This window comes from Leeuwenhoekiella nanhaiensis (assembly GCF_002744755.1).
In the GTDB taxonomy this organism is placed as follows: Bacteria; Bacteroidota; Bacteroidia; order Flavobacteriales; family Flavobacteriaceae; genus Leeuwenhoekiella; species Leeuwenhoekiella nanhaiensis.
On the sequence record NZ_KZ319302.1, the window covers coordinates 1 to 52,955 of the forward strand.

Below are 52,955 nucleotides of genomic sequence, written 5' to 3' on the forward strand. Positions count from 1 at the left end.
TAAGTGGTCAACCTATATCAGGGACGTACACTGTGAAATTCTGAATTCTGAATTCTGAATTCTTAATTCATAACTGATTAGTGGGTTATTGGGTTATTGGGTTATTAAAAAAATAAAAAAAGTTATACTCCTAATTCTGCATTCTGAATTCCCAATTGAAGAACATTTGCGCTTTCGGGCTTGATTTCTTATTTTGAAGGTACTACTAATCAAAAAATTAAAGTCCAATGGGAAAAGGAGATCAAAAAACCAAACGCGGAAAAATACACCGGGGCACTTACGGTAAGCTAAGACCAAAAAAGGGAAAGAAGAATCCGGCGACTACTGCTGATGTTCCTACGAAACAAACGGCTACCAAAACAAAAGAGGCCGGCAAAGCGACCTCAGATAAAAGTTTAGCAGATTAAAAGCCCTAAATCTTAACGAACAAAAACAAGTTCGTTTTTATCTAGATCAGAGTACTGCTCGCTAAAGCCGTACCCGTCATAATCAAAGCCCTTCAGGTCTTCTATGGTTTGCACATCCTTATCTATAATGTAGCGAACCATAGAGCCACGGGCTTTTTTCGCGTAAAAGGAAATGATTTTGAGCTTTCCGTTTTTATAGTCTTTAAAAACCGGAGTAATCACCGGCACTTTAAGTTTTTCAGGCTTAACCGATTTAAAATATTCCTGACTCGCGAGATTCAAAAACAGCTCATCGTCTTTAAGTTCTTTGTTTAAAGCATCCGTGATTTTTTCGCCCCAAAACTCGTACAGGTCTTCGGTTCGACCGCTTTTCAATTTCGTGCCCATTTCGAGACGATAAGGCTGTATCAGGTCCAGCGGTTTCAACACACCGTAAAGTCCGCTGAGAATGCGTAGCGTATCCTGAAGTTTATCCAGCTTTTCGGTTGGAATGGTGTAGGCATCAAGACCAGTGTACACATCCCCATCAAAAGCATAAACCGCCGGGCGTGCATTGTCTTTGGTAAACGGGGTATTAAACTCTTTATAACGCTGGTAGTTAAGATCAGCCAGCTTGTCGCTGATGCTCATGAGCTCTGAAATCTCGGCTTTAGTCTTGCGCTCTAATTTTTTATTCAGGGTTTCGGCCTCTTCGAGAAACTGAGGCTGCGTCGCCCGTGTGGTGGGCAATTTGTCTTCGTAATTCAGTGATTTTGCCGGGGAAACAACTGCTTTCATATCTAACTCTTTTGACCAAAAATAAGCATTCACAAAAAGCTATCGAACGGCTTTTGATAAGTTTTGGCAATTGGGGGATAGATGTGTGACGTTAGATTTGAGATTTGAGATATGAGACTTTAGAAGTAAGACTAAAGAATAGAGAGCAGAGAACAAAGAAGTTACTCATTTATCCTGCATCTTTCAGAAATTGAACTTAAGACAGGAAGAGGTAATAAAATAGTACTACTAAAACTATAGAAAGGAGAACAAGATAAAACTCCTTTAGGAGCTGCTTTTGAGCCTTCTTCTTGATTTCAACTTTCAGCTCTGCCAGCTTAGTCGGATCGATAGGCTCTTTTGTAGATGGTTTGGGCTGCCCGGAATTTTTCAGCGAATTTTGTAAAAGCTTTTCTTCCCGGCGCTCCAGTTTTTTGCGACGTAATTCTTTAAACCTTTGGTTATGCGCACTAAACCTTCCAGATGTTCCATCTACAGGCATATTTCATAATCTTTAAATAACCTCGTCGGGAGATTTGAGACTTGAGATGTAAGACTAAAGAACAAAGCGAAGAGCGTAAAGTCCTTAAAAACTAAAATTTAACTCCAACCCGAGTTCCAATAAATAATAATAATAATAATAGCAATAAACCGGCTAACCCACCAAACTCTTACGCACATCACTCTCTATCAAACCATCCCGCAAGCGGATTACCCGGTGCGCATGTTCGGCGATGTCTTCTTCGTGAGTAACGAGAATAACCGTATTTCCTGCTGCGTGAATGGCGTCAAACAAGCTCATGATCTCTACGGAGGTTTTGGAATCCAGGTTACCGGTGGGCTCATCTGCCAGGATAATCGACGGTTTATTGACCAAGGCCCGGCCTACGGCAACCCGTTGACGCTGACCTCCGGAGAGTTGGTTAGGCTTGTGATCCATACGATCTGCCAGGCCTACATCGGCTAAAACCTCTTTTGCCCGCTCGTGACGCTCCGTTTTTGAATAGCCTGCATAGACCATAGGCAGCGCGACATTATCCAAAGCCGTAGTACGCGGCAGCAGATTAAAGGTTTGAAACACAAAGCCAATTTCTTTGTTACGCACCTCAGCGAGTTCATCATCGGTCATCGAACTCACATCCCGATTGTTGAGCACATATCTGCCGGAAGTAGGCGTGTCCAAACAACCCAACAGATTCATCAATGTAGATTTCCCCGATCCTGACGGCCCCATTATCGCAACGTACTCTCCTTTTTCGATTTGAAGATCAATACCTTTAAGTACGTGAACAATTTCGTTTCCTAAAGGAAAGTCCCGCTTAATGTTTGTAATGTCGATAAGGCTGCTCATAAAATAGAACGTATTAAAAATTGCTGGTACGGCATATATGTAGCAAGATAACCGATTGAGTTACAAAATTTACAAGCGAATCTTAAAATGTTCTTTAGCCTGCTCTGCTCTGAAAAACACAAACCCCAGCCAGAAACAATCTACCGTCACCCGAACTTTGGGATGTTGTTTAATATGTTCCCAGGCTTCGGTCATTCCTTCAGACCAATAGATATCATCAAAAATCCAGATGCTATCGTTGTGCGCGGTAGGCAGTAATGCTTCGAAATAGGCCAGCGTCGCTTCTTTACTGTGATTGCCGTCAAAGTAAATCAGATCGAAATTCCTGTTTTTTTGGTGCTTGATTGTCTCAGCAAAATCTCCGGTCAGGATTTCAACAGCATCAATTTTCCCTGTGCTTAAGGCTTTCCGGGCCACATCTGCAGTTTGCAGACAGCCTTCAAGGGAAGTTACCTTTCCGTTTTTGGGTAATGCCAAAGCTGAAGTCGCCAAACCCAGTGAAGTACCCAACTCGAGAATTGTTTTGGGTTTGAAATACGACACCACCCTGTACAGCAACTTCATACGTTTTAAAGTAGCCCCGGCGTGTTTGGCAATATCCTTTACTGCCCGGGTATTGCTTTTAAAGACCCGGGAACCGGCGCCAAAATCGGTTACCTCGATTACTTCTGAAGTGCTCAGCAAATCCCGGCGGTACTGCTTCAGCTTTTGATAGTAATCTTTTGACTTACGGTCGTACAAACATTGAGTCACAAAAGCATAAACAAAAGGCGAATGCACCCCATGCTGGTTGGTCGCCTTCCGCAGAAATTTTAAATATGCTTTAGGGATGTACCACATGCGCTGTTCTCTGTTCTCTGTTCTCTGTTCTCTGTTCTCTGTTCTCTGTTCTCTGTTCTCTGTTCTCTGTTCTCTAAAGAAATATTTCGTATTTCGTATTTCGTATTTCGTATTTCTAAGCTCTAAATAAGGTTGAAGCGTTGAAACGTTGAATCGTAAAGAATACTTTTTACTTACTACTTTCCTTTCACCCTTCCATCTTAGCACCCAGTTCAAACCAGCGCTCGGTAAACTCGTCAATTTTATCCTGAATTCCCTGCAACTCGATGGATCGCTTGTTGATTTCGTCGCCAGACAAATCGGGATTTAGAAATTCGGCTTCTTTAGCCACTTTTTCCTTTTCCAGTTTGGCGATGTCGCGCTCCAGACGGTTGTACTCCTTTTGCTCGTTATAGGAAAGGGTATTGTTCTGGGTTTTCCAATTGTCTTTGTTGGTTTCTTTAGCTGCTTCCGGTTTCTTTTCTTCTTCCTGAACCACCGCCGGTCCCGAATCGTAAGCCCTGAAATCAGAATAGTTACCCGGGAAGTCTTCTACTTCGCCCTGCCCTCTAAAAACAAAAAGGTGATCTACAATTTTATCCATAAAGTAGCGGTCGTGAGACACTACAAGCAAACAGCCGGGAAAGTCGAGCAAAAAGCTCTCCAACACATTAAGCGTTACGATATCCAAATCGTTCGTGGGCTCATCGAGAATCAAAAAGTTGGGATTCTGAATCAAAACGGTACAGAGGTACAACCGCTTACGCTCTCCTCCGCTCAGTTTTTCAACAAAATCGTATTGCTTTTTACGATCGAATAAAAAGCGCTCCAACAACTGCCCGGCAGAAATCTGTCTGCCTTTTTTAAGCGGAATGTACTCCCCAAATTCTTTAATAACTTCAATTACTTTTTGCCCCGGTTTGATCTCGATCCCCTTCTGGGTGTAATAGCCAAACTGAATGGTTTCGCCAATCACAATCTTACCCCCATCGGGTTGCATTTGCCCGGTAAGAATATTTAAGAAGGTAGATTTTCCGGTTCCGTTTTTACCAATGATCCCAATGCGTTCGCCACGCTGAAAGTTGTAGTCAAACTTGTCGAGGATTACCCGGTCTTTAAAGGATTTTGAGACTTTGTGCAGCTCTACAATCTTGCTACCCAAACGCTCCATATTGAGTTCGAGTTGTACCTCGTGATCGTTACGGCGTTTGGAAGCACGATCTTTGATTTCGGCAAAATCGTCTATTCGTGATTTTGATTTGGTCGTACGCGCCTTGGGCTGACGGCGCATCCACTCGAGTTCCTTTTTAAAAAGCTGCTTGGCTTTTCCGGTTTCGGTTTCCTCATTGGCGATACGCGCATCCCGTTTTTCGAGGTAATAGGCGTAATTGCCTTTGTAGCTGTACAGCTGCCCTTCATCAAGCTCGATGATTTCATTACACACGCGTTCCAGAAAATAGCGGTCGTGCGTAACCATAAAAAGGGTAAAGTTTTCTTTGGCGAAAAAAGCTTCGAGCCACTCAATCATTTCCAAATCGAGGTGGTTGGTAGGCTCATCTAGAATCAGCAAATCGGGTTTGCTGAGCAGCATATTGGCCAGAGCCAGACGTTTCTTTTGACCACCGCTTAGTTTTTCAACTTTCCGGCTCAGATCGTCTAGCTTCAACTGAAATAAAATCTGCGTGTATTGGGTCTCAAAATCCCAGGCCTGATGCGCTTCCATCTGATCAAAAGCTTTTTGATAGGCTTCCGAATCTTCCATATTTTGAAGCGCGTGCTCGTAGGCCGAAATCACTTTCAGGATTTCATTATCGCTATCTAAAATGGTTTCTTCCACCGTAAGATTGGGATCCAGATTAGGCTCCTGTGGTAAAAAGGCCACCTTGATGCCCTTACGGAAAATCACCTGACCACTATCGGGGTTTTCGGCACCTGCCAAAATATCAAGCATAGAGGTTTTTCCGGTCCCGTTTTTGGCGACCAGGCCTATTTTTTGGCCTTCATTAATACCAAAAGACAAATCTTTAAACAGAACCCTTTCGCCGAAGGCTTTAGAAATAGATTCTACCGAAACATAATTGATTGCGCTCATAGGCTGCGAATTTAGCTTATAAAAACGGGAATAACGTACCTCGCGTCAAGCCCACGAGGCATTTGTTGTGATGCGTTGAATGTTCTTAGACAAACCGCGATAGTTTCTTGCATTTAGCAACGCCAAAAAATTCACTTATTTAGCCAGGATGTCGGCAATATTCGGTTTAAAATAGGAAGGGCCTTTAAGTACTTTGCCGTCTTCGCGGTAAATGGGTTTACCATCGGCACCCAGCTTACTCATATTGCTGCGCTGAATTTCATCAAAAACTTCCTCGATCTTATGCTGCATTCCGTGCTCGAGAATAGTTCCGCAAAGAATGTAAAGCATATCGCCCAGAGCATCTGCGACTTCAGTCAGATCGTTATTATTAGCGGCCTCCAGGTATTCTTCGTTTTCTTCGCGCATCAACTCAAACCGGAGTTGATTTTTGGCTTTGCCTAAATCTGCCGTGGGCTTTTCTTGGATACCTAATCCAAATGCGGTGTGAAATTCGTGTACTGCTGCCAATCTTTTTTTCATTGTTTTGTTTTAAAGGTTGAAACTTTACCGTGTAAATAACCAAAAAACAGGTCTTTGTCAGATAAAGTACTATCGTTTTCTGTTTGTTATGGCTTAATTTTGCCCAAAAATACTCATAATGTTTAGCACCGGTCAGATCATTTTTGCCATTCTGTTTTTTATAGCCTTCGTCATTTTTGTGAGTTTCAGTTATAAGAAAGACCGAAAGCTGCACCGCAAAGAATACAAAGGCAGTTTTTGGGTGTTAGTAGGTTTTATCGCATTTGTTTTGATTCTCTTCGGAATAAAACTCTACCTGAAAGAATAATTCTTACTTTGATATCGCCAATACTGTGTTATTCTAGACCAAAGTGTTAAATTAGCAGTATAACCTTCCCCCTTTATTATGAAAATTCTAAAATACCTCTTCTTTTTACTGCTGATACTTTTTATCGCAGGCGCCATCTACTTTGCAACCAAAGACGGCACTTATGATATTTCAGAAAGTAAAGTGATTGAAGCTCCCTTGAGTCTCGTCTTTGATGAGGTAAATGACTACAAAACCTGGGAAGAATGGGGGCCCTGGAAGCAGGAAGATCCCACAATGGTATTCAATTACCCTGAGAAAACGAGTGGCGAAGGTGCCAGTTATTCGTGGAATGGCAAAGAAGTTGACGGATCTATGCGCACCACACAGGTAATCCCAAACCAGCGCATTGAGCAGCAAATCACTTTTATCACTCCCGCAGGTGAACGCGAGGCAGAAGTGTTTTGGCAATTTCAGGAGGTAGAAAAAGGAACCGAGGTCACCTGGGGAATACGCGGCGAGCACACCCTTACCGATAAAGCTTATTTTACGTTAACCGGTTATGACTTTGATGGTGAAATGCGCAAAATGTATCAATTGGGTCTTGATAATCTGAATCAGGAAGTAGTTGAAGCTATGAAAGCGTATACCATTAAAGTAGATGGTCTTACGCAGTATAGCGGTGGCTTTTATATGTACACGACTACTTCAACAACTTTAGAAAACGTAACTGATAAAGTAAACGAATTGCTTCCTCAGGTACGAAGTTTTATGGAAGGTAATAACATCACCATCAGCGGCAAACCTCTTACGCTTTATAATGCGAGAGACACTTCAACAAACAGCGCAATCATCTCTGGCGGAATACCTACAACCTCACGAATTGTTGTCCCTGAAGACAGTGCCATTTTATGTGGTTTTATGCCTTCGTACACCGTCATAAAAACCACGCTCACGGGCGACCTGACTTATCTTAAAGAGGCCTGGAAGAAAACGGAAGACTACCTTTCGCAAACTGGCTACAATCAGGTAGAAGGATCAGCTATTTTTGAAGTTTATGTAAAAGGTGCTGAAGAAGATCCTAACCCGGCCACCTGGATTACCGAATTGTATATTCCGGTTCAAATAGCTGAGCCCGAGAATGAACTGTTATGAAGCAATTGCTCCTCGTTTTTTTAGGTGGAGGTGCCGGCAGTACCCTACGTTATGTACTGAGTCGCTGGCTTAACACCTCGCAAAACGGAATTCCTTACGGTACTTTTGCCGCTAATATCCTGGGGAGTCTTTTAATAGGTTTGATTCTGGGGTGGGCATTTAAAAACAACAGCCTCAGCGCTAACAGTACCTTACTCCTGGCTACCGGATTCTGTGGCGGCTTTACTACATTCTCAACTTTTGCTTACGAAAATCACCTGATGCTTAAAAGCGGGGACTTCATCACCTTTGCCATTTATACGCTGACCAGTTTGATTCTTGGTTTTGCTGCCGTCTTTGCAGGAATGTGGCTCACCAAAGCTTTCTGAGAAAAAAATGAACCACTCAAGGCTTAAAATTCAATCTTTTGATTAGCTTTGAATGTATAACGTAGCAGGTACTGCTGCCAAACTAAACTAAAATGACCATTTTCTTCACATCCTATCGTCAACTGAAGGTCTCTAAGACCCCGCCGGCTTTGTTGTGTTGATACTTAAACGTTTCTATATATCACTTCTAAAGTCTGGCCCATCGCCAGACTTTTTTTTATTTCCAACAACCAAAACGAACCCATGAAAACCCTTTTCAACGCATACCTGAATACCTTTAGAGGCCTCTCTAAAGAGGTTTGGTGGCTGGCGCTCATCACTTTTGTAAACAGAGCCGGTGCCATGGTGATTCCTTTTCTATCGCTTTATTTACGAGATGATCTTAAATTTAGCCTCAGCGATGTAGGCTGGGTGATGACCTGTTTCGGTTTCGGTTCGCTTTTTGGCTCCTGGCTGGGCGGTAAGCTTTCAGACAGTTTGGGTTACTATAAGACCATTTTATTCAGTTTGCTGGGCACCGGGCTGGGATTTTTTTTCCTTCAATTTATTACAGGCTTTTGGCCAATATGCCTTGGGTTTTTTCTGCTTATTGCCATCGCCGACATGTCAAGACCGGCCTTTTTTGTCGCGCTTAGCGCTTACAGCAAACCTGAGAATAAAACCCGTTCCCTAACGCTAATCAGACTGGCCATCAACCTGGGATTTTCAGCCGGGCCGGCCATTGGCGGACTCATTATTGCAAGTATTGGCTATTTTGGCTTATTCTGGGTAGATGGTATCACCTGTATTTTGGCAGGCTTGCTTTTATTCCAGACCCTGAATCCTAAAAAAGCTAAAGAGACAGATCAGGAGGTTTTAATAGCATCTCCGCTTTCACCTTATAAAGATCATCTTTATGTGCTGTTCCTGATCGCTTTGGCCTTATTTGGAGTGGTCTTCGTTCAGTATTTTTCAACTGTACCCCTCTATTATAAAGAGGTCAGAGACTTGACAGAATCTCAAATAGGACTGCTTTTAGGAATGAATGGATTGCTGATTTTCATTTTTGAAATGCCCCTTATCGCATTTATGGAAGGTAAAAAGTGGTCACAGGTAACTAATGTGATTCTGGGCTTGTTGCTTACCGGCTTAAGCTTCGGCGCGTTTTTTATCAATTCTTGGGCAGGAATTCTCATTGTAGGAATGGCTGTGGCAACTTTGGGCGAAATGATTGCATTCCCATTTGGAAATGCATTTGCGCTGCGCCGGGCAAAATTGGGCCGTCAGGGTGCCTATATGGGATTGTACAGCATGTCATTTTCGCTTTCGCACATATTTGGGCACAATTCAGGAATGCAACTTGTAAACGGTTTTGGGTACGAAATAACCTGGCTGGTTATGGCCGGCCTATGTCTTGTAGCAATCGCTCTGTTGTATTACATTAAAAACAAACTGGAAGTAGAAGCAGGCAGTGCGCTCTCTAAAATTTAGCCTTACCCAGATAGCTTTTTATGAGCTCATTGTAGGTCGGCTTAATTTTAAGCAACTCGGTATTGGGGATTTCGTAAAGACTTTCGTAATCCTCATAACCCTGCTTTAATAATTCTTCCAGATAAAAGAAAGCTGTATTGTAATCCTGATCCTGAGCAGAAAGGCTGATAATGTCTAGATAGGATTTGGGTTCCTCAGGATGTAGTATTGTATTCAATACATTCACAAATATGCGCTGCGGAATCAATCTTTGAGTATTCAGAAATAGAAAATCTTCAATTTTATAATCGATGAATCCCAGAATACGTTTTGCCACCTGTTGTTCTTTGGGCTTGCTGCTATTTTTTGATGCCGCTTCAAACTGCCGTATGCGCTCATCCCAATAACCCAGGTTTTCAAAATTGGCCATTGCAAAATCTTCATCCAGAAAATAATCAATGTCCTCCAGTAAAAGTTGCTCTTCAATATTCCCGGAACGATCATTTCTTCGTGCCTGTTTGTAAGCGTCTGAACGTCTTACACTGCGTTGCAAATCACGAATGGGATCAAGGTCAACATACCCGCGGTAGTCGCTCTTCGCATCCTGAATAAGGTCATAACCAGTAAGGTACTCCCTGGAATCAATTATAGACTTCAGGGCTTCCAGATCTTTTGAATAATCAACCGCATAAGCGCTATCGGATTGTTCTCTATTAAGACGCTCATCATTGATGTGTTTCAGCCTGTTGACCATAACGCGTAAAAGAACAGCATCAGGCCATTCTCCTGTATTTTCGTAAGCATACAATTCATTATCCCTGCTAAAGGTATTCAGCAGATAGAAATAGTCGCTCATTTGATAGTAATTCGGAGAAGAGCGACCTACCAGCCCCATTACCAAATTTCGCCCTGCTCTGCGACTGAAGCGATTGGCAAAATACATATCATCAACCAGCAGTAGACGTGAGGCATTGGTAACCACATAGGAAAGAGCGCTTGCTACCCGGGCTCCGCTTCGTAATCCGGTGAGGTAAATATCATTTTGCTTGATGGGTATTTTTAAAAACACATCACGCATCATCAGGATGGCCTTATTGGCATTGGCATCCAGACTGTCTAATGCCTGTGGCAACGGAAAATTATTGGAAACAATTACAAAATCATCAGGCTCTGTTGCCGCCGTAAATAAGCGAGCTGCTCTTACGCCTTCCCCATCAGGATCAAAAACAAAAAGCACTTTTGAGGGCTCCTGACCCGTATAATTAACCGGCAAATAAATGGAATACGGCAAGCTGAGCGTATCATTACTTACCTCGGTTTGGGTAACCATACCCTTTGTAAAGGTTTGGTCCTGAGCATTACCGGCACTAATTGTAAAAACGAATAAAAATAGAAGTAAAGAGACGCGCATAAAAGGTGTTTCAAAAATGAACAACAAGAATTGTGCTACAATTTAGACAATAAAAAAACTGCTTTGTATTAAAGCAGTTTTAATTTAGAGGTGAAAGTTATATGTAATTTTAAGATTCTACGCGTTGGGCGACACGGGCTCTTTTTCGGAAAAGGAATTTTGCGAATAAAGAAACCACGAAAAGGTCTGCAGAGATTAGGAACAAAACTCTTGAAGCTTCTGTACCCCACAAATTGAATCCTCCGAAACCATATACCCCTGTCAAAATTGCTGTAATTAAAAATGGTACTGTTAGACGTTTCATGATTCTTTGTTTTTAGGTTTAATACTGATGTAAAAGTACTAGCATCTGGCGGTTACTTCTCCCAACGAATTCCTAATTGCTATATCTTTAACGCTTACAGGCTATTGATGTTAAGATAGTTAACACATCTCCCAGATTAATATTCCAGAATCTATAGGCCAGGCTCAAGCTTCAACGACAAAGACTTATAATTGGTCCGCAGTTTGTATCTTTGCAAAGCAAAAAAATTGAGCATGAATAGTGAAACGATAACTGCACCGGTACGCCAACCCAAACCCAAGTGGTTACGGGTTAAATTACCTACCGGAAAAAAATACACCGAACTCCGAAGCCTCGTTGACAAATACGATTTGCATACCATTTGCACCTCAGGGAGTTGTCCTAATATGGGGGAATGCTGGAGTGAGGGTACAGCCACCTTTATGATCCTGGGGAATGTATGTACACGTTCCTGTGGATTTTGCGGCGTTAAAACCGGAAGACCTGATACCCTGGACTGGGAAGAGCCTGAAAAAGTTGCTCGTTCTATTAAGTTGATGGGTATAAAGCATGCGGTTATCACATCTGTAGATCGCGATGATTTGAAGGATATGGGATCAATTATGTGGGCCGAAACGGTTAACGCCATTCGCAGGATGAATCCTCAGACCACCTTAGAAACCCTAATTCCCGACTTTCAGGGTAACGAGCGTAATATAGATCGAATCGTTGAAGTTGCTCCAGAAGTGGTTTCCCACAATATGGAAACCGTAAAAAGACTTACTCGCGAAGTGCGTATTCAGGCGCAGTACGACCGAAGTCTGGGAGTCCTTAAATATTTAAAACAGCAAGGTATTAACCGCACCAAGTCTGGCATTATGCTGGGCCTTGGGGAGACGGAAGAAGAAGTTTTGCAAACCATGCGTGACTTGCGCGAAGCTGATGTAGATGTGGTCACCATAGGTCAATACCTTCAGCCTTCCAAAAAACACCTTCCGGTAAAACAGTTTATCACACCAGATCAGTTTAAAAAATACGAGACCTTTGGCCTTGAAATGGGTTTCAGACACGTAGAAAGCAGCGCCCTGGTGCGTTCTTCCTATAAGGCTCAAAAACACATCAACTAGATTTTACAGCTATGGGCAAAATCAAAATCGGTATTAACGGTTTTGGGCGCATTGGCAGAAGACTTTTCAGGCTAGTGCACAAGCATCCGGATATTGAAGTAGTTGCTGTTAATGATCTTGCAGATGGGTTTACCTTAGCGCATCTCTTAAAATACGACAGCATACACGGTATTTTTGACGCCGAGATCCATTTTGAGAATGAGCAACTTTTTGTTGATAATAAGCCGATTCTGCTATTTCAAAATCAGAGTCCCCGGGAAAATGCCTGGAAAAAAGCAGGTGTTGATATTGTCGTAGAAGCCACCGGAAAATTTAAAACCCTCAAAGATTTACAGGGGCATCTGGATGCCGGAGCTCAAAAAGTCATTCTGAGCGTACCCCCTGTTGACGATCACATCAAAACGGTGGTTTTGGGCGTTAATGACAGCATCTTAAATGCTCAGGACCGTATAATTTCAAACGCGAGTTGCACCACTAACAATGCTGCTCCTATGATCAAGGTTGTTAAAGACCTATGCGGTATTAAACAGGCCTATATCTCAACAGTACATTCGTATACTACAGATCAAAGCCTGCACGATCAACCTCATAACGATCTCCGTAGAGCCCGGGCTGCGGGACAGTCTATTGTACCCACGACAACAGGGGCAGCAAAAGCGCTTACAAAAATTTTTCCCGATTTAAATGATGTCATAGGTGGTTGCGGCATTCGGGTTCCCGTTCCTAACGGCTCTTTAACCGATGTTACCCTTAATGTCGCCAGAGAAACCACAAGCGAGGCGATCAATGAAGCTTTTATAAAAGCTTCACGCGGTCATTTAAAAGGTATTCTAGACTATACCACCGTGCCTCTTGTTTCCATTGACATTGTGGGCAATACACACTCGTGCATTGTTGATGGTCAAATGACTTCGGTGATTGGAAATCTGGTTAAGCTAATTGGCTGGTATGATAACGAAACAGGTTATTCCTCAAGACTTATCGATCTCATTCTAAAGATATCTTAAAAATATAAGGCAAAACTCTCCATATTTTCGCCAAAGTGTCTATATTAGTGGCTTAATGAACACAATAATGCTGTCCCTCAGAAATTTTGTTGTTGTACTTTTTACGTTATCCTGCCTCTATTCTTTTGGTCAAAAACCAAAAAATCTGGAGACTACACAAGAGATTCTGGTAGACTCCCTGCTCATAAAGGGCATCAATGCCATCAACACGGCAGAGTTTGACAAGTCTATTCTGAAATTTCAGGAGGCAAAGCAATTGGCACGTAAGATAAACAATCAAAGCCGTGTTGGCCTTAGCCAGCAGTTGCTCGCAAATGTATATTTGAAGCAGGGCGAATACGACAAGGCTTTTCCGGAAATTCACGAGGCCATCAAGATCCATCAGGAGTTACAGGAGTCCGGTAAATTGGCAGAAGATTATTTGACTTATGCCCAACTTCTCGATAAAACCAATAATAAGACTGAAGCTTTAAAATTCCTGGACCAATCAATTGCTATTTTTGAGAGTTCGGGAGAAAAGAATGCCAAGCAAAGCTTAGCTACGGCACACCTGTACAAAGGCGCTATACTTCAGGAGCAGAAAAAAGACGATGCAGCTATTAAAGAGTTTGAACGGGCCTTACAATTTTTCTCTAAGCTCAGTGACTCCCGCAATAACTACAGTATTGCCAGACTGAAACTCCTCATTGCCCGAAGCCACAATAATCTTAATAAACTTGATAAAAGTTTAGCTGAGGCCACCGAAGCTTACAATTTGAGTAAAGAAGGCAGTTTCCCGCTAATCGAAACTGACGCGCTGAGATTGCTGAGCACCATCTCCCGAAAAATGGGCAACCCAGAAAATGCCTTAAAATATTTGGAGCAGTACATTCAAAAAGCACAATTGTATTTTCAGGAAGATCTTGCAAGCACGCGCAATCTTGCTGCCCGCAATGCCTTAATGGCCGATATAAACCCTCATAATTATGACGTTTCAAAACGCGTACAGGCAAATAAAATAACCACTGTTTTAATTATAGCACTTTTTACAATTCTATGTCTTTTAGCTTTATCGCTTTATAAAAACAACAACCTTAGAGCTAAAGCCAATGAATTACTACAGGCTAAAAATGCCGAACTGGTAATCGCCAAGGAAAATGCCGAAAAAGCATCGGTAGTAAAAGCTCAGTTCTTATCTACTATCACCCACGAACTGCGTACTCCTATGTATGCCGTGACCGGGCTTACCCATTTACTGTTAAGCGAAAACCCCACAGAAGAACAGAAAAAACACCTCGATTCTTTAAAATTTTCGGGAGAATACCTGCTTTCACTTATAAATAACATTCTTGACCTTAACAAACTTGAGGCTGATAAGGTAGAAGTTGAGCAGGCAACCTTCAATCTGCGGAAACGCGTAGATGACGTGCTATTTGCCCTGGAACGTTCGGCTCAGGAGAAAGGCAATAAATTGCATCTGGAATACGATTCAGAAATTCCTGATCAAATAATCGGAGATCCTTTAATGATCTCGCAAATCCTCATCAACCTTATCGGTAACGGAAACAAATTTACGCGTGACGGTGATATTTTTGTGCGTATTAAGCAACTGAGCCGCAACGAGACCCAAACCTATTTACATTTTGAGGTTGAAGATACCGGCGAGGGAATTAGCAAGAAAAAACAAAAAGACATATTCCAGAATTTCACTCAGGGGTCTGTACAAATCAACCGCAAATTTGGCGGTACCGGCCTGGGGCTTTCTATTGTTAAGCGCTTACTTACGCTTCAGAAAAGTAAGATTGAGCTGGAGAGTACTTTAGGTAAAGGATCTAAGTTCTTCTTCGACATTAAATACGGCCTGACTCAAAACAAAAAAGAGCCGGAAGAGCGTGTTTACGAAATTGACTACGATGCCCTTAAAGGCCGAAACATTCTTGTTGTAGAAGACAATAAGATCAACCAGATGATCACCCGCAAGATCCTCGAGAAAAACGAAATGAAATGCGATGTAGCCGATAATGGTGAGATTGCGATTGAAAAGGTGCGTTTTGAAAATTACGATCTGGTGCTGATGGATATTCACATGCCGGGAATCAGCGGTATTGAAGCCACACAAAAGATTAGAGAATTCAACAAAGATCTGCCTATTCTTGCGCTGACAGCCGTAACTATTGATGAAAACATTGACGACTTTTATCTGGCCGGGTTTAACGACATCATACCAAAACCCTACAAGGTCGAAGAATTCTTCTTCAAAATTCACAATGCACTAAAACGCAAGAATGTGATTCTCTAAGTACGGGAATGGCCTTCCGTAAAACGCAAAACCGAATTATCAAAAGCTTCCGCATTTTCCAGGAATTGCACTGCAATAGGTAGGTAATACAACTGTGCGTTATTCAATTTATCATGTAATCGCACATAATCCTTTTCGGTAGTCAGGATTCTGTTTTTACCATCCAAAGCCTTTAATTCTGCCGGGCTAAAAGTGTGATGATCTCCAAATTCCAGATGCTCGTAATCTAAACCTAGCCGATCCAGATAATCTATAAAGGGCTTCGGTTTTGCAATCCCGGTTACTACGGTAATTGGTTCAGTTTTAAGAACGTCCCAACTGAGCTGCCCGTCTACACCTGCAGGCATACCGTAGGCGATACCCGCATAATAAACAGGAGCTTCTGTGTACTGCGCTATTCGACCCTTAATTTTGTCCTGCTCAGATTTCGACAACTCCAAAGGACACTTGGTTATCACAACAACATCAGCCCGCGCCGCACCAGATCTGGACTCACGCAGGTTTCCGGCAGGCAATACAAAATCGCTATAAAACAAATCAGAATAGGCAGTAAGCATCACCAGAAAGCCCGGTTTGACATGACGATGCTGGTAAACATCATCCAGTAAAATAACTTCGGGAACCGGATTTTTTTCGCGTAAGCGTTCAATACCCAGACTGCGTTTTTCACAAACCGCTACCTGAATCTGATTGAATTTCCGGGCAAACTGAAGCGGCTCATCTCCTACTTCTGTAGCCGAATTTTCAGGCAAGACATCCAGATACCCCTTTGTTTTACGACCATAACCCCTACTCAGCGTTGCAATTTGATTGCGATCCTGAAGCAAGCGGATTAGGTATTCGACAACAGGTGTTTTCCCGGTACCTCCTACCGAAAGATTACCCACGCCAATCACCGGAAAGTCATATTCCCGCTCCTGAAAAACTCCATTCGCAAAAAAGAAATTGCGTACACGAGTAATACCGTCGTATACCACAGCAAAAGGCCAAAGAATTAAACGTAACTTTTTCACAAGCCCGAAGGTATTACTTTTAGCTTAAATGCAGTATTTCAATACCAATAACAGGATTTGAATACTGCTCTTGTTCTCCAGCAAGCATTGCATAACTTTACCAAATACAGCAGACTTATTATTTATGCAACTACAAACAATTATTGAAGCGCTTGAAAACTTCGCTCCGCTCGCTAACGCCGAAGATTTTGACAATGTGGGACTTCTGGTTGGTGACCGCAATTCTGAAATCACGGGAATCCTAGTCACCCTCGATACGCTCGAAAAAACCGTAGACGAAGCGATTGACAAAAAATGCAACCTTATTGTAAGTTTTCACCCTATCATTTTTATCGGACTCAAAAAAATCACCGGTAAAAACTACGTGGAACGGGTAGTACTTAAAGCCATACAGCACGATATCGCCATTTACGCCATTCATACCGCGCTTGATAACGTTCCGCACGGGGTGAGCAAAGGCATGTGTGACGCTCTTGATCTTACGGATCGTAACATTCTAATCCCGAAAAAAGGAGCGATCAAAAAACTGGTCACCTACATTCCGCATAAGTCTTTTGATCAGGTTCGAAATGCGCTTTTTGAAGCAGGAGCGGGCAGTATAGGCAATTACGATGAGTGCAGCTTCAGCCTTGAAGGTGAAGGCACATTTAAGGGTAATGCTGACAGCAACCCAACACTTGGTGAAAAAGGACAGCTGCATACCGAAGCTGAAAAGCAACTCAATCTGACCTTTGAAGCCCGGCTGGAGTCAAAAGTACTTTCGGCATTGTTTAAAGCACACCCCTATGAAGAAGTGGCCTTTGAGGTTACAAGCTTAGACAACAGCAATCAAAATCTGGGGATGGGAATGATAGGCAGCTTGCCAAATGCTTTGGATGAAAAGACTTTTCTAAACCTGGTAAAAAAGGCTTTTAAGGCGGAAGGAATTCGCCATTCTGCTTTGCTTCACAAAGAAGTGAAACGCGTAGCGGTTTTGGGTGGAAGCGGAAGCTTTGCCATTGATGCCGCAAAAGCCGCAGGAGCAGACGCATACATCACGGCAGATTTAAAGTATCATCAATTTTATCAGGCTGAAAATCAGATCCTGTTGGTGGATATAGGACACTACGAAAGCGAACAATACACAAAAAATATCCTGGCCGACTTTCTTACGAAAAAATTTACTAATTTTGCAGTCGTTTTATCAGAAGAAAACACCAATCCTATTAAGTATTTATAATATGGCAAAAAAGAACGAAGCGACCGTAGAAGAAAAACTCAGAGCATTATACGATTTGCAGCTGATACATTCACGCGTCGACACCATACGCAACGTGCGTGGAGAGCTTCCTTTGGAAGTTGAAGATCTTGAAGATGAAGTTGCGGGATTAAATACCCGACTTGAAAAATTAGGAGGTGAATTAGGCCTTATAGATGATCAAATCAAGGCTAAGAAGATTTTGATTGAAGACGCTAAAGCAGCGATCAAAAAATATTCTGAGCAACAAAAGAATGTACGTAACAACCGTGAGTACAACTCATTGAGCAAGGAAATCGAATTCCAGGAACTGGAAATTCAGCTTGCAGAGAAAAACATTCGTGAGTACCGCGCACAGATTGAGCAGAAAAACGAAGTAATCGAAACTACCAAAGAACGTCTTGAAGAGCGTAAGGCTCACCTGAAACACAAGAAAGACGAACTTGAAGAAATACTGGCAGAAACTCAGAAAGAAGAAGAAGCTTTGCTTGCTAAAAGCGAGAGCTACGAAGAAACTATTGACGAGCGTCTGGTAAAAGCCTATAAGCGCATTCGTTCTAACGTACGTAACGGTCTTGCAGTAGTTGCTATTGAGCGTGGTGCCTCAGGTGGTTCATTTTTTACCATCCCTCCACAGGTACAGGTAGAAATTGCAGGTCGCAAAAAAATCATCACAGACGAGCACAGTGGTCGTATTCTGGTAGATGAGGAGCTTGCACGAGAAGAGCAGGAAAAAATGAATGAGATTTTCGCAAAAATCTAATTCATCATAAATCAAAGTACTGAAAGCCCCGACATTCGGGGCTTTTTTTATGTCCATACGGCTAGTTTAACAGGCTGTTAGCAGCTTGCGTACGAGAATTCCTTTAATTTTATTGAAATTCCCAACTCATGAGATTATTTAGTTTTATAGCTGCTACGATTTTGCTTGTTTCCTGCAAGAATGCAAACACCGGAAATGAAGCAGATAGACAAATGGCTCAGCTTGAGCCGGTACAAACCCAACCCGTGAATGGTTATCAGCGCGCCTATTTTGCAAGTGGCTGTTTTTGGTGTGTAGAAGCCATATTTGAAAGTCTTAAAGGCGTAAATGAAGTCATTAGCGGTTACAGCGGGGGCACCGAGCAAAACCCTACATACAGACAGGTAAGTTATGGTAAAACCAATCACGCCGAAGCAGTAGAGGTGTTTTACGATCCTTCAGTTATAAGTCATCAAACACTGGTCAAGGTATTTTTTGGCTCACACGACCCCACCACGCTTAATCGCCAGGGACCCGATCGCGGAAGGCAATACCGCTCTATCGCTTTTTATCAAAATGAGCAGGAACGAGAAATTATCGAAAACACCATAAAACAATTAAACAAACAGGATTTTGATGGTGAAATCGTAACTCAGGTTTTACCTTTCAGAGAATTTTGGAAAGCCGAAGCTTACCATCAGGATTATGAAGAAAAAAATCCCGGAGATCCGTATATTCAGGGTGTATCTATACCACGCTATAATCGATTTAAAAAACAATTTCCAGAACTTCTAAAAGACAACGCTCACTAATGAAAACCATTACCAACCTTGCCTTAGTCCTGTTCTCCATGAGTGCTGCCGCTCAGGAAGATTTTTCAAAACTCAAATGGCGCAATCGCATTCTGGTGTTTTCAACCCAAAATCTGAAAGATGAGACTTTCGTAGCTCAGTGGGAAAATTTTAAAAGCTCCTCTAAAAAAATTGACGACCGAAATATTCTGCTTTTCGCATTATCAAAAGGAAGGATACTTGATAAAGATCTCAAAGTGATTCCCAGTTATCACATTGCTCCTTTACGTAAAAAATACAACATCCCTCAAACTTATGAAGGCATTACGCTGATTGGTAAAGATGGAGGGGTTAAACTTCAAAAACCGCTGCATACAGAGCCCCGGGTATTTTTTGAAGCCATAGATCAAATGCCAATGCGCCAGCAGGAGATGCGTCAGAATATTGACGATTAAAACAAACTAAATTAGAAAAACGTCAGGGATAGACCTGTTTTATGTAAACGTCTATCCCTTTTTTTTATTAGTAAGTGGTAAGGTAGGCACTTACAGCACAGTATATATCTGATCTTCTTTTTCATTTTACCAAACGTTTAACAGCCTGTATTGTCAGGCTGTATTAATTTTTAGACTTACTAAATATAATACCCTGACAGGGCCATAAAGCTCTGTCTTATATAAAAATTATACTATGAAAACGAATCAACCCTTACTAGAATCGTACAACCTGGGCGCTATAACCCTAAAAAACAGAGTCGTTATGGCCCCTATGACCCGAAGCCGGGCAGACAATCCGGACACGGCTCCTACTGACTTACACGTTGAATACTATACCCAGCGCGCCGGCGCCGGTCTCATCATTACTGAAGGATCTCAGGTTTCTAAACGCGCTGTTGGATATATTCATACTGCCGGAATTTATAATAAAGCTCAGGTTGCAGGCTGGAAAAAAGTAGTAGACGCCGTGCACGAAGAAGGCGGAAAAATATTTATTCAACTTTGGCACGTAGGCCGTATGTCGCATCCCGACTTTCACAATGGTGAAAAGCCACTTGCTCCCAGTGCCGTAAATCCCAATGCAAAATCCTATACGCCTCAAGGTTTTAAAGACACGGTTGAGCCTAAAGCAATGACACTTGAAGAGATTGCGGAAACGCAACAGGAATTTGTACACGCCGCTAAAAACGCAAAGGAAGCCGGTTTTGACGGAATCGAAATACACAGTTCAAACGGCTATTTATTCCATCAGTTTTTTAATAAAAAATCCAATCTAAGAGAAGATCAATATGGTGGTTCCATTGAAAACAGAGCGCGGTTTTTCTTTGAAACACTAGACAAAGTAAAAGAAATCTGGCCTGAAAACCGAATTGGCGTGCGCCTTAATCCTTCCTTAAACGGAACGTTCGGGATAGAAGCTACCGAAGAAACCATCCCTACTTTTGATCATATTATTGAGCGCCTCAACCATTATGATTTGGCCTATCTGCATCTTTCAGAACCTTTTACTGATGTAAGTGACATTGACTTTTTGGTAACCGAAATCGCTAAACGCTATCGTCCCCGTTATAAAGGAAACTTAATGATCAACGCAGGTTTTACTCAGGAGACCGGTAATACCGTGATCGAAGAAGGAAATGCTGATCTGGTCGCTTTTGGTAAACTGTTTATTTCAAACCCTGATTTACCACAGCGCTTTGCGTTAAATGCTCCGATGGCTGAGTGGGATCAGGACACATTCTATACACAGGGTTCTAAAGGCTATACAGATTACCCGGCTTATGAACCTAAGGAGCAGGAAGCCTAATATCTAAATGTTATGTTATTTCGTTTAATGTTAACAGCTTAATGCTTAAACATAAACTAATTTAAGGGTCAGTTCCTAAATTGACCCTTTTTTTATGAAACATTATGATGCACAAGACCTTGAAAATCTACCCTCAAGGTATCGAGCCCATTTTATAAACAGTTGTACCGGCTTCAAATCTGCTAACCTTTTGGGCACCATTTCTGAAGACGGTATTACTAATGTTGCCATTTTCAGTTCGGTAACGCATTTGGGAAGCAACCCTCCCCTGCTCAGTTTTATTTTAAGACCCAACACGGTTAAGCGCAACACCTACGACAACATTTTAAAAATGGGTGTTTTTACCGTTAACCATGTCAATCAAAACTTTATCAGAGAAGCCCATCGCACATCTGCAAAGTATGATGGCGGCGTTTCTGAATTTGACAAAACACTCCTTAATGAAGAATATTTGGATGGTTTTAAAGCCCCTTATGTAAAACAAAGCAGGGTGAAATTAGGCTGCGAATTTGTAAATGAATATTTCATTAAAGAAAACGATTGCCACTTTATCATAGGCGCGATCAAGCACATCTATGTAGATAAAGAAATACAGGCTGAAGACGGCTGGCTCAACCTGGAAACAGCTCAAACCGTTTGCATTGACGGACTTGACGGGTATGCCCTTCCGCAGATTTTAAATCGTTTTTCCTACGCAAAGCCCGATGAAAACGTAAGATCCCTTTCTGACCTTGGCTCATAAAAAACCAAACCTTCCTCAAAAAATTTGTGCAACCTGCGGCAAACCTTTTACGTGGCGAAAAAAATGGGAGAAAAACTGGGACGACGTTAAATACTGCAGCGAACGCTGCCGCAGATCAAAATCAAAAACATGAATATTGCCTGGTTTAAAAACGACTTAAGAACACAGGATAACAACAGCCTATTTCAAGCTGCACAAAGCGAAAAACCGCTGATAGCTGTTTACTTTTTCGACCCTAAACAATTTAAAACAGACCGTTTTGGGTTTAAGAAAACTGAAAAATACAGGGCACAGTTTTTAATTGAAACCGTTCAGGAGCTTCGTAGCGAGCTTGAAAAATTAAATATCTCCTTACTGGTCTTTGCTGAAGAACCCGAAACCAAACTTCCTGAGATCATCAAAAACTATAAGATTGAAAACGTGTTCCTCCAAAAGGAATGGACTTTTGAAGAGCGTATGGTTGTTGAGGGAGTAAAAGCCAATTGTTCAAATTCGGTGACATTTGTAGAAACCTATGATCAGTTTCTCATTCATCCCGATGACCTGACCTATTCTTCCTTTGATAAAATCCCAGAGGTATTTACCCAATGGCGGAAGAAATGTGAGAAGCAGGCTGACATTAGAAAGACCGTAGCGATTAAACCTCTGAATCCAGAAAATCTACTCGGTGAAGCAACAGCCATTCCATCACTTGAAGATTTGGGTTTAGAATCCTTTGAAGTAGATGAGCGTACTGCTTTTCCATTCAAGGGTGGAGCGCTTCAGGGGTTGAAGCGGATGAAGAATTATTTTTGGGAGACCAAAAACTTAGCCCGTTATAAAAAAACGCGTAATGGGCTGGTGGGCAAAGATTACAGTTCTAAACTTTCGGCATGGCTGGCAAACGGAAGCATTTCGCCCCGAACCATTTATTACGAAGTAAAAAAGTTTGAACAGGAAGAAACTAAAAACGACAGCACCTACTGGCTGATTTTTGAACTCTACTGGCGGGATTTCTTTAAATATGTTTCGCTTAAACACGGTGATAAAATTTTCCATCTGAGCGGTATTTTAGACAAAGACTACCACTGGAGCACCACTAAAGCTGCCCGCGAAGAATGGATTGAGGGGCGAACCAAATATGATTTTGTCAATGCCAATATGAAAGAAATCGCTCTAACCGGCTTTATGAGCAACCGCGGCAGGCAAAATGTGGCGAGTTTTTGGGCGAAAGAACTGCAGCAGGACTGGCGCATTGGCGCTGCCTATTTTGAGAGTATGCTTATAGATTATGACGTGCACAGCAATTATGGCAACTGGCTTTATAACAGCGGGGTGGGCAATGATCCGCGCGATCGTAAATTCAATATAGAAAGCCAGGCGGACCGCTACGATGGCGATCGCAAATACCGTGATCTCTGGTTAGCTAAAACCTTATTTGATTAATTTTTTGGAAGAGCCAAATGAGATTCATTTAAATACTTAAGATTTTGAAAACTTTACGCCTCATTCTGGGAGACCAACTTAATCATAAACATTCCTGGTACGATCAGGACGACAACGACATCATCTACTTTATGGCCGAAATGCGCCAGGAAACTGATTATGTAAGGCATCACATTCAAAAGGTGGTGGCGTTTTTTGAGTCGATGCGCAATTTCTCGGAATGGCTGGAAGAACGCGGCAAAAGCGTCATTTATTTTAAAATTGATCATCCGGATAACGAACAGGATTTGGTCAAAAATCTCAAAAAACTCATCAAGGCGCACGATATCGAAAAGTTTGAATACCAACTCCCGGATGAATACCGGCTTGATGAGCAACTGAAGAACTTCTGCAAGGATCTCGATCTGGAAACCGAAGCTTTTGATACCGAACACTTTCTAACTTCACGTACCGATCTGGAAAAATTCTACGAAGGAAAAAAAGCCTACACTATGGAATATTTCTACCGCGATATGCGTAAGAAATATGATATTATGATGGTGAACGACAAAGATCCTGAGGGTGGCAAATGGAATTTTGACCAAAGCAATCGCAAAAAATGGAAAGGTACACCTGAAATCCCCCATGAACGCGGTTTCCGTAAAGACGTCTCCAAGACCCTGGAGCAAATAGAAGAGGCAAGAATTAAAACTATAGGCAATATTGACGCATCGGCATTTAACTGGCCTACCTCCCGCCCCGATTGCCTGAGTGTTCTCAATTATTTCTGCGAAAATTTATTGGTACACTTTGGCGACTATCAAGATGCGATGGATCCCGATCAGATTTACCTCTTTCACAGCCGGTTGAGTTTTGCGATGAACAGCAAGATGCTGCATCCCAAAGAAGTAATTGAAAAAGTAATCGCGCATTGGCGCGAACATAAAGACAAAATCGACATCAGTCAGGTTGAAGGTTTTGTACGCCAGATTTTAGGCTGGCGTGAGTATATGCGCGGGATGTACTGGATGAAAATGCCGGGTTACAGACGTAGCAACAAACTTGACAACCAAAATAAGCTTCCTGATTTTTACTGGACAGCAGACACGAAAATGAACTGCATGCGCCACGCCATCAAGCAAAGTCTCGACCATGCTTATGCGCATCACATACAGCGACTTATGATTACGGGCAATTATGCGCTGCTTACACAAACCCATCCTGATGAAGTAGATGAATGGTATCTGGGCATCTATATTGATGCTATTGAATGGGTTGAAATCACCAATACCCGGGGCATGAGTCAGTTTGCAGACGGTGGCCTGGTGGCCACAAAACCTTACGTCTCCAGCGGAAGCTACATCAATAAAATGAGTAATTATTGCGGCGACTGTGCCTACAGCGTTTCCAAGAAAACCGGAGATAATGCCTGTCCCTTCAACAGTTTATACTGGAATTTTCTCTACGAAAAGCAGGAATTTTTTAAAGATAATCAGCGTATGAATATGATGATGAGTATGCTGGAGAAGAAAGATCAGAAGGATTTGGAGGCCCTGGTCGATAGAGCGCAAGAAATCATAAAGAATCCTCAAAACTTCTGATTTTCAAGTTAATTCGATGTTAAGCGCATTTGCCACATCACTTTCATAGAGTACTTTTAGTTAACTAACCAATATATTTATAACTATGAGAGATATTATTTGGCTTATTGTGGTGATCTTAATTATCGGATGGCTTGTTGGCTTTTTTGGCTTCGGCGAATCTGTAGGAAGTTTAATCCACATCTTGTTAGTACTTGCGGTAATTGCAATACTTTACAAGTTGGCCACAGGCAGACGTCTTTAACTAAACAACCAAAAATTATGAAACGTTTTATTTTAATTTTCGCCCTGATGGGTACGCTGGCAACAACGCTCTACAGTTGCCGTGAATCAACCGAAGACAAAGTGGAAGACGCTGCAGATGATGTAGGAGACGCCATGGAAGATGCTGTTGATTAAAGAATAAGACCCTAATCATAAAAGCCGCTTTTATAGCGGCTTTTTTTATGCCTCAAATTTTTAAAAAGCCTTAACAAACGGGAGTTAATATGGGTTAAATGACTTTGGATTCCCTCAGGTACTGGTTAACTTTAAATAAAAACAAAGAATTATGAATACTGAAATCACAACAAAACCGATTACCAATTTACAGGGAACCTGGGAACTCAATAATGGCTACAAAATGCCCTATTTAGGTCTTGGTGTCTGGAAAGCCGAAGACGGCGAAGAAGTCATAAATGCCGTAAAATGGGCAATTGAGGCCGGTTACCGCCACATTGATACCGCAAAAGCCTATGATAATGAAGAGGGTGTAGGCAAGGCCATAAAAGAAAGTAGTGTTGCACGTAAAGACCTGTTCATTACCAGTAAATTATGGAACAGCGATCAGGGTTATGAAAGTACCTTAAAAGCCTTTGAGAAAACACTACAGCGTTTAGATATAGATTATTTGGATCTCTACCTTATTCACTGGCCTGTTGAGGGCAAATACAAGGACACCTGGAGAGCGATGGAAAAACTGTATAAAGAAGGAAAAATTAAAGCTATCGGCGTAAGTAACTTTTTAGAACATCAGCTTATAGACTTAATGAAAGACTGCGAGGTAAGACCAATGGTTGACCAATTGGAATTTCACCCCTGGTTGGTTCAGGAAGACTTGCAAAAATTCTGTGCTGAAAACGACATCCAATATGAAGCCTGGTCTCCGCTGATGCAGGGTAAAGCCTTCAAAAACGAAACCTTGAAAAAAATTGGTGAGAAGTATGACAAAACCCCGGCACAGGTGGTTATACGTTGGGACTTGCAAAACGGAGTCATTACCATTCCTAAGTCGACCTCGAAAGATCATATAGAAAGTAATGCTGATGTCTTTGATTTCGAACTTAGTGAAGAAGATATTCAAACCATAAACGCCCTAGATAAAGGTGAGCGCATAGGGCCCGATCCCAACAATTTTGATTTTTAATTATAAGAACTATATTTTGGCAAACTACCTGAGTTAAGGCCTAAGGGTGTTAGTTAAAAATAAATTTTACTTTTTAGGCAAGCCCGATGGGATTAATCCCCCTGGCGGCGCCAATGAAAACCTGCCTGTCCGGCAGGTTTTTTTAATGCCGTATCGGAAAGATTTTTCAGCATTTTGGCGGGCAAAGCCTAGGAGACTTTGTAGTTTTGCCGGAAAGCATTTTTTTGATTTATGTGGAATTTAGAAGGAAAAACCGCTCTGATTACAGGCGGAACTAAAGGGATAGGCCGGGCAACGGTGATGGAATTTGCAAGACTGGGTGCCAAAGTCATTTTTACCGCCCGTAATGGTGCTGAAGTTGCAGCTTTAGAACAGGAACTTAGCGAGGCAGGCTATATCGCATCAGGTATGGCCGGTGATGTTACTAACGAAGACGATCAGGATAAACTCACCGATTTTGTATTTCAGCGCAGCGGTACGCTTGATATTCTGGTGAACAATGCCGGTACCAATATTCGAAAAGAGGCTCACATTTATGAGCCTGAAGAATACCGCAAGATCCTGGAAGTAAACCTCATCGCTCCTTTTGAACTTACCCGTAAATTTTTCGCTTTGCTCAAACGCAGTACTCAGGCATCTGTGATCAATGTGGCATCTGTTGCCGGGTCGCAGGATGTAAAAAGCGGCACGCCCTACGCGATGTCAAAAGCAGGTCTAATTCAGGAAACGCGAAGTCTGGCAAGCGAGTGGGCAGCCCACAACATTCGTGTTAATGCGGTTTCTCCCTGGTATACCGCTACGCCTTTAGTTCAGGAAGTTATGGATCAAAAGGAACGCTATGAAAAAATCGTGGAACGCACTCCCATGAAACGCTTTGCAGAACCCGAAGAAATGGCAAATACCATCGCGTTTCTTGCCATGGATAAAGCTTCGTTTATCACCGGACAAAATCTTCAGGTAGATGGTGGTCTCAGCGCGAATGCGCTTTAAGAGTGCAGAGTGCTGAATGCTGAGTTATAAAGTTTTAACTCAGAACTCATCACTCTTAACTCAGGTCTTCTATTTATAAACCGTAAATACAGAATGTAATGCATTGCGCTAAATCCTTGAAACAAAAAAACTCAGAACTCATCACTCTTAACTAAGAACTCCTATTTATACCCCTGCGCCTGAAGGTTGAACAATTCGGCGTAAAGCCTAGGTTTCTGCATCAGTTCTTCGTGCGTGCCCAGTTCGAGTATTTTTCCGTGTTGTAAAACCAAAATACGGTCTGCCATTCGCACGGTACTGAAACGGTGCGAAATGATGATGCTGGTTTTTCCTTTGGTCAAATCTATAAAGCGCTCAAAAACTTCATACTCGGCTTTAGCGTCTAGAGCCGATGTAGGCTCGTCAAGGACCATTACTTTGGCATCTTTCATATACGCCCGCGCCAGAGCCACTTTCTGCCACTGTCCGCCCGAAAGCTCCTGGCCCTGTTTAAAGCGCTTACCCAGTTGCGTATCGTAGCCGTGCTGCAAGGTTTCAATCACTTCATTGGCCAGACTCAATTGTGCCGCATTTACAATACGCGCATCATCCTGTACGGCCAAAATATCGCCTACAGCAATGTTTTCGCGAAGCGTAAATTCATAGCGAAAGAAATCCTGAAAAATCACCCCAAAAAACTGCTGATAGGCCGCCTTATCGTAGTTATTGATATTTATTCCATCCAGTAAAATTTCGCCCTGAGTAGGCTCATAGAAGCGTAGCATCAGCTTAATGAGCGTGGTTTTACCGGCACCGTTTTGACCTACAAAGGCCATCTTCTCACCGGCATTCAATTTAAAACTCACACCTTTCAACACCTCGTGATCGCTTCCGGGATAGGCAAAATGCAAATCCCTGATTTCAAAACCGGTATGTATCTCTTTTGGCAGGGCCAAAAACTCCCGGTCCTCATCGGCTATTTTTAAATCGATAAAATCGAAATAGTCCTTAAGATACAAGGCGCTTTCGGTAATACGCGTAAAGTTGGTGAAAAAGGTTTGCAGACCGGTGCGCAGGCGGTTAAATGAAGCGGAAAGGAAGGTGAGCTCACCAATGGTAATTTCACCCACTAAAACACTGCGAATAATAACCAAATAAGCCCCATAATAGCAAACTACTCCCAAAACATTAAAACCGGCACTATAAGCGCTACGTTTTATGGTCAGCCTTTTATTGATTTCGAAATATTGCTCGCTCAGGTTTCTAAAGCGTTTGGCAATAAAATCAGTAAGACCGAAGAGTTTGATCTCTTTTGCCGTTTTATCATTTGCCCCGATGTACCGCAGGTAGTCGAGTTCACGCCTTTCGGCTGTCCAGCTTCTGGAAATTGAATATTGCTGCCCGCTGAAGCGAATTTCATTTATAAATAAGGGGATAATACTTAGCGCAAGCAAGACGATTAAGATAGGCTGAAAGTAAATAAGCCCCGCGATGAGTGTGCCTATAGAAATGGTGCTTTGTGCCTGAGCCAGCGCGGTGCTCATAAGCCCTACCCTGCCCTGAGTTTGCTGGCGGGCGCGCTCCAGCTTATCGTAAAATTCAGAATCTTCAAGCTGACCAATATCAATTTTACTGGTCTTGCGTATCATCTTTTCGGAAGACGCGATGTTATAGCGGTCGCCCAGCAATCCATCGGTAATCCCGGTAAGGCGATTTAAAATATCAGACAGGATTACGATACCAAACTCCAACAGCACATAATTCCATAAGCTTGTGTAATCGGGATTTGTAGCGGCTACCTGAGCGATGATCTCGTCAATGATGAGCTTTCCTACCCAAAGAATCACTACCGGAGAAAAGGCATTGATCAATCTGCAAAACAGATTGGTCAAAAACAGAGGCGGACTAACACTCCATATTTCTTTAAAAAAGCGGGGGATGAACCGCAGCGCCTGAAAGGAAGTCCTGACGCTGGTTTTCTTTTGATCCTGAATACTACTTAAGCCTTTTGCCATACTGCAAAGATACTCTTACCGCAAACAGAAAATCAAACGCTGTTGCTTAAAGTTTACAGCGTACAATCGCAATACGCATCACTTCCTTTACCAAAACGGTAGGTTAGCGTAAGACCTATAAACGTGTACCAGTCGTTATTCTCAAAATTGGGAAGACGATTAGCTTCTACGCGCTCATCATCGGGAAAAGAACCATCCAGATTGTCATTCAGACTGTACCTTGGCGCCAGTTCAATCCCCAGCATAAAATTGCGTCCCACAAAAGTTTTGAATCCGGCACCCATAGGTAAGGTGAGCCGGGTACGGGTGCCGTAGACTACAGACTCCACATCCTCAAAACCGTTGGATAATGGGTAATACCCCTCATCACCATAAATAGCTCCCACACCTCCGTAAATGTAAAAATCAATGGGATTGGGTTTGTTTTTAAAAAACGAAAAAGGCACAAACTCAAGGGCTACTGCAGCTTCAATATTGGTATGCTCAAAAGAATAATACAGGTTCTGATTTCTCCCGTTTCCACGAAAACCATCATTGGCGTCCCGGTCGTTATCAGCAAGCGTGAGATAGGTAACGCTGGCCCGTGCGCTGAGACTTTCAGTAAAATTCATCTTGCCAATCACGCCAAAAAATGCCCGATTAGGAGCGACAAACGCCTTTTTTCCAATTTCACCGTAATAATTAACTCCACCCAGATATAAACCCAGATCGTAAGTAGTCTGTGCCGCAACTGTATGCAGACCCAAAATAAAAAAGCTGCTTAATATTGTAAAAATTCGAAAAATCATAAAATGCCGGTTTAAACTAGGAACCCAGGGGTGTTTACTCCCAGAGTTCTGATTGAACTAAAATCTTATTTTGAGTGTAACCCGAATAGGGCTATCCCCTCAAAACCCTTTAGGTTGAAGCACTTGTATGATCGCAGATTAGGGGGCGTAGAAATAGGCTTAAATTGACAAGTGAATTCAGCTTATTTCTTAACTTTCAAAATAATACTATTTCAGTTTATAACGCTAATAAATCAAAAAATTGTCTAATACAGGATTAATAATCGAAGAGCGCGCCCGGGATATCGGCGACTTTTTAGTGGGAAGATTGCTGCCTTTTCGCAAGAAAAGAATGGTAGGCCCCTTTATTTTTATAGATCATATGGGGCCTAACCAACTGGGACCCGATTCGTATATGGATGTAGATCAGCATCCACACATTGGGCTTTCTACCCTTACGTATCTTATTGAAGGCGAACTCATGCACGAAGACAGCATAGGCACTTATCAGCGCATCAAACCCGGTTCTGTTAACTGGATGGTCGCCGGTAAGGGTGTGGTGCATACCGAACGTACCCCTAAAGATATGCGTGATGGCCATGTATTTACCATGCACGGCTATCAGATTTGGGTAGCCTTACCCAAAAAACTCGAACATACCGAGCCGGCCTTTCATCACATAGAGGCTGAAGTTTTACCACGCTGGCGCGAAAACACTGCAGAATACAAGCTTATCGCCGGTAAGGGTTATGGTAAAACGAGTCCGGTGCCGGTACATTCAGATCTGTTTATGATCGAAATAAAAGCCGAAGAGGATCACAAACTCGACATTGCCGGTAAGCTGGAAGGTGAAATTGCGGTTACTCTGGTTTCTGGCGAGGTTGAAGCCTGCGGCGAAATCTTTACTGCCGGTCATATGCTGGTAAGTAAAACGGATGAAGTGTGTAAAATCAAACTCCTTAAAGGAGCTCACGTATTTCTTTTTGGCGGAAAACCTTTTGAAGAAGAACGCCACATTTACTGGAATTTTGTCGCCACCTCAAAAGAGCGCATTGAAGAAGCTAAGCAGCAGTGGAAAGACCGGGAATTTCCCGAAGTTTCAGGAGACGATACGTATGTACCGCTACCCGGGTAAACATCAGGAAGTCTGCAATTGCACAGTTTTATTTTTATTTCGATAATAGATTATCAAAGTCAGGCTGCATAAAGCGCTTCCAAATAAGATATAAAGTAATGGGATGATACTTTCAGTCACCAGTTGAGATACCAGAATACTGGCCACTGAGCCAAAAATCATTCCTATACTTCCCACTAATGCCGAGGCACTACCCGCCTGCTTGTTGAAAGGGTCTAGCGACAAAGCCGTGACATTTGGATTTTGAAATCCTACTAAAAACAGCATCGAAAATAGAAACGGATATACAATCCAGAATTGAATAGCGACGAAACTTATGGCTAAACCTAAACCGGTCAATACGCTTAGCGCGACACAAGTGGCTGTGGTAATTTGCAACAGCGAATAGCGTTTTAATGCCAGACGATTCAGTTGACTACCCAGAATTAATCCCAGGGCATTACTTCCAAAAACCCACCCAAAGTGCTGCTCAGTAAGCCCGAAATATTCAATAAACACAAAAGGAGCGCTACTTACGTAAGCCAGCAGACAACCCATTGTAAAACCACGGGTCATCGCAAAAATGAAGAATTCCCGGTTTTTCAGTATCGAAATATATTCGCGTACAATTTTTTTGGGCTTCAAGCTGGTCGCCTTGTTGGGCTTCGCACTTTCGGGCAAAACATAGGTAATCAGCAACAGCATGATCACAGCAAAAGTCGCCAGAATAAAAAATACGGCTTCCCAGTCAAAAGCTGCAATGACGAGACCGCCCACTGTAGGTGCGATTATAGGAGCAACTCCCATAATGAGCATCAGCGTTGAAAGGACATCAGCCACCTGTTTCTTCTCAAATAGATCGCGTACAATAGCCTTAGACGCTACCATACCCGCACAACCGCCCAGCGCCATAAAAAAGCGGGCGATGATGAGCATATTGAGGTTGAAGCTAAAGGCACAAATTAGCGAAGTCGCGATAAATAAGAGCAATCCGCCTATGAGCGGACGGCGTCTTCCAAAACGGTCCATAAGCGGGCCATACGCGAGCTGCCCAATGGCAATCCCAATTAAATAACTGGTCAGGGTAAGACCTACTTTACTGATATCAACTCCAAAATCGTCTGCAACATTTGCAAAGCCCGGCAGGTACATATCTATAGAAAAAGGCCCTATAGCAATGAGTGTCCCCAGGATGAGGATAATGAGATTTCTCGAGGATGTGGTGAAACGTTTTGTCATAACTTATTTGCAAGTGCAAAATTACAGCTTGTAGCAGCAATAACGGGCGTCAGGTTGTTATTAAAATGGTAAAACTACAGCCTGTTTTCTTAAGGTAACGATATCGTAAAAGGCCACTAAATGACCTTAAGTCAAGTAACAGGAAATGCAGAAAGAAAAATGAATTTTTGAATAAAATCGGGCTCCTAATAAGACCTGGCTCTATCAACAAAAAAGAGATGCAGTCAGCATCTCTTTTAATCTATTTCAGGCGCGTAAACCGGATGCCTGCCTGGGCTCTACCCAGGATTCCTCGGGATGAGAATTGAAGTCTTCAGATTCCCGAACACAATAATCGGTACTCTTCCTGAACTTTTCGAGCAGTTCAAAATTTACGTGAATCGGAATCTGTAAACCCGGATATTTCAGGGCATACATATCTCCCTTTTTTCCTACTAACTCTAACTCAATGGGTGTTTCCATAATCATAAGGTTTAATTAATAGTTTTGGCATAAGCCAAACAAAAAAAATACCATTTGAATCCGGAAGTCTTTCGCCCAAATAAAACTGTCAAAATTTCACCCCAAATGCGTCTTAACCCAGTTGAAGCGGAACTTCCATAAATAAAACCGAGGCATTCTCTGAAGCTTTCAGTTCAACAGGATTACTCTCGTAAATCCCAAGGCCATCGCGGCGTTCCAGTTTCTGTTCGCCGGCTGTGATACTGCCTTCCAAAACAAAAATATAGAGTCCGTTTGAAGCTTTTTTAAAGTCGTAGGTTAAGCTTTTTCCCGACTCAAGATCGGTCAGATGAAACCAGGCATCCTGATAAATCCATACGCCTTCGTCTTCTTTATTGGGCGAAAGTACCTGCTGCAGTTTATTTTTTCGGTCTGCTTTATCAAGCGTAATCTGATCGTAACGCGGCTCGACGTTCTGTTTATTTGGAATAACCCAGATTTGTAAGAAACGAACCTCCTCGTCTTTATTTTTGTTGTATTCAGAATGTTGAACCCCGGTACCGGCGCTCATCACCTGGATGTCGCCTTCTTTTATCACCGTGGTGTTGCCCATACTGTCTTTATGCTCCAGATCACCGGATAGCGGAATGGAAATGATTTCCATATTTTGATGCGGATGGGTTCCAAAACCCATACCTCCACTTACCTTATCATCGTTAAGCACACGCAAAACACCAAAATTCATCCGCTGCGGATCGTAATAATTAGCGAAACTAAAGGTATGCTTACTGTGTAACCAGCCGTGATTGGCATCGCCACGGGTATCGGCTTTATGAAGAACTGCTTTCATGAGAATTGAGATTTAAAATTAAGAATCCTGATAACCAATCAGAATCCAATTGATTTGGTAATACTAGTCGGTTATAGATGTAAAACTTACATTCATTTTACAACACCATCGCCTGGAATACTATCTTAAAATATAAAGCTAACTTATACAATACAAAGCCTAAGCTTCGTATTTTTGAATTTACTAATTTACACACTATGAAAAAATTACTACTCAGTCTTGCAGGTCTTGCGGCTTGTATCGCTTGCAAAAATGAACCTAAAGCCGAAACGGAAGAATCTGTTGAAGTTGTAGAAGTGGTTGAAGAACCCCGCACTGCAGAGCAGGAAGTGGCCTATAAAATCGCAGAGGCTAACGGTCTTGCCAATTGGGATAAGGTTAAAGAGCTACAGTTTACCTTTAACGTAGATCGCGGCGATGAACACTTTGAAAAATCGTGGATCTGGGAACCCAAAAGTCAGGACATCACCATGATGACCGCTCAGGATACCGTGAGCTTTAACCGTGCAACGGTTGACAGCACGAGTATGAATGCAGATAAAGCGTTTATCAACGATTCCTACTGGTTGCTGGCGCCTATGCATTTGGTTTGGGATAAAGAAAACACCCAGCTAAGCGTTCAGGATACTGCCACGTCTCCGCTTAGTAAAACCTTGATGCACAAGATCACACTTACCTACGGTGGCGAGGGTGGCTACACTCCGGGAGATGCTTACGATTTCTTTTATGACGACGAGTATATGGTACGTGAATGGATCTTCAGAAGAGGAAATGTTTCCGAATTTTCTATGGTAACTACCTGGGAAGATTATGAGGATTATAACGGCGTTAAAATCGCTTCAGACCATAAAACTGCTGACGAAAAGTTTCGCCTCTATTTTACAGACATAGCGGTCAAGACCGAAGAGTAATTTCTAGATCACAACCTTGTAAAAGCCATTTGAGAAATCAGGTGGCTTTTTTTGTGAATGGTGATTTGGGCGTGCCCCTGCGGGTCATGCCTGCATTTGGTAGCAGATAGTCTTCAAGCTCCTCCCCTTTGAAGGGGAGGCCGCGAGGGGATGTTCGTTTCTCCTTCACGCAAAAGATCACTTACAGGCAGTTAATCTCTTTAGCGTTATCCATAAAAATTATTTCGTATTCCGTTTAAGGCTCATTGCCAAAATTCCGGCGGCAGCGGTAAAACTCATCAGTGCGATAAAACTGCCTTTCAGATTAAAGGTTTCCGCCAGAAAGCCTAAAAATACCGGTCCTATCAGCAAGCCTACAAACCCGGTTCCGGCGATAAAGCTAATTCCCTCGGCCGCCTGTATGCCTTTCAGCTTTCCGCTATACCTGAACAATTCGGGCACTACCAGCGACAAACCAATACCCACAAAGCCGAACCCCAGCAAAGCCCAGCCTGTGATTGCCGTAAGTGTAAGTCCAAATCCCAGAGTCGCGGCAAGACAACCGGCAATTAGAATAAGGCGCGATCCAAAACGCGCGCTGATGCTGTCTCCAAAAAACCGTCCTAAAGCCATCATCCCGTTAAAAATGGTGTAGCCCAAGCCCGCTAAAGCCAGACTGGCAAGGGTAACTTTTTCCAGATACAGCGCGCTCCAGTCTACAATCGCACCTTCTGAAGCCATCACCAAAAATCCAATAACCGCTAGACCTAGTAGTGGTCTCAGATTTTTTAATTTAAAACTACCCTCCCGTTCTTCCTTAACCGCATCAATATGCACATAATGACGGGATAGCAACACATTAATAAGCAGCATCGCCAGCACTACCACCCCGGCATGGTAAGCCGGTATTTGCACAAGGTCTAAAACCAATGAACCTATACCTGCGCCCAACATTCCACCCAGACTAAAAAAACCGTGAGAAACTGACATAAAGTGCACGCCATCGCGTTTTTCAATCTCGGTGACCAGCGTGTTAATTGTTACGTCTAGCAGGCCCGAAAAGACCCCCACACCAAACAAAGCCGCGCAAAGCTGTACATACGTGTTGGCCAGAAATGGACCCATAAAAATCACGCAAAATCCCAGCACAGCAAGTAAGGTAGCCTTACCCAATTTTTGGGCATTGATGATTTTTGGCACAAAAGGAATGGTACACAGCGTCCCGAGTGCCATAAAAAACACGGCAAAACCGAGTTCGCCTTCAGAAATACCCAGTTTCTGAATGATTTTTGGAATATAGATCGCCCAGGTTCCAAAAACGATGTTCAGCGTTGCAAATAGAAAAGCCGGGGCAAAATACCTCCAACTGCTAAAAATGATACGCAATGCCTTCATAAATTCCGGTTTTAGAATCAGGTCCCTGCGCAAAAGTCAGGAGCTAAAGCCTGCCTGAACATTCACGCAACATTTCGAGTTGAGTCTTTAAAATTTGCCTCTCAATGAAGGATTCAAATTACCAAAATTCTCAGGACTGCTTAAAACTATTTAATTCCTATTTTTACAGTCTATGTTAAAAGAAGAAAAAGTGCAGTATCAAAACACGCTAAGCTTTGCTAAACAGGCTGATGCCGAAGATCCTTTGGCACACTTTCGTGAAAAGTTCAATCTTCCTAAGGATGAAAACGGTAAAAACCTTATTTACCTCTGCGGAAACTCGCTGGGTCTGCAGCCCAAAAAAGCCCGTGAATATGTTGCCGAAGAGCTTGACAATTGGGCAGAAATAGCAGTAGAAGGGCATTTTAAAGCTAAAGTTCCTTGGACAGAATACCACGAAATCCTGGCGCAGCCTATGGCGGAGATTGTGGGTGCTAAACCCGGTGAGGTTGTAATTATGAATACGCTTTCGACCAACCTGCACCTGATGATGGTTTCATTTTACCGGCCCACACCTAAGCGGCATAAGATTTTAATAGAAAGTGATGCCTTTCCGTCAGACAGCTATGCGGTAAAGTCGCAGATACACGAACGTGGCTATAACCCCAATGAGTCTCTGATCCTTTGGAAACCCAGACCGGGCGAAGACCTCTGCCGTTTTGAAGATCTGGAAACCCTGATGGAACAGCACGGGGAGGAAATTGCTTTGGTCATGATTGGCAACAGCAATTACTACACGGGGCAAAAATATCCCATTAAAGAAATCACCCAACTGGGGCATAAATACGGCTGCAAGGTAGGTTTTGATCTTGCGCACGGCGTGGGGAATATTGATGCAGACCTGCACGACAACGGTCCTGATTTTGCGGTATGGTGCACCTACAAATATCTCAACAGCGGGCCGGGCGCGCTGGGCGGTTGCTTCGTACACGAACGTCATGCCAATGACGCGAGCCTGCCCCGATTCACCGGCTGGTGGGGACATAAGATGGAAAGCCGCTTCAATATGCGGGTTGATTTTGACCCCATTCCGGGAGCAGAGGGCTGGCAGTTGAGCAATCCGCCTATACTTTCTATGGCTCCCATTCGCGCGTCTTTAGAAATTTTCGCGGAAGCGGGCTTTCAAAACATACGCGCTAAATCCCGAAAACTGACGGGCTACCTCGAGTACCTCATTAACGAAATCGACGACGAACGAATCTGGATTTTGACACCTTTAAACCCCGATGAGCGGGGTTGCCAGCTTTCCATTCAGGTTAAAAATGCAGACCGAAGTATGCACGATGGCTTTATGCAGGCAGGCATAATCTGCGACTGGCGCGAGCCCGATGTAATCAGGGTGGCTCCTGCTCCACTATACAACAGTTTTGAAGATGTATACGAGATGGCGCAAAGACTAAAACAATTGCTGGCAAAGATCTAGGCCTATTATACGTATTACCCACTAACAACCACTTTTTGAAAAACCAAGAACACATACTCATCATAGGCGCCGGTCTTTGCGGTTCGCTGCTTGCGCTACGTATGGCACAACGCGGCTACAAAGTAACCCTGATGGAAAAACGCCCTGATCTGCGCAAAGAAGTGATAGACCGCGGCCGCTCCATCAATCTGGCGTTTTCAGACCGCGGCATGAAAGGCCTGCGTCTTGCCGGTCTTGAAGAAAAGGTCTTGCCTTTGTGCATTCCTATGCGAGGCAGAATGATACACAATACCGAAGGGGAGCAGTTTATGAGCCCTTACAGCGGCAGAGATCACGAGTATATCAACTCAATATCCCGCGAAGATCTCAACGTGATGCTGCTTGATGAGTGCGAAAAAATGACAGACATCACAATGCTTTTCAATCAAAAGTGCACCGGTGTTACGCTGGAAACTGCAGAAGCTACTTTTGAAGATCACAATACCAAAAAGACCACAACCTATAGAGCTGATGTGGTGATGGGTGCAGACGGTGTAGGCTCTGCCCTGCGTAAAAGCATGCTCGATCATCGTAAATTTCTATTCAGCTACGGGCAGGATTTTTTAACGCATGGGTATAAAGAATTATCCTTTCCACCTGCGGCAGACGGTGGTTATCTGGTAGAAAAAAACGCGTTGCACATCTGGCCCCGCGGGAAAGATATGATGATCGCACTTCCCAATCTCGATGGCAGTTTTACCGTAACCCTTTTCCTTTCGTGGGAAGAAGGCACAGACAGTTTTGAAAGTCTGGATACAGATGAGGCTGTAATCGATTATTTTCAACGGGAATTTCCCGATGCCCTAGCTCTTATGCCGCATTTGCTGGAAGAGTTTAAAGCCAACCCCACTTCACCTTTGGGAACTATTAAATGTTCGCCCTGGCACGCCTATGGCAAAGTCCTGTTACTGGGCGATGCGGCTCACGGCATCGTGCCGTTTTACGGGCAGGGTATGAACTCGGCTTTTGAAGACATTCACGTTCTGGATAAGTACATAGATCAGCACGAAGGCGACTGGAAGGCTATTTTTAAAGCCTATCAGGACGAGCGCAAAGAAGACACAGACGCTATTGCAGATCTGGCGGTAGACAACTTTCACGAGATGAAAGCGCACACGGCACGACCTATTTTTCAGGAGAAGCGCAAACTCGAAATCGCCTTTGAAGAGCAATTTCCCAAAGAATATTTCTCAAAATACAGTCTGGTTACCTTTCGGGAAGATTTACGCTATTCGGAAGCGATGCGACGGGGACGTGTACAGGATAAAGCGATTTTAAACCTGATTCACGACGGTAAGTTTACAGAGGCGATGTCGTTGCACGACAAACTTGATCTGGTTAAACAGGAAACCCGAAAAATGCTTCACGATGATGAAGTGGTTGAAGGACTTGAAGAAGATTAATTATGCATTTCATTTCTGAAGATCTTGACGATTATGCGGTAGCGCATTCTTCGCCTGAGCCCGAACTCCTGGCCCGGCTAACCCGCGAAACCTATCAAAAAATGGTACAGCCGCGTATGCTAAGCGGGCATTATCAGGGGCGTATTTTAAGCCTGATCTCAAAACTGAAAACTCCCAAAAACATCCTCGAGATAGGAACCTACACCGGCTACTCAGCATTATGCCTGGCCGAAGGATTGCAGCAGGATGGCATACTGCACACCATTGATGTAAATGAAGAGCTGGTAGACTTTCAGCGGAAGTATTTTGACGCCTCGGGTTATGGAAGCCAAATCAAACAACATCTGGGTTCTGCGCTTGACATCATCCCACAACTTGAGGGCAACTTTGACCTCGTGTTTATTGATGCCGACAAACCGAATTATCCGGCTTATTTTGACCTCATCATAAACCGACTCAATCCCGGGGCGCTCTTACTTTCAGACAATGTATTGTGGAGCGGAAAAGTTGTAGAACCCCTTAACCCGAAAGACACCTCTACCAAAGCATTGCTGGAGTACAACAAAATGCTGGCCGAAGAAGCTTCTTTAGAGACGGTATTGCTTACCATTCGGGACGGACTCACCCTGAGCCGAAAGAAATCCTGAATCTAAACTATCCTAGAGCACTCCCGGGAAGTATACAACGCCAACAAAGCTCCAAATTCAATGCAAGCATCAGGATATGCTACCCCTTTGGCGAAGCAAAAAAAATCCCGCCTGGGCTTACGCGCAAACGGGAATTATAATTAACACTTAGTACGGATTAAAAAAAAGATAACAGTTTAACTACCTCAGGTTAAGTCATGCCTTTCAAACGTAACACCCAAAATAGATACTGCTATCTGTTTTTAAGCTGAAATCCATCAGATTGAATTTCCGCATTAAATTACATTAAAAAATGGATAATCGGTAATTTTTAACCCAAATAGTGAAGAGTTTTCAATTTGGGATGTTTCAGCTGGATTGCGCTTAAAATTTACGTTTAATGGGACCGGTTATTTCTTCGATATTACGCTTGGCGTCTTCGATCTCTTTTTTCATATCTTTTGTGATATCAGGATCAAGGCCCTGCTTCTCCGCGCTTTTGGTAATTTCATTTTTGATGTCATCGGTAGCATTACGCAGGGTGCGCATGCCTTTACCCAATCCCCGGGCAATATCAGGAACTTTATCTGCACCAAATACCATAATCACTATAAAAATGATAAAGGCAATTTCTCCACCGCTAATAAATAAAGGTAACATCATCATAGTGCAAATATAACGGGAAAAATGAAAAGCCGATGAGCGATCATCGGCTTTTCTTAATGTAAAAAGTTAATTCTTAAAGAAGCGTGTGCTTAGTCTTCTACACCTTCTTTGAAATTATCAAACTCACTTTCCTGAGCTTCACGCGGCCAGTTGTTATTGCTCACGTCCACGTCTGCAGTTTCCTGATCCGGATCAACCACAACGCCTACCAGTTCCTTATCGGTAGCAAGTACCTTGGTTACCTCAGCGTCATTTTTACGCCACACCTGTACAGGATAGGTTACTTTTTCTTTAGTACCATCAGCATAACTGTACTCTACGATAAGCGGCATTGGGATTCCTCCCGGCTTATTAAACTTAACCGCATAAAAATGCTTCGGAGTTTTCAATTTAGCACGCTCTTCAGGAGTGAAGTTATCCATCATAAACTCCTTCACGTTAGGAGCATTGTCAAGCATTCCTTTCCCTTTCATCGCAGCATCATAATCTTCCCCATCTTCTTCAACAACATAAACCGCGTCAATTGCAGATGGATCATCGTAACCGTAACGCTTTAAAAGCTCTTTACCGGCTGCCGTAGGCTCAATGGTTAAGTAATACGACTTCACGTCTTCAACACCCATATCAACATACTCGGTGCTGTAGAACCAGCCTCTCCAATACCAGTCTAAGTCTACTGCTGAAGCATCTTCCATAGTACGGAAGAAATCTTCAGGCGTTGGGTGTTTAAACATCCAGCGCTGTGCGTAAGTCTTAAACGAATAATCAAACAAGTCACGACCCATTACCGTCTCACGAAGAATGTTTAAAGCCGTTGCGGGCTTTCCGTAGGCATTGTTACCCAATTGGTACACATTCTCAGGGTTTGACATAATAGGAGCTATATAATCCTGATCACCGCCCATATAACCGGTAATCTGAGTAGGAGCTCCTCTTCGTGAAGGGTATTTGGCGTTAGGTGCAATCGCTTCCGGATAGTTTTCCCCGAAATCCTGCTCAGCTACATACTGTACAAAGGTGTTGATACCTTCATCCATCCAACCCCATTGACGCTCGTCACTGTTTACGATCATCGGGAAGAAGTTGTGACCTACCTCGTGAATAATCACAGAGATCATACCGTATTTGGTACGGTCGCTGTATGTACCGTCTTCGTTAGGACGACCGTAGTTCCAGCAAATCATGGGGTACTCCATACCCTGATTCTGACCGTGAACGGAGATCGCTTTTGGATACGGATAGTCAAAAGTCATACGCGAGTATGATTTTAAGGTTTGCACCACAGCTTTAGTAGAATACTCTTCCCAAAGCGGGTTACCTTCTTTCGGATAAATAGAAATAGCCATCACATCTCCTTTAGGAAATTTAACCGCCTGTGCATCCATAATGTATTTACGAGAGGATGTAAAAGCAAAATCCCTTACGTTTTCTGCTTCCAATCTCCATGTTTTCTTTTTAGTGCTGCGGCCTTTTTCAATTTGCTCGGCTTCAGCCTGAGTACGAATGAGTACCGGCTTGTCATAGTTTTTCATAGCCTGCTCCCAGCGGTTCATTTCTTCCTTGCTGTATACGTCTTTGCGGTTTACCAGATTACCGGTACCGTCTAACAAGTGATCTGCAGGCACGGTAATCTCCACCTCGTAATCACCAAACGGCAATGCGAACTCACCATTACCCCAGAACTGGTAGTTTTGCCAGCCTTCTACGTCGTTATACACGCACATTCTTGGGAAGAACTGTGCGATGATGTAGTTTTTGTTTCCGTCAGGGAAACTCTCATATCCTGAACGGGCACGGTCTACCGTGTGCTCAACGATGTTGAAATTCCACCCGATGCTGAATTCAAATTCCTCGCCCGGCTCAAGCGGCTGAGGCATTTCAACACGCATCATAGTAAAATTAATGGTGTATTTAAGCGGCTTACCGTCTTTTGAAACTTCGGTAATATTAAATCCTCCATCAAAAGGCTCTTTCATATAGGTAGAAACCACAGAACCCGGTTGCATGACCGGAGCCATCCCACTACCGTCTTTTTCTAAAGCCGGAGAATCTTTCTTACGGATATTCTGATCAAGCTGAACCCATAAGTACTCCAGACGATCTGGCGAGTTGTTTATATACGTGATCGTTTCGTAACCTGTGATGGTCTGATTGTCGTCATTAAGTTCAATCTTCATCTCATAATCGGCCTCATTTTGATAATAGGCAGGACCGGGAGCCCCAGATGCCGTACGATACTGGTTAGGGGTAGCAAACTCATCGTAAAGTTGTCTAAACTTATTGACGTTAGTATGCCCCATTTGTTTTTCCTTCGGCTGTTCCTGTTCTTGTTCCTGAGCAAAAGCGCCGGCTCCTACCAGAAAGAAAACAGCCAAAAAGCTGTACTTAAGTTTTTTCATAAAGTATAAATCTGTTTTGTGCTTGTGAATCTGATAAAAATAAAGATTAGGCCTATGTTAATAAATTATTTAGAAAGTTTTAACACGGCTTTATCATTTTCACGGGTTAATAAGAAACTTTTCTTGGTGCTCCCGGTATTGAGGTGCACCACATTTTTTTGTTCGGGAAACAGGTCCATCAGCAAAGTATTTTCAATACTTACTGACTTGAGGTTTTCAATATGTTCTACTTCAATAAAGCAGACCACATAGTCAATCTCATCCTTATGCCCCAGATAGTTTAGATCACGCTGCTCGCCGTTTACGGTTACAATAAATTTTTGGTCAAAATACCGCGAGATATACCCATCCAGTTTTTCCTGATCATAGGAAGCATCTACCCGTATTGATTTATCGTAACGCTCCTGAAAGACCTTTTGCAGATCGTCATAAAAGACGCGGGTGACAATTTTTAGAGATTGAGATTTCGCGTCGTAATCTGCCTGTGTAACGCTGAAGTAATATTTATGAGCCGTAAATGCGCAAAGCGGAAGGATTACAGCAAGAAGTAAAAGGAATTTTCTAAATTTCATCGAAGCAAGTTATCGGTTTTTGACGTTTTAGATCAAGAGTCATTCCAAAAAAATAAAGCCTACTGACCTTCTTTTTCCCTGAAGCTGACCTCAACACCTTCCTCCTCCTTATGCTGAAGGTATGCAGGTGCCTGTTTCATAAGCATTTCAAGTAAGGAAAGCGGATTTTTACTTGCCGCTACAGCCAAAGCTTCCGGCTTGTCAAAATACACATAATGCACAAAGTCATCTATATACCTTGGCGGAATTTTTAATTGTTTGATGTAGGTCGTATCAGACACCAGGTTGCGGGCTTTTTGCACACGTCTTTCCATATTAGAGATGCGCACCTGTTCTTTGAGCATTTTAGTACGACCCGTAATCGCATTGATGACGGCATCAACCGGGATGATACCCGCGCCGCTGTGGGTTGCGGTATACAGGCGCCGTTCTTCCTGAGTCAAAACAGGACCTTTATACACGGGTAACCCCGCCTCGCCGGGATCAAAAGGTTTTTCAAGCTTGATGCGGTTCATATCATCGCCCAGTCTTCCGTTGAGTTCAATATTGCTGATCTGCACATCTTCCAGTTCGGTTACTTCAGGCTCCAGCTCAATTTCCAGGTATTTTTGATTAAAAATTTCCGCAGAAACCACAATCTCGCGGTGCTTAAACTGAATTGCAGAAATGTATAAGGTATCACCACGTCGTGCCGGTATCGTAAAACTCCCACTCTCCCGGGTTACGGTACCCTTTTGTAAACTGAGGTTGAGTATATGCAAATACTCGTGCTCAATAGAGTCATTGACCACCATACCCTCAAGCATCACGGCCTCCTGAGCGTACAACCCGCTAAAGGCGCTGCAGAGGCCCAGCGAAAACAAGAAAACTAAGAGACCGGTTTTTGACACGAATGATGCGTATTAGAATTTCACTTAAATACGCCTCAAAAGTAAACATGTTACACCGCATTCCGGTAAACGGTCTGTTTGAAATAAAAAAAGCTGCATTGTAGCAGCTTTTCTATAGTGTTATTTCGGGTATTTTAATTTTCGGTTAGTGAAGCTTTAAAGGCATCCCGCTTTTGCAGTAGAAACTGAATTAACGCCAACTCATTACCCTGCTCTAGCATCGGTTTTGTGAGTCCGTTTTCAGACACATAATCCATAAAATCATTGATATTTTCGCGTTTGATATCTAAATTCTGCTGAAAGAATTCGTTAGAATACATCTCGGCCAGTTCCTGCTCTGCACTGCGTGCTGTGGGTTCATCTTTTTTATCAAAAATCGCTTTAAAAATATTGATGAAGTTTAAACCATATCGCCAGCGCATGTCATCTAACGCAATATTTTCGGGAGTGGTATACCGGTCTGGCGCATTGTCTTCGGCTTTGATTTGCCCACCGGTAAACGGTACAGGGTCTATGGTGCGTACCCGGTTTACATCGGCCACGATATCTCCGGTAAGATCATAAGGCCGTACGATGATTTCATCGAGCACATTAACGGTTTCGCGAAGCGTAATACTGATGCGTCTTGAACTCACAATGCCCGCGTCAACTAGTACGGTAATGGGTGCAAACTGCAGGGACTGTATCACTAACTCATCATTACGGGCCACCGCAATGTCAAAGGTACCCGCTTCTGAAGTCACGGTACCGCGCTGCGAGGTGTTGTTATACACAACGATCCCACCGGGATCATCCCCCACGGGAACAATTATCTGCCCGCCTACCATTACCCGTGCAAGCTGCTGGCTATGCACCAAAGCGATTGTAAAAAGTATCATTACAAGCGATATTCCCGTTTTCATCCCAATTTATTTTAAAGTGTTTATTTCCCTGTTGAAGTAACAACAAGTTACTCAAAATTCAGGGCTTTCACAGGGTAATTTTTTGTTAAATGCCTGTGACATACTAAGCCAATGTGTACTTTTGACACAAATCAGTCCATTTTGAAGAATTTAATCCTTGCAAGCACCTCAACAGTTCACGGTGGCGAGTATCTTGATTACCTGAAACCGACACTCGAAAAGCATTTTGAGGGAGTAAAGCGCTTAATTTTCATTCCGTTTGCCAGGCCCGGCGGTATTTCTCATGACTTATATACCAGCAGAGCCCGGGCGTTCTTCAAGGATTTGGGCATCGAAGTTTTAGGCTTGCATGAGTTTAGAGATCCCCTAAAAGCCATCGCTCATGCTGAAGGCGTTTTTACCGGAGGCGGCAATACCTTTTTACTGGTAGAGCAACTTTACCAAAACAAAGTAATGGCCATTTTAAGAGACCGGCTTTACGAAAACATGCCCTATCTGGGTACCAGCGCCGGTTCTAATATTGCCGGCATCAGTATGCAGACGACTAACGATATGCCTATCGTTTACCCGCCCAGTTTCAAAACGCTGGGAGCCGTGCCCTTTAACATCAATGCTCATTATCAGGATCCTGATCCCAACAGTACCCATATGGGTGAAACCCGTGAAACCCGTTTAAAAGAATTCCATCAGTTTAATAATGTGCCGGTTGTAGGCCTGCGCGAAGGCAGCTGGATTGAAGCCTATAAACGCGTGTATACCCTGCGCGGCCCGCACAGCGCCCGCATTTTTGAAGCCGGTAAAATTCCTTATGAGATCGAATCGGGTTCTGTGATTACCGTAAGCTAGAGTTTTTTGAGAAAGTGATACCCCTTAATGACGTAGTTTTCATTAAGGTAAAATTTGTGCCCGGCAAAATTGTGCACGTAGGCATTGAGTTCGCTGGTTTCACATCCCCGCTCGCGGGCGTACTCATAAATCCATTGAAAAACCTGTTTCCCCAGGCCTTTGCTTCTATACTCCGGTTTGATAAATACGTGATCGGCTTCGCAGGTTTTTCCACAGTAATGCCGGGTAGCAAACCACAATCCAAAAACCCCGGCTAGTTTTTCTTCCACATAAATGCCATGACACTCATAACGGTGTTCAAACATTTCGCTAAAACGAGCCTTCAGCAGATTTTCTTCCACACTATGCTCCATCAATTCCTGCACCAGTGGTAAAAACGTGTTAATCTCATCTTTATCAAATCGTCTAATCTTAATTTTGAGCATAATTGGCTATTTTTAGATAGAACAGCAAACAGCTGTTTCATAAAGGCGACAAAAATAATGGATAAAGCAATACACCACCGGGAAAACCGAAGCAGAGGTCTTTTTTACATAGAAGGAAACGGCGATAAAATTTCGGAACTCACATACACTATTAAGAGTGATAATCTGATCGTCATAGATCATACCGAAACCAAAATGGGCTATGAACATCAGGGTTATGCCAGTGAGTTACTGGATTATGTAGTAAACTGGGCTCGCGAAAACGACATCAAGATCGAGCCGCTTTGCCCATTTGCAGAAATCAAGTTTGACGAAAAACCCGAATACGCTGATGTCCGCGCCTGATACCACCCAAAAACTGCAAATCCGTCAGATCACCGCTGCAGAAACCTATGCAGTACGCCATCCGGTTTTACGTGAAGGGAAACCTGCGGAAAGTTGCGCGATGCCCGGCGACGAGGCTGAAGACACCTTACATATGGGCCTTTTTGATGTTGAAAAACTTATTGGGGTTGTAAGCCTGATGAACAACTCAAAACCCCAATTTACAGGAAAGCAATACCAGTTAAGAGGGATGGGCGTTTTGAGCGCTTATCAGGGGCAAAAACTGGGCAACCTGCTGGTTGATGAGGCCGAAAAGCAACTGCAACAACGGGGAGTCGAACTCCTGTGGTGCAACGCCCGCATCAAAGCGCTAAATTTTTACCTGCGGAAAGGTTTCAGCATAGAAGGAGAGCCTTTTGAGATTGAAAATGTAGGTACGCATTATTTACTTTTTAAAAAGCTCTGATGAAAAGACGCCGGTTTATACAAAACACGCTATTAACCACCGCTGCCGTAACGACTTTTCCGCAGCTGTTAAAGGCAAATACCGGTCTTCCGGAAACCGAACTTCTGGGTCGTGGCAATCCCGTTTTGACTGAAAAAAGCGGCTATCGCCTGCGTCCTGAAGCTGCGGAGGCCTTTGACCGGATGGCTGCTGCCGCAAAAAAAGAAGGCATCGGCATACAGGTCGTTTCGAGCTATCGCGATTATGCGCACCAAAACCGTATCTGGGAACGCAAATACAAAGACTATAAAGCCGGAGGAATGGCACCATTGGTTGCTATTGAAAAGATTATTGAATACAGCACCATCCCGGGAACCTCGCGTCATCACTGGGCTACAGATCTTGACATCATTCAGGCGGGAACGGGAGTCACAAATAATGTACTCGACCCCGATAAATTTCACGGTACCGGACCCTTCTGCGCATTAAAAGCCTGGCTAGAGGAAAATGCAGAATCCTTCGGCTTTTATGAAGTCTATACCAATGCTTACGGGCGAAAAGGCTTCAAGTATGAGCCCTGGCATTTCAGCTACGCCCCACTTTCTAGAAATTATCTTAAAGACTATAAAAAACTGGATATCGCACAAATCCTTCAGCAAAAAAACCTGATGGGCAGCGACGCCTTTACTTCGGCCTTTATTGAAAAATACCGAACTGAAAATATTCTGGACATCAACCCGAAACTTTTAAAGTGAATTTGTTTAAAAAAATATCTGAAACATCCCTCCAAACCTCCCTTCAAAGGGAGGCTTTAGTTAACTGAAACTAACCAATTATTCTTATCAATATGAAACTAGGCGGAAGAGCACTTAAAATAGTTCTTGGCGTAGGTATCGTCGTTTTTGGACTGATTCGATACTACGGCAGTCAGGAAGAAAACCCGTATACCGGGCGCACACAGTCGGTTAGCCTGACAACCGAAGAGGAAATCGCCATCGGCCTGCAAAACGCCCCCATTATGGCCGAGCAACATGGCGGTATGCATCCCGACCAGCAATTGCAAAACATGGTAGATCGTGTGGGCAAAAAACTGGTTGACAACACCATTGCCCGTGAGACGCCGTATCAGTATGAATTTCATCTGCTGCGCGATCCCAAAACGGTAAATGCTTTCGCCCTGCCCGGCGGTCAGATCTTTATCACCTATGCCCTACTCGAGCGTCTTTCAACCGAAGACCAACTCGCCGGCATTTTAGGTCACGAGATTGGTCACGTGGTGGGCAGGCATTCGGCTGAGCGCATCGCGCAGAGCGAACTCGCCAATACCGTTGCCGCCGGTGCACAGGTAGGCGCCGATGCCGGAATGCTCGCGAGTCAGCTGGGCCAAACGCTGCTACTTAAGAACGGGCGTGGTGACGAACTCGAGAGCGATGATCTAGGGGTGAAGTTTATGCTGGAAGCCGGTTACGATCCCGAAGCGCTTATTGAGGTGATGCAAATCTTAAAGGAAGCCAGCGGTGGTCAGCGCGTACCTGAGTTTCAAAGCTCCCACCCCGACCCCGAAAACCGCATCGCTAAAATCAAGGAAGCGATTGAGAAGTATAGGGGGTGATTATTGGTATTGGTATTATTATTTTTATTGTTATTGTTATTGTTATTGTTATTGTCGCCTCACCCCCTAGACCTTCTCTCCCGGCCATTCGGGAGAGAAGTGAGTTTGATTTTTGACTGAAAAAGAAACTTGAATTGAAGAAGAAAACTTCAGAAACATCCATCCCTGGCCCTTCCTTCAAAGGAAGGGGACTTGCTATTCATTGAAATTTAAAAGCCTCCCTTTGAAGGGAGGTTGGAGGGATGTCCCCTTCAGATTGAAATAATAATAATACCAATAGTAATAGCAATAAGTTCCTCAAACGCTATCGCGATTGGCCTGCAAAGTTTTAGCCTTTAGTTGGTTTAGTCCGTATCTTTGTGAAACAACTCAAAATAACCATGAATAAAAAAGTCATTTTAATGATCCTCGACGGTTGGGGATTTGCACCTAATAAAGAAGTTTCAGCAGTAGATCAGGCAGAAACTCCGTTTATCGATTCACTATATACCAAATATCCACACGCGCAATTGCTTACCCACGGAGAAAACGTGGGCTTGCCAGACGGGCAAATGGGCAACAGCGAAGTAGGCCATATGAACCTGGGTGCCGGGCGCATTGTCTATCAGGATTTCGCTAAAATCAACAAGGCCTTGCGCGAAAATAAACTGCGCGATCAACCGGAGCTGAAAGACGCTTTTAAATACGCTAAAGAAAACAACAAACCCATTCACCTTTTGGGTCTGGTATCAGACGGAGGCGTGCACGCGCACATTGATCATGCCAAAGGTTTGATCAAGGCTGCCAATGAGGTGGGTGTGGAAGAAGTTTACGTTCACGCGTTTACCGATGGTCGTGATGTAGACCCACAAAGCGGCGCCGGTTTTATTGAAGATTTGAATGACTACGCTCAACATAACGGTGCCAAACTGGCCAGCATCACCGGGCGCTATTTTGCGATGGACCGCGATACCCGCTGGGAACGCGTGAAAAAAGCTTACGATGCAACGGTAAAAGGCATCGGTACCAAAACAACTGATCCTGTTGCTTCGATTAAAAAATCTTACGAAGACGGCACTACCGACGAATTCCTTGAGCCTCTAGTCATTACCGAAAACGATCAGCCTGTTGCCACCATTAAAGACGGTGATGTGGTATTGTTTTTCAACTACCGTACCGACCGTGGACGCGAATTGACCCGTATGCTCTCGCAGGAAGATTTCCCTGAGCAGGATACCAAAAAACTGGATTTGTACTACGTCACGATGACCAACTACGACCAGACTTTTAAGAACATCCACATCATTTTTGATAAAGATAACCTGACCAATACGATTGGCGAGGTAATTTCCAAAGCCGGTAAAAAGCAGATTCGCATTGCGGAAACTGAAAAATATCCGCACGTAACCTTTTTCTTTTCGGGCGGAAGGGAAAAGGAATTTGAGGGCGAAACCCGCCTGATCGCCAAATCTCCCGATGTGGCGACATACGACCTGAAACCGGAAATGAGCGCTTATGAAGTGCGCGACAAAATTGTTGCCGAACTCAAAAAAGAAGAAGTAGATTTTGTCTGCCTCAACTTTGCCAACCCGGATATGGTGGGCCATACCGGCGTATTGGAAGCTGCTATTAAAGCCTGTGAGGCCGTTGACGCCTGTGCCAAAGACGTGATCACCACGGGTCAGGAACACGGCTACAGCGCCATCGTGATTGCAGACCATGGTAACTGCGAAACCATGAAAAACGAAGACGGCTCTCCAAATACCGCCCACACGACCAATCCCGTGCCCGTCATTGTGGTAGATAACGACATCAAGACCGTAAAAGATGGCGTTTTGGGCAATGTCGCTCCCACCATTCTTGATATGATGGGCATTGAAAAAGCAAAAGAAATGGATCAGGAAAGCCTGGTCAGTTAAACCGAAAAAGATGAAAAATTTAAAATACCTCAGCCTAATGCTGGCGATTGTACTGATGAGCGCGTGCAAATCACAAAACGCTGTAGCCAGTCGCTCTGAAGTGCCTCAAACTCCCGGTCCGCCGGAAGCCGCACAGATTCCTACCTCGCAAAAAAACCCGCAACCGGATATGCTTACTGGCCCTGCAGAACGCAGTGACCTGCAGGAAGGTAAATTTGGGGAATGGTTTAACCCGTTTTACGCGTCGTACCGGGTAGATGAAAGCCTGGTTGACGAACTTAAACCGCTGCTTAAAGATGTTGACATCACCCTGTTTATGGGCACCTGGTGTGGCGACAGTAAGCGCGAAACGCCTCGCATTTACAAAATACTGGATGCTGCCGGAAAGACTCAGGATATTGAGCTGATCACTGTAGACCGCTCCAAAACCACACCACAGGGACTTGAAGAAGGTAAAGACATCAAACGCGTACCTACGCTTATTCTAAGCAAAGACGGTAAAGAATTGGGCCGTATTGTAGAGTACCCTATCGAAAGTCTGGAAGCAGATATGCTAAAGATTTTAAAAGGCGAACCCTATAAACACGCATACGCGGATTGAGTAGTTACAAGTTAAGGGTTAAATGTTATTAGGAAATCGACCGCTTGTCAAAGAGCGGTCGATTTTTTTTATGCGTTTTGAGGAATGCCGTAAAGGAACGGGGATTAGTTTGGTTATATTCGTGAATGTAAAATAGATATAACACAACTGGTCGTGTTATATGTACGTTGGCATTCATTTTGACTGAAAACTAACATTAAACCACTGAACTAAAATATGGCAATATCAATTGATTCAATAGAAACATTACAACGATACTTAAATGGAGTTTTGGACAGAGCTGACCATCACGCTGGAAATGTAGAGGGAGTTTCCCTTGCTTTATTGGGTGCTATCGTATGGAAATCTGACCGTGAAATTGAAGTTAGAGAATATAATGGAAGTCCTGCTAATATGATTTGGTTTTGGGTAGATGGAAAAAGATACGCGATGTCCTATAATCATTCTACTGAACAGATTGAACTTAAAGAAAGAACGCATAAAGGTGGAGTTTTACATTCATTTGACAACTCTACAACTTATGAAGAGATAATTGCAATTTTCAACGGCTTATAATTATGAGTACTTGGAATTTACAAAACGTTGAAAAGGATTTAAAAAAAGCTTTTAGCGCTAATTCAGAAACTCAACTTTCAGAAATATTGAAAAACAACTCATTTTTATTCTATGAGTTATATTCAAGAAAATATGGAATTTCACCAAACTTTGCTGAAATTTCTTTTGGAGGAAAGTTCCGATGTGACTTTGCTTGGTTAAATGATAATTCAGGTGGTCCTGAATGGGTATTAGTTGAAGTTGAGAAACCTGAAATGAAATTGTTTACGAAAAATAATGAACCAACTTCTGAATTAAATCACTCAATCGAACAAGTCAAATCTTGGGATAGATATTTTAAGGAAAACCCACTTGAAAAGAAAAGAATTTTTGGTGCTGTATCGAAATTTAGATTTATACTGGTTGCAGGAAAAAAAGAAGATTGGCAAACTGAAAGTGCAATAAAGTGGAGAGCCTATCACAATGATACAAGCTCAGTCGAAATTAGAAGTTCTGATGTTTTTTTAAGACCGTTGAAAGTTGCAAAAGAAAAGTTTGGAGAATTATGGAGTTTTGAGGAAAATCCAAAATCATTAAAGCACTCGGATTTAGAGAAGTATTGGACTGAATATGGATATATGGATTTGTGGAGAAAAGTACTCTGATAAAATAACGAAATGCCAACATTGGCTATAAACAATTGGGGCGAAAGTGATTAAACAAAAGTAAAAAACAAAGGGCGGTGCCAAACCGAACAGTTAGGGCTAAAAACCCCCAACTGTTCATAGCCAAAACCGTTGTGTTTAATTTAAGCCAACAGAGATAGAAATAAATGATTCCAGAAACGATATATCACTATACAACTATCGAAACACTTGCTCTGATTCTAAAGAGCGGGAAAATTAGATTTAATAGTATAAATAGGTTAGATGATTTAACAGAGCCACTTTCAAAAGATTTTGGAAATATTGGAAGTCTGATACTTGTTAGCTGTTGGACGGATATAGGTGAAGAAAGTATTGCACAATGGAATCTGTATTCAAAAAATGGTACAGGCTGTAGAATTGAATTACCGAGTGACTTGTTTACAAGAAATATGGGACAGAAAACGGATAAGTATTTTGCAACAGATAAAGAATTAAGTTTATTGTACCCTGTAAATAATCTTTTTCGGATTGAGTACAAATCAAGTATTGAATTAAAAAACATTAGAAAAGAAGATAAATTTGACTTTTCCGAGATTGGTAAAACAAAAAACAATCAATGGGCATTTCAAAGTGAATGGCGATTTATCCTTTATCAATTATCAAAAGAAATGTTTGACAGTATTAAAAATTCTCAAATTTCGGAATTAAAGGATTTTTCATATAAATATGATTACTATGATATGGAAATCAGATCAGAAATATTCCAAAAAATGAAAATCACTTTAGGACCTGAAACAACAAATGCTGAAGAAATTATAGTAAATGCTCTAATTTCAAAATATAACAACAACGCAACGGTTAAAATTAGTAAACTTAAAGACATAATTAAATTAAAAAACTAAACAAATAACTAGCGTTCGTGCGGTCGGTACGAC

The 52,955-nt window shown here is 42.9% G+C and carries 55 protein-coding genes; 35 read left to right on the forward strand and 20 right to left on the reverse strand.

Annotated features, from left to right (window positions below; all coding sequences use genetic code 11):
- Positions 1-227: 227 nt before the first annotated feature.
- Entirely contained in the window at positions 228-407 is a 180-nt protein-coding gene (locus tag CJ305_RS19840) for a 30S ribosomal protein THX (RefSeq protein ID WP_099647493.1), read from the forward strand.
- Between the two features lie 12 nt (positions 408-419).
- Here the strand turns inward: CJ305_RS19840 and yaaA are convergent, their stop codons facing one another.
- The 6 genes from yaaA to CJ305_RS16985 form a co-directional block, all read right to left on the reverse strand.
- Positions 420-1,184 carry a peroxide stress protein YaaA gene (yaaA, locus tag CJ305_RS16960; protein WP_099647494.1) on the reverse strand — a complete coding sequence of 255 codons (765 nt, stop codon included), beginning with the start codon at positions 1,182-1,184 and terminating at the stop codon, positions 420-422.
- 196 nt (positions 1,185-1,380) lie between these two features.
- Positions 1,381-1,665: a hypothetical protein gene (locus tag CJ305_RS16965; RefSeq protein WP_099647495.1), complete on the reverse strand. Its 285-nt coding sequence runs from the start codon at positions 1,663-1,665 to the stop codon at positions 1,381-1,383.
- Positions 1,666-1,818: 153 nt separating this feature from the next.
- Positions 1,819-2,514, reverse strand: a complete 696-nt coding sequence (locus tag CJ305_RS16970; RefSeq protein ID WP_099647496.1) for an ABC transporter ATP-binding protein — start codon at positions 2,512-2,514, stop codon at positions 1,819-1,821.
- A 69-nt stretch (positions 2,515-2,583) separates the two neighbouring features.
- Positions 2,584-3,354 (reverse strand): O-methyltransferase, encoded by a 771-nt coding sequence (locus CJ305_RS16975; RefSeq protein ID WP_099647544.1) that lies wholly within the window; start codon positions 3,352-3,354, stop codon positions 2,584-2,586.
- Positions 3,355-3,541: 187 nt separating this feature from the next.
- Complete coding sequence (locus CJ305_RS16980) at positions 3,542-5,416, reverse strand: ABC-F family ATP-binding cassette domain-containing protein (protein ID WP_099647545.1); 1,875 nt, start codon at positions 5,414-5,416, stop codon at positions 3,542-3,544.
- A 144-nt stretch (positions 5,417-5,560) separates the two neighbouring features.
- Positions 5,561-5,947 (reverse strand): pyrophosphohydrolase domain-containing protein, encoded by a 387-nt coding sequence (locus CJ305_RS16985; protein ID WP_099647497.1) that lies wholly within the window; start codon positions 5,945-5,947, stop codon positions 5,561-5,563.
- Positions 5,948-6,065: 118 nt separating this feature from the next.
- Between CJ305_RS16985 and CJ305_RS16990 the strand changes: the two genes are divergently transcribed.
- The 4 genes from CJ305_RS16990 to CJ305_RS17005 all read left to right on the forward strand — a co-directional run bounded on the left by CJ305_RS16990 (position 6,066) and on the right by CJ305_RS17005 (position 9,226).
- A complete protein-coding gene (locus CJ305_RS16990; RefSeq protein ID WP_099647498.1) occupies positions 6,066-6,254 on the forward strand; it encodes a hypothetical protein in 189 nt (62 codons plus the stop codon).
- Between the two features lie 78 nt (positions 6,255-6,332).
- The gene (locus tag CJ305_RS16995; RefSeq protein WP_099647499.1) at positions 6,333-7,388 is read left to right on the forward strand and encodes an SRPBCC family protein; all 1,056 of its coding nucleotides are present in this window, start codon (positions 6,333-6,335) and stop codon (positions 7,386-7,388) included.
- The gene (gene crcB, locus CJ305_RS17000) at positions 7,385-7,756 is read left to right on the forward strand and encodes a fluoride efflux transporter CrcB (RefSeq protein ID WP_099647500.1); all 372 of its coding nucleotides are present in this window, start codon (positions 7,385-7,387) and stop codon (positions 7,754-7,756) included. Before CJ305_RS16995 ends, crcB begins: the two co-directional genes overlap by 4 nt.
- 243 nt (positions 7,757-7,999) lie before the next feature.
- Entirely contained in the window at positions 8,000-9,226 is a 1,227-nt protein-coding gene (locus tag CJ305_RS17005) for an MDR family MFS transporter (RefSeq protein WP_099647501.1), read from the forward strand.
- On the opposite strand, the gene CJ305_RS17010 is transcribed toward CJ305_RS17005, so the two are convergent.
- Entirely contained in the window at positions 9,216-10,616 is a 1,401-nt protein-coding gene (locus CJ305_RS17010; RefSeq protein ID WP_143469409.1) for a hypothetical protein, read from the reverse strand. The two genes, CJ305_RS17005 and CJ305_RS17010, sit on opposite strands and share 11 nt — an antisense overlap.
- Positions 10,617-11,153: 537 nt before the next feature.
- Here CJ305_RS17010 and lipA point away from each other — a divergent pair.
- From lipA to CJ305_RS17030, 3 genes are read left to right on the forward strand one after another with little or no spacing between them, the layout of a single operon-like run.
- Positions 11,154-12,026, forward strand: a complete 873-nt coding sequence (gene lipA, locus CJ305_RS17020; RefSeq protein WP_099647504.1) for a lipoyl synthase — start codon at positions 11,154-11,156, stop codon at positions 12,024-12,026.
- Between the two features lie 11 nt (positions 12,027-12,037).
- Positions 12,038-13,033, forward strand: a complete 996-nt coding sequence (gene gap, locus CJ305_RS17025) for a type I glyceraldehyde-3-phosphate dehydrogenase (protein ID WP_099647505.1) — start codon at positions 12,038-12,040, stop codon at positions 13,031-13,033.
- A 55-nt stretch (positions 13,034-13,088) separates the two neighbouring features.
- Positions 13,089-15,311, forward strand: coding sequence for a tetratricopeptide repeat-containing hybrid sensor histidine kinase/response regulator (locus CJ305_RS17030; protein ID WP_223248912.1), 2,223 nt, complete (start codon positions 13,089-13,091; stop codon positions 15,309-15,311).
- On the opposite strand, the gene lpxK is transcribed toward CJ305_RS17030, so the two are convergent.
- The gene (gene lpxK / locus CJ305_RS17035) at positions 15,308-16,324 is read right to left on the reverse strand and encodes a tetraacyldisaccharide 4'-kinase (protein WP_099647507.1); all 1,017 of its coding nucleotides are present in this window, start codon (positions 16,322-16,324) and stop codon (positions 15,308-15,310) included. The genes CJ305_RS17030 and lpxK overlap by 4 nt on opposite strands.
- Before the next feature lie 124 nt (positions 16,325-16,448).
- Here lpxK and CJ305_RS17040 point away from each other — a divergent pair, with 124 nt between their 5' ends.
- The 12 genes from CJ305_RS17040 to CJ305_RS17090 all read left to right on the forward strand — a co-directional run bounded on the left by CJ305_RS17040 (position 16,449) and on the right by CJ305_RS17090 (position 27,039).
- The gene (locus CJ305_RS17040) at positions 16,449-17,543 is read left to right on the forward strand and encodes a Nif3-like dinuclear metal center hexameric protein (protein ID WP_099647508.1); all 1,095 of its coding nucleotides are present in this window, start codon (positions 16,449-16,451) and stop codon (positions 17,541-17,543) included.
- A 1-nt stretch (position 17,544) separates the two neighbouring features.
- Complete coding sequence (locus tag CJ305_RS17045; RefSeq protein ID WP_099647509.1) at positions 17,545-18,324, forward strand: zinc ribbon domain-containing protein; 780 nt, start codon at positions 17,545-17,547, stop codon at positions 18,322-18,324.
- A gap of 128 nt (positions 18,325-18,452) precedes the next feature.
- Positions 18,453-19,115, forward strand: coding sequence for a peptide-methionine (S)-S-oxide reductase MsrA (msrA, locus tag CJ305_RS17050; protein WP_189319481.1), 663 nt, complete (start codon positions 18,453-18,455; stop codon positions 19,113-19,115).
- Complete coding sequence (locus CJ305_RS17055) at positions 19,115-19,549, forward strand: DUF4174 domain-containing protein (RefSeq protein ID WP_099647510.1); 435 nt, start codon at positions 19,115-19,117, stop codon at positions 19,547-19,549. The genes msrA and CJ305_RS17055 overlap by 1 nt, the downstream gene beginning before the upstream one ends.
- Positions 19,550-19,784: 235 nt before the next feature.
- Positions 19,785-20,897: an alkene reductase gene (locus tag CJ305_RS17060; RefSeq protein ID WP_099647511.1), complete on the forward strand. Its 1,113-nt coding sequence runs from the start codon at positions 19,785-19,787 to the stop codon at positions 20,895-20,897.
- 94 nt (positions 20,898-20,991) lie between these two features.
- Positions 20,992-21,639 (forward strand): flavin reductase family protein, encoded by a 648-nt coding sequence (locus CJ305_RS17065; protein ID WP_099647512.1) that lies wholly within the window; start codon positions 20,992-20,994, stop codon positions 21,637-21,639.
- Positions 21,629-21,772, forward strand: a complete 144-nt coding sequence (locus CJ305_RS17070; protein ID WP_099647513.1) for a DUF2256 domain-containing protein — start codon at positions 21,629-21,631, stop codon at positions 21,770-21,772. The genes CJ305_RS17065 and CJ305_RS17070 overlap by 11 nt, the downstream gene beginning before the upstream one ends.
- The gene (locus CJ305_RS17075; RefSeq protein ID WP_099647514.1) at positions 21,769-23,064 is read left to right on the forward strand and encodes a DASH family cryptochrome; all 1,296 of its coding nucleotides are present in this window, start codon (positions 21,769-21,771) and stop codon (positions 23,062-23,064) included. The genes CJ305_RS17070 and CJ305_RS17075 overlap by 4 nt, the downstream gene beginning before the upstream one ends.
- 44 nt (positions 23,065-23,108) lie before the next feature.
- Positions 23,109-24,644 carry a cryptochrome/photolyase family protein gene (locus CJ305_RS17080; protein WP_099647515.1) on the forward strand — a complete coding sequence of 512 codons (1,536 nt, stop codon included), beginning with the start codon at positions 23,109-23,111 and terminating at the stop codon, positions 24,642-24,644.
- A gap of 85 nt (positions 24,645-24,729) precedes the next feature.
- Entirely contained in the window at positions 24,730-24,888 is a 159-nt protein-coding gene (locus tag CJ305_RS19325; RefSeq protein WP_143469410.1) for a lmo0937 family membrane protein, read from the forward strand.
- Between the two features lie 306 nt (positions 24,889-25,194).
- Complete coding sequence (locus CJ305_RS17085; protein ID WP_099647516.1) at positions 25,195-26,049, forward strand: aldo/keto reductase; 855 nt, start codon at positions 25,195-25,197, stop codon at positions 26,047-26,049.
- A 231-nt stretch (positions 26,050-26,280) separates the two neighbouring features.
- A complete protein-coding gene (locus CJ305_RS17090; protein WP_099647517.1) occupies positions 26,281-27,039 on the forward strand; it encodes an SDR family oxidoreductase in 759 nt (252 codons plus the stop codon).
- A 161-nt stretch (positions 27,040-27,200) separates the two neighbouring features.
- On the opposite strand, the gene CJ305_RS17095 is transcribed toward CJ305_RS17090, so the two are convergent.
- Both CJ305_RS17095 and porG read right to left on the reverse strand, forming a co-directional pair.
- On the reverse strand, positions 27,201-29,033 hold the full coding sequence (locus CJ305_RS17095) for an ABC transporter ATP-binding protein (protein WP_099647518.1): 1,833 nt from the start codon (positions 29,031-29,033) through the stop codon (positions 27,201-27,203).
- A 53-nt stretch (positions 29,034-29,086) separates the two neighbouring features.
- On the reverse strand, positions 29,087-29,821 hold the full coding sequence (gene porG / locus CJ305_RS17100) for a type IX secretion system protein PorG (RefSeq protein ID WP_099647519.1): 735 nt from the start codon (positions 29,819-29,821) through the stop codon (positions 29,087-29,089).
- 241 nt (positions 29,822-30,062) lie between these two features.
- Between porG and CJ305_RS17105 the strand changes: the two genes are divergently transcribed.
- Positions 30,063-30,935, forward strand: coding sequence for a pirin family protein (locus tag CJ305_RS17105; protein ID WP_099647520.1), 873 nt, complete (start codon positions 30,063-30,065; stop codon positions 30,933-30,935).
- Positions 30,936-30,938: 3 nt separating this feature from the next.
- On the opposite strand, the gene CJ305_RS17110 is transcribed toward CJ305_RS17105, so the two are convergent.
- From CJ305_RS17110 to CJ305_RS17120, 3 genes are all read right to left on the reverse strand, one after another.
- Positions 30,939-32,153, reverse strand: a complete 1,215-nt coding sequence (locus CJ305_RS17110; RefSeq protein WP_099647521.1) for a multidrug effflux MFS transporter — start codon at positions 32,151-32,153, stop codon at positions 30,939-30,941.
- A gap of 246 nt (positions 32,154-32,399) precedes the next feature.
- On the reverse strand, positions 32,400-32,615 hold the full coding sequence (locus tag CJ305_RS17115) for a hypothetical protein (RefSeq protein ID WP_099647522.1): 216 nt from the start codon (positions 32,613-32,615) through the stop codon (positions 32,400-32,402).
- Positions 32,616-32,727: 112 nt separating this feature from the next.
- Positions 32,728-33,444: a pirin family protein gene (locus tag CJ305_RS17120; RefSeq protein ID WP_099647523.1), complete on the reverse strand. Its 717-nt coding sequence runs from the start codon at positions 33,442-33,444 to the stop codon at positions 32,728-32,730.
- A gap of 197 nt (positions 33,445-33,641) precedes the next feature.
- Here CJ305_RS17120 and CJ305_RS17125 point away from each other — a divergent pair, with 197 nt between their 5' ends.
- Positions 33,642-34,355, forward strand: coding sequence for a hypothetical protein (locus CJ305_RS17125; protein ID WP_099647524.1), 714 nt, complete (start codon positions 33,642-33,644; stop codon positions 34,353-34,355).
- A 219-nt stretch (positions 34,356-34,574) separates the two neighbouring features.
- Here CJ305_RS17125 and CJ305_RS17130 read toward each other — a convergent pair whose 3' ends face one another.
- Positions 34,575-35,729: an MFS transporter gene (locus tag CJ305_RS17130; protein WP_099647525.1), complete on the reverse strand. Its 1,155-nt coding sequence runs from the start codon at positions 35,727-35,729 to the stop codon at positions 34,575-34,577.
- Between the two features lie 172 nt (positions 35,730-35,901).
- On the opposite strand from CJ305_RS17130, the gene kynU reads away from it, so the two are divergent.
- From kynU to CJ305_RS17145, 3 genes are read left to right on the forward strand one after another with little or no spacing between them, the layout of a single operon-like run.
- Positions 35,902-37,191, forward strand: a complete 1,290-nt coding sequence (gene kynU, locus CJ305_RS17135; protein ID WP_099647526.1) for a kynureninase — start codon at positions 35,902-35,904, stop codon at positions 37,189-37,191.
- Positions 37,192-37,226: 35 nt separating this feature from the next.
- Positions 37,227-38,633: an FAD-dependent oxidoreductase gene (locus CJ305_RS17140; protein WP_099647527.1), complete on the forward strand. Its 1,407-nt coding sequence runs from the start codon at positions 37,227-37,229 to the stop codon at positions 38,631-38,633.
- Between the two features lie 2 nt (positions 38,634-38,635).
- A complete protein-coding gene (locus CJ305_RS17145) occupies positions 38,636-39,280 on the forward strand; it encodes an O-methyltransferase (RefSeq protein WP_099647528.1) in 645 nt (214 codons plus the stop codon).
- Between the two features lie 363 nt (positions 39,281-39,643).
- Here the strand turns inward: CJ305_RS17145 and CJ305_RS17150 are convergent, their stop codons facing one another.
- From CJ305_RS17150 to CJ305_RS17170, 5 genes are all read right to left on the reverse strand, one after another.
- Positions 39,644-39,925 carry a Sec-independent protein translocase subunit TatA/TatB gene (locus tag CJ305_RS17150; RefSeq protein WP_189319482.1) on the reverse strand — a complete coding sequence of 94 codons (282 nt, stop codon included), beginning with the start codon at positions 39,923-39,925 and terminating at the stop codon, positions 39,644-39,646.
- Between the two features lie 89 nt (positions 39,926-40,014).
- Entirely contained in the window at positions 40,015-42,324 is a 2,310-nt protein-coding gene (locus tag CJ305_RS17155; protein ID WP_099647530.1) for a M1 family metallopeptidase, read from the reverse strand.
- 65 nt (positions 42,325-42,389) lie between these two features.
- A complete protein-coding gene (locus CJ305_RS17160) occupies positions 42,390-42,896 on the reverse strand; it encodes a DUF6702 family protein (protein ID WP_099647531.1) in 507 nt (168 codons plus the stop codon).
- A 59-nt stretch (positions 42,897-42,955) separates the two neighbouring features.
- On the reverse strand, positions 42,956-43,786 hold the full coding sequence (locus CJ305_RS17165; RefSeq protein WP_143469411.1) for a peptidase associated/transthyretin-like domain-containing protein: 831 nt from the start codon (positions 43,784-43,786) through the stop codon (positions 42,956-42,958).
- Between the two features lie 134 nt (positions 43,787-43,920).
- Entirely contained in the window at positions 43,921-44,688 is a 768-nt protein-coding gene (locus tag CJ305_RS17170; RefSeq protein ID WP_099647533.1) for a peptidase associated/transthyretin-like domain-containing protein, read from the reverse strand.
- Positions 44,689-44,829: 141 nt separating this feature from the next.
- Here CJ305_RS17170 and pepE point away from each other — a divergent pair, with 141 nt between their 5' ends.
- A complete protein-coding gene (pepE, locus tag CJ305_RS17175; protein ID WP_099647547.1) occupies positions 44,830-45,534 on the forward strand; it encodes a dipeptidase PepE in 705 nt (234 codons plus the stop codon).
- Here the strand turns inward: pepE and CJ305_RS17180 are convergent.
- Positions 45,531-45,959, reverse strand: coding sequence for a GNAT family N-acetyltransferase (locus CJ305_RS17180; RefSeq protein WP_099647534.1), 429 nt, complete (start codon positions 45,957-45,959; stop codon positions 45,531-45,533). The two genes, pepE and CJ305_RS17180, sit on opposite strands and share 4 nt — an antisense overlap.
- A 57-nt stretch (positions 45,960-46,016) precedes the next feature.
- On the opposite strand from CJ305_RS17180, the gene CJ305_RS17185 reads away from it, so the two are divergent.
- The 9 genes from CJ305_RS17185 to CJ305_RS17225 all read left to right on the forward strand — a co-directional run bounded on the left by CJ305_RS17185 (position 46,017) and on the right by CJ305_RS17225 (position 52,922).
- Positions 46,017-46,304: a GNAT family N-acetyltransferase gene (locus CJ305_RS17185; protein WP_099647535.1), complete on the forward strand. Its 288-nt coding sequence runs from the start codon at positions 46,017-46,019 to the stop codon at positions 46,302-46,304.
- Positions 46,291-46,749: a GNAT family N-acetyltransferase gene (locus CJ305_RS17190; RefSeq protein WP_099647536.1), complete on the forward strand. Its 459-nt coding sequence runs from the start codon at positions 46,291-46,293 to the stop codon at positions 46,747-46,749. The genes CJ305_RS17185 and CJ305_RS17190 overlap by 14 nt, the downstream gene beginning before the upstream one ends.
- Positions 46,749-47,483, forward strand: coding sequence for a M15 family metallopeptidase (locus CJ305_RS17195; protein WP_189319483.1), 735 nt, complete (start codon positions 46,749-46,751; stop codon positions 47,481-47,483). Before CJ305_RS17190 ends, CJ305_RS17195 begins: the two co-directional genes overlap by 1 nt.
- 92 nt (positions 47,484-47,575) lie before the next feature.
- On the forward strand, positions 47,576-48,340 hold the full coding sequence (locus CJ305_RS17200; protein ID WP_099647538.1) for a M48 family metalloprotease: 765 nt from the start codon (positions 47,576-47,578) through the stop codon (positions 48,338-48,340).
- Between the two features lie 380 nt (positions 48,341-48,720).
- Positions 48,721-50,238 (forward strand): 2,3-bisphosphoglycerate-independent phosphoglycerate mutase, encoded by a 1,518-nt coding sequence (gene gpmI, locus CJ305_RS17205; protein ID WP_099647539.1) that lies wholly within the window; start codon positions 48,721-48,723, stop codon positions 50,236-50,238.
- A 10-nt stretch (positions 50,239-50,248) separates the two neighbouring features.
- The gene (locus CJ305_RS17210) at positions 50,249-50,839 is read left to right on the forward strand and encodes a thioredoxin family protein (protein WP_099647540.1); all 591 of its coding nucleotides are present in this window, start codon (positions 50,249-50,251) and stop codon (positions 50,837-50,839) included.
- Between the two features lie 216 nt (positions 50,840-51,055).
- On the forward strand, positions 51,056-51,394 hold the full coding sequence (locus tag CJ305_RS17215; RefSeq protein ID WP_099647541.1) for a hypothetical protein: 339 nt from the start codon (positions 51,056-51,058) through the stop codon (positions 51,392-51,394).
- Between the two features lie 2 nt (positions 51,395-51,396).
- A complete protein-coding gene (locus CJ305_RS17220; RefSeq protein ID WP_099647542.1) occupies positions 51,397-52,038 on the forward strand; it encodes a Shedu anti-phage system protein SduA domain-containing protein in 642 nt (213 codons plus the stop codon).
- Positions 52,039-52,205: 167 nt separating this feature from the next.
- Positions 52,206-52,922 (forward strand): DUF2971 domain-containing protein, encoded by a 717-nt coding sequence (locus CJ305_RS17225; RefSeq protein ID WP_099647543.1) that lies wholly within the window; start codon positions 52,206-52,208, stop codon positions 52,920-52,922.
- Positions 52,923-52,955 lie beyond the last annotated feature (33 nt).

Coding starts and splice junctions, on each gene's coding strand:
- CJ305_RS17200 (WP_099647538.1), top strand. CDS start 47,576: ATGAAACTAGGCGGAAGAGCACTTAAAATAGTTCTTGGCGTAGGTATC.
- CJ305_RS17115 (WP_099647522.1), bottom strand. CDS start 32,615: ATGGAAACACCCATTGAGTTAGAGTTAGTAGGAAAAAAGGGAGATATG.
- lipA (WP_099647504.1), top strand. CDS start 11,154: ATGAATAGTGAAACGATAACTGCACCGGTACGCCAACCCAAACCCAAG.
- porG (WP_099647519.1), bottom strand. CDS start 29,821: ATGATTTTTCGAATTTTTACAATATTAAGCAGCTTTTTTATTTTGGGT.
- CJ305_RS17180 (WP_099647534.1), bottom strand. CDS start 45,959: ATGCTCAAAATTAAGATTAGACGATTTGATAAAGATGAGATTAACACG.
- CJ305_RS17090 (WP_099647517.1), top strand. CDS start 26,281: ATGTGGAATTTAGAAGGAAAAACCGCTCTGATTACAGGCGGAACTAAA.
- crcB (WP_099647500.1), top strand. CDS start 7,385: ATGAAGCAATTGCTCCTCGTTTTTTTAGGTGGAGGTGCCGGCAGTACC.
- CJ305_RS17190 (WP_099647536.1), top strand. CDS start 46,291: ATGTCCGCGCCTGATACCACCCAAAAACTGCAAATCCGTCAGATCACC.
- CJ305_RS17030 (WP_223248912.1), top strand. CDS start 13,089: ATGAACACAATAATGCTGTCCCTCAGAAATTTTGTTGTTGTACTTTTT.
- CJ305_RS17130 (WP_099647525.1), bottom strand. CDS start 35,729: ATGAAGGCATTGCGTATCATTTTTAGCAGTTGGAGGTATTTTGCCCCG.
- CJ305_RS17045 (WP_099647509.1), top strand. CDS start 17,545: ATGGCAAAAAAGAACGAAGCGACCGTAGAAGAAAAACTCAGAGCATTA.
- yaaA (WP_099647494.1), bottom strand. CDS start 1,184: ATGAAAGCAGTTGTTTCCCCGGCAAAATCACTGAATTACGAAGACAAA.
- CJ305_RS17195 (WP_189319483.1), top strand. CDS start 46,749: ATGAAAAGACGCCGGTTTATACAAAACACGCTATTAACCACCGCTGCC.
- CJ305_RS16975 (WP_099647544.1), bottom strand. CDS start 3,354: ATGTGGTACATCCCTAAAGCATATTTAAAATTTCTGCGGAAGGCGACC.
- CJ305_RS17225 (WP_099647543.1), top strand. CDS start 52,206: ATGATTCCAGAAACGATATATCACTATACAACTATCGAAACACTTGCT.
- kynU (WP_099647526.1), top strand. CDS start 35,902: ATGTTAAAAGAAGAAAAAGTGCAGTATCAAAACACGCTAAGCTTTGCT.
- CJ305_RS17155 (WP_099647530.1), bottom strand. CDS start 42,324: ATGAAAAAACTTAAGTACAGCTTTTTGGCTGTTTTCTTTCTGGTAGGA.
- msrA (WP_189319481.1), top strand. CDS start 18,453: ATGAGATTATTTAGTTTTATAGCTGCTACGATTTTGCTTGTTTCCTGC.
- gap (WP_099647505.1), top strand. CDS start 12,038: ATGGGCAAAATCAAAATCGGTATTAACGGTTTTGGGCGCATTGGCAGA.
- CJ305_RS17060 (WP_099647511.1), top strand. CDS start 19,785: ATGAAAACGAATCAACCCTTACTAGAATCGTACAACCTGGGCGCTATA.
- CJ305_RS17185 (WP_099647535.1), top strand. CDS start 46,017: ATGGATAAAGCAATACACCACCGGGAAAACCGAAGCAGAGGTCTTTTT.
- CJ305_RS19840 (WP_099647493.1), top strand. CDS start 228: ATGGGAAAAGGAGATCAAAAAACCAAACGCGGAAAAATACACCGGGGC.
- CJ305_RS17220 (WP_099647542.1), top strand. CDS start 51,397: ATGAGTACTTGGAATTTACAAAACGTTGAAAAGGATTTAAAAAAAGCT.
- gpmI (WP_099647539.1), top strand. CDS start 48,721: ATGAATAAAAAAGTCATTTTAATGATCCTCGACGGTTGGGGATTTGCA.
- CJ305_RS17085 (WP_099647516.1), top strand. CDS start 25,195: ATGAATACTGAAATCACAACAAAACCGATTACCAATTTACAGGGAACC.
- CJ305_RS16970 (WP_099647496.1), bottom strand. CDS start 2,514: ATGAGCAGCCTTATCGACATTACAAACATTAAGCGGGACTTTCCTTTA.
- CJ305_RS17210 (WP_099647540.1), top strand. CDS start 50,249: ATGAAAAATTTAAAATACCTCAGCCTAATGCTGGCGATTGTACTGATG.
- CJ305_RS17145 (WP_099647528.1), top strand. CDS start 38,636: ATGCATTTCATTTCTGAAGATCTTGACGATTATGCGGTAGCGCATTCT.
- CJ305_RS17005 (WP_099647501.1), top strand. CDS start 8,000: ATGAAAACCCTTTTCAACGCATACCTGAATACCTTTAGAGGCCTCTCT.
- CJ305_RS17125 (WP_099647524.1), top strand. CDS start 33,642: ATGAAAAAATTACTACTCAGTCTTGCAGGTCTTGCGGCTTGTATCGCT.
- CJ305_RS17065 (WP_099647512.1), top strand. CDS start 20,992: ATGAAACATTATGATGCACAAGACCTTGAAAATCTACCCTCAAGGTAT.
- CJ305_RS17120 (WP_099647523.1), bottom strand. CDS start 33,444: ATGAAAGCAGTTCTTCATAAAGCCGATACCCGTGGCGATGCCAATCAC.
- CJ305_RS17075 (WP_099647514.1), top strand. CDS start 21,769: ATGAATATTGCCTGGTTTAAAAACGACTTAAGAACACAGGATAACAAC.
- CJ305_RS17055 (WP_099647510.1), top strand. CDS start 19,115: ATGAAAACCATTACCAACCTTGCCTTAGTCCTGTTCTCCATGAGTGCT.
- CJ305_RS17110 (WP_099647521.1), bottom strand. CDS start 32,153: ATGACAAAACGTTTCACCACATCCTCGAGAAATCTCATTATCCTCATC.
- CJ305_RS16965 (WP_099647495.1), bottom strand. CDS start 1,665: ATGCCTGTAGATGGAACATCTGGAAGGTTTAGTGCGCATAACCAAAGG.
- CJ305_RS17150 (WP_189319482.1), bottom strand. CDS start 39,925: ATGATGATGTTACCTTTATTTATTAGCGGTGGAGAAATTGCCTTTATC.
- CJ305_RS16985 (WP_099647497.1), bottom strand. CDS start 5,947: ATGAAAAAAAGATTGGCAGCAGTACACGAATTTCACACCGCATTTGGA.
- CJ305_RS17095 (WP_099647518.1), bottom strand. CDS start 29,033: ATGGCAAAAGGCTTAAGTAGTATTCAGGATCAAAAGAAAACCAGCGTC.
- CJ305_RS17010 (WP_143469409.1), bottom strand. CDS start 10,616: ATGCGCGTCTCTTTACTTCTATTTTTATTCGTTTTTACAATTAGTGCC.
- CJ305_RS17040 (WP_099647508.1), top strand. CDS start 16,449: ATGCAACTACAAACAATTATTGAAGCGCTTGAAAACTTCGCTCCGCTC.
- CJ305_RS16995 (WP_099647499.1), top strand. CDS start 6,333: ATGAAAATTCTAAAATACCTCTTCTTTTTACTGCTGATACTTTTTATC.
- CJ305_RS17215 (WP_099647541.1), top strand. CDS start 51,056: ATGGCAATATCAATTGATTCAATAGAAACATTACAACGATACTTAAAT.
- CJ305_RS17170 (WP_099647533.1), bottom strand. CDS start 44,688: ATGAAAACGGGAATATCGCTTGTAATGATACTTTTTACAATCGCTTTG.
- CJ305_RS17160 (WP_099647531.1), bottom strand. CDS start 42,896: ATGAAATTTAGAAAATTCCTTTTACTTCTTGCTGTAATCCTTCCGCTT.
- CJ305_RS19325 (WP_143469410.1), top strand. CDS start 24,730: ATGAGAGATATTATTTGGCTTATTGTGGTGATCTTAATTATCGGATGG.
- CJ305_RS16990 (WP_099647498.1), top strand. CDS start 6,066: ATGTTTAGCACCGGTCAGATCATTTTTGCCATTCTGTTTTTTATAGCC.